Source organism: Tissierellales bacterium (genome assembly GCA_025210965.1).
In the GTDB taxonomy this organism is placed as follows: Bacteria; Bacillota; Clostridia; order Tissierellales; family JAOAQY01; genus JAOAQY01.
In genome coordinates this window covers 1-55,572 of record JAOAQY010000046.1, presented here as the reverse complement: position 1 = coordinate 55,572, position 55,572 = coordinate 1, and the positions used below count along the sequence as shown (strand labels likewise).

Here is a 55,572-nt window from a genome sequence, read left to right as displayed (position 1 = left end):
TTTATTAACATAAGTCTTTTGATTATAAGTATTAAAAAGCCTAAAATATGTGATATCGGTTCTAAAAAAAGTAGGGTAATAGCAATGTTGCCAGCGTTTCTATCTGGTTTTGCATGTTGTGCACCAACATTTGTAATTTTATGGGTAAGCGTTTTTGGAGGGGTTGCAACGGCTTTTTTGGTAATTGCTAGATGGGCATTACCATTTTCAATATTATTGCTAAGTGTTGGAGCAATTCAAGGAATTAGAAAATTGAACATTTAGTATAAAATAATCGTATTTGTAAAATATATGACTTTGAAAATTATAAATGTTCAACTTTTTAGTAGTGGGAGTATGTTATGTGAAATGGGTATACATAAACTATAGCTGGAGGTATGTATATGAAAAAAATTTGTATTACTATGATTTGTATTATTCTGCTTATTAGTTTATGTAAAAATGTTCAAGCTGAAAATGATTTGGTGGATGTCTTATTGTTAAATTCTTATCATGATGGATATGAGTGGAGCAATGATACCAAACAAGGTGTAAAAGAGATGCTAGATGAGGGTAAAGCTGAATATCATTTTCGAATAGAGCACATGGATACCAAAAATATAAGTACTGATGCTTATATGGAAGAGTTAGTTAAGCTTTATAAGGTTAAGTATGATAAGGATGAATTTGAAATAATAATTGCAGCAGATGATAATGCACTTAAATTTTTATTGAAATATAGGGATGAACTATTTGATAAAACTCCGGTGTTTTTTTGCGGAGTAAATACTTTAGCAACTCATGATTTATCGGGGGCAGATAATTTTTATGGTGTAGTTGAAAAGCACTCTATATCGCAAACAGTTGAGATTGCTATGAAATTAAATAGTAATTTGAAAAATGTATATTTAGTGGTTGATGATTCTATAACTGGGAGAGCAACTAAGAAAGATGCTTATTCTGATATGGAATATTTGAAAGATACCATAAATTTCAAAGTGGTGGAAGAACGGTCATTTGAAGAAATAGTAGAATTTGTAAAGCGATTGGATTTGAAAAATAGTATAGTAATACAGTCATATTTTGTGATTGATAAAGATGGATCTACATATCCACTCGACTATACAGCGCGAAGATTAATTGAGAGTTCAAGTGTTCCTGTTTTTGGAATATTTTCATTTGGGTTTGGTGAGGGAAGTGTTGGAGGTAAATTTGTTGAAGGTTATACACAGGGGCAGAGAGTTGCTAGAATGGTTAATGAATATGTAGAAAATGGATCTATAAGTGGAGATAGATTCATAATTGATGAAAGCTTTAACAGGTATTATTTTGATTATAATGTTATTAAAAAATTTAATTACAATACAGATTTATTGCCTAATGAAAGCATCATAATTAATGAACCAATATCATTTTATAAACGCCATGAAATAGTTATAAATGTAAGCTTGGGAGTATTAGTGTTGCTAATGATATATGTTTATATATTGAGACGTCAAATATATGTTCAAACAAGTAGAATAGTTGTAACTCAAACTCAGCTTATGGAGTCTGAAAAGATGGCTTCATTGGGACGACTGGTCGCTGGAGTAGCACATGAGGTAAATACTCCTCTTGGAATTGGGGTTTCACTTTCGTCTTTGATAACTAAAGAAACAAATAAGTTAAATAAAAAGCTTGAGGAGCGCACACTATCACAAAAATCGCTGAAGGAAACTCTAGCTAAGATAAATCATAGTTCTGAGCTTATGGAATCAACAATGGAGAGAGCTTCTGAGCTAATACGAAACTTTAAGCAAGTTGCAGTTGATCAAACAGTCGATGAGGAGAGGGATATAGAATTAGGTAGATATATTAAAAATATAATCAGTAGTTTAAATAGTGAACTCAAACAAAAAAATATTAAAATAACTATTAATTCAAAGGAAGAGATAAATATAAATTGTTATACAGGAGCTCTTTATCAAATAATACTTAATTTGGTAATGAATTCATTGAAACATGGATTTGATGGTAGAGATGAAGGAACGATACAAATAGATATAAAAAGAAATTGGCAGGATTATAAGCATATAAAAGGTCCAAGTATAAGTATAATTTATATTGATGATGGCGTGGGTATATCTAAAACGGAACTCAAAAAGATTTATGATCCGTTTTTTACAACGAAGAGAAATAAAGGTGGATCGGGATTGGGACTTAATATAGTTTACAACCTAGTTAATAGAAGACTTAATGGAACAATCAGTTGCCAAAGTTCAGTAAATGAATATACAAAATTTGAAATAGTATTTCCTAATCAAAGCGATAAATATGTATAAATTCGGCTAAGTATTTGAAAATATTATTGTATTATTTATATAATGTTGGTATAATGCACCTAGTTGAGATTGACATGAATTTTTGTTTTAATTTATGTATATTTTTGTGATTGTAGATTGTTTTATATTTGTATTTATTGAAACTAGTTGATTTGCATCTCTTTAAATTTTATGATTGGAGAGATTGTGATGAATGAATTTAGTATCAATACTAGTATCTTTTTTGGAAAAGGTTCTTTAGATAGATTAAAATCTATCAAGGAGAAAAGCGTTCTTATTGTTTGCGATAAATTTATGGAAACATCAGGGATAGCTGATAAAATCAAAGAAAAATTGGAAAATTGTCATGTTACTGTTTTTAGTGATATAGTACCAGATCCATCTGTTGAAGTTGTAGCAGCTGGTATTCAAGTACTAAAAGAATGCAAGGCAGAGGTTATGATTGCTTTAGGTGGAGGTTCTTCTATAGATGGAGCAAAGGCAATTAGAGAGTATGCAAAGCAAACATTAGGTGAAGAATTAATTATTGATGATTTTTATGCGATTCCTACTACGAGTGGAACCGGATCAGAAGTAACTGAGTATGCGGTTATAACAAATAAAGAAGAGAATCTTAAATATGCACTTGCGAATAAAGAGCTTTTGCCAAGTGTTGCTATTTTAGATCCAGAGTTGGTGAAAAGCGTTCCAAAATCTATAACAGCAGATACTGGGATGGATGTAATAACTCATGCACTAGAGGCATATGTATCAACTAATGCAACTGATTTTTCTGATGCGCTTGCAGAAAAAGCCGTTACTATGGCGTTTAGATTTTTGCCTAAAGCATATGAAAATGGCGATGATGATTTAGCAAGAGAGAGATTGCACAATGCATCTTGTTTAGCTGGGATGGCATTTAATGCAGCGGGGCTTGGAATAACGCATAGCTTGGCTCATGCAATTGGTGGGAAATTGCATGTTGCTCATGGAAGAAGCAATGCTATTATACTTCCACATGTAATTGAATTTAATGCTAACCTAGATATGAGTAGTTTCAATTCGAAATGTGAAGTACAAGCAAAGAAATATCAGAGAATAGCTAAATTATTAAATTTACATGCACCTAATGTCCATATTGGTGTTAGCAATTTAATAAAAGCTATAAAAGAACTTCAATGCAAATTGATGATTCCAAAAACGTTTAAAGAACATGGTATTGATGAAGATATGGCTAATGCAGCTAAAGAAGAAATGATAGATGCAGCACTTAAAGATATATGTACAGAAGTGAATCCAAGAATAGCTAAAAGAACGGATTTGCTTGAAATAATGAACAAAATTTTAGGCTAACTATGTTTTGAATCACTCAGCAATGAGTGATTTTTTGGGTTTGTAAAATATAAACAAAAGGGGTTTTGTTGATATGGGAGATGAGCTGTATTCGATCGGGAAAGTAGGAGAAATATGTAAAGTGACAAAAAAGGCACTCAGATATTATGACAAGGTAGGAATATTGTCACCAGAAAAAGTAGCAGGTGGTAGTGGTTATAGGTATTATAGCAAAAAGAACTTATTGTCAGTACCAATAATAAAATACTATAAACAAAGTGGATTTAAATTAGATGAAATGAAAGAGTTTCTAGAAGGTGCTAATTATGACTTTTTAGATAAGAGTTTTAGAAGAAAAATAGATGAATTGACTGAGCTTGATAGAGAGATAAATTTAAAAAGACGATCGCTTAAAGATTGGTATGATCTTATAGTTGAAGCGCAAATGGTTATTGAAAATAATGTTTGTGATGTAGCTATAAAGTATATAAACGATTGCAAGTTGATATATTTAGAGCAGGATTTTAATTATGATTATATGGAGTCTATAATTAATTTAGAATTCAATAATTACGTTGAGTCTATCAACAATGCTATAACAGGGCCAGTAATTCTTAATTTTTCATCATTTAGAGATAAAATAGATGGAAAGTGTGAGAAAGTACGCATTATGCAGCAAGCTATTTTGAAGTGTGAAGAGAGCAAATGTGTTGAATTAAAGGGATGTATGGTTGCATCGTGCTATCATATTGGAACGCATGACACGATAGGAGATACTTATAAGAAAATAGTAGAATGGACAGAAGAAAGAGGTTATGTTTGTTCTAATGAATCATATGAGAGGTATGTGACTGATTATTGGACGACTAAAAGTTCAGATAAATTTGTTACTGAGATTTTAATCGGAGTAAAACGAAAAAACTGATATTTGGAAACCCTTCCCCTAGGGGGAGGGTTTTTATAGAATTTATTTAAAATTTTAGAAAAAAAATGTTTTTGGAATATTCGGGGAAATAATAAGAGATAGAAAATAAGATGAGCATATTTGAATCAAACGATAACATATTCATTTAAATTATTTATGAAGGTGTTTTGAGTTGATTCAAATATGCTTTTTTGTTTGCAAAAAAATAATTTAGGGAAATTTTAAGAATTCATTTTGGAAATTGTGTTGACCTTCCTCTATAGGGCAAACGATATAATCTTGTTTACAAAGGCAAATATTGAGATGGAATCGATTAGTTTTCACTCAAGTATGAATATAAATCAACTTACAATCACAAAACTTAATAATTATCAATCTAGGCATTATTTATTAAATTATAAAAATAAAAAAGAGGGAAGGGGTTTTATTTTATGAGTGAAAATTCAAATGCTGTGAAGCTAGGGAGGAATAGACATAAACCAAGTTCACAAGCTATAGCTGCCAAAAAGAAATTATCAAGCGGCTTTATGAAGAAAGGAATATCTCTTGCATTATTTTCAGGTGTGACATATGGAATCTGGACTGCATGTTTGACTATGGGGATGACAAAAGGTGTTTGGGGAGATTGGTATGGTGCTAATACAGCTGGATTATCAGCTTTTGTAATTGCATACGTATTAGCGGCACTTGGCAATGCTATAAATGATACATGTAGTGCTGTGTGGGCATTGTTATATGCACTTAAAAAAGGAAAATTTGGCGATTTTGTAAGATGCTTAAATAGTAAACCAGGAAGAATTATAATGGTTGCGGCACTTATAGGTGGGCCAGTTGCGGGAACAGCATATGTAATAGCGCTTCAAATGGCGGGATCTATAGTAGTTCCAATATCGGCACTTTGCCCTGCAATAGCAGCTATTCTTGGAAAGATACTTTACAATCAAGAAATCAATAAAAGAATGGCAGTTGGAATATTTATATGTGTTAGTGCAAGTTTCCTTATAGGAAGTACAGGTTTTACTGGCGGAGAAACTTCACCAACTATGTTCCTTGGTATAGGAATTGCAATATTAGCAGCTCTTGGTTGGGGATTTGAAGGATGTGTTGCTGGATATGGTTCTGTTATGGTAGATCCAGAAATTGGTATTTGTATTCGTCAGGTAACATCAGGTATAGCTAACTTATTTATATTGGTACCTATATTTGGAATTTTTGCAGGTGGAATTGATATATCAATAGATTTAGCTACTCAAGCATTTACATCAGGTCCAGCTATGATCTGGTTTGCATTAAGTGGATTGCTTTCAGTTATGACATTTATGACTTGGTATGCTGGAAACAGTATGTGTGGAGCTGGTCTTGGAACAGCTTGTAATGGTACGTACTCATTCTTTGGACCATTATTCTGCTTATTGTTATTAGGCGTATATGGTGGACAAGAAGGTTGGTCATTACCACCAGTTGTTTGGGTTGGAGCAGTGATAATGATGTTTGGTATTTTAACTATATCAATGAATCCATTTGATCTTTTAAAAAGAAATTCAGAGGAGGCATAGAATATATGAAACCACTTAATTATGCAATATTAAAACATTTTACAAAAGTTGATGAGGCAAGTGCAGAAGATGTCATTATAGCACTAAACAAAGAATACAGTTCGTTCAAAGCACTTAATAAAAAAGACGTAATGAATGCGTTAATGACTGCGGAGGCAAATGGTCTTCTTGAAGAAACTGGATTCGAATTAAATAAGAATGACGAATTAGTAGTTTACTATCATGCTCATGCAGAAGGAGCAGAGATAATAAATAAATATATTAGAGACTAAAACATGGGATTCCCCTCTTAGAAGTGAGGGGAATCTTGAATATCAGAATTTGGGAGGAGGATTTCTTGTGAGATATTACGGAAATGAGGCATTAGGTCTTATAGAAACTGTTGGTTTGGTTCCAGCATTAGAGGCAGCGGATAAAATGTTAAAAGCAGCCAATGTAGAATTGATTTCATATGAAAATATAGGGTCGACACTTGTAACTATTATGGTGAAAGGTGATGTTGGAGCAGTAAAGTCAGCAGTTGAAGCTGGAGCAGCAGCAGCGGCTGCGATAGGAACATTGACAGCTAGCAATGTTATGCCACGACCTATTAGTGAAGTTGGAGATATAGTTTCAGTTCACGATATTGATTTGTAGATAGAAAAGAGAGGGGAATGATATACATATGGCTAGATATGAAGCTATAGGATTAATAGAAACATTTGGTTTAGTATTTGCATTAGAAGCTGCAGATGCTATGTGTAAAGCATCAAATGTAGAACTAGTGGGATATGAAAATGTTGCATCTGGTTATATTTCTGTGTTAGTACGTGGGGATGTTGGAGCTTGTAAAACAGCGGTAGAAGCTGGGGTTGCAGCAGTTAATGGAATGGAAGGTGGCAATTTATACAGTTCAGTTGTCATTCCAAGACCACATGAAGACTTAGAAAAAATCATAAAGCGTTATGCTATAGAAAACTTAATACCAACTCAAGAAGGTTAAACTTTTATGAAAAGGAGAGAGTGAAATGAAAATTATAGATAATGATTTACTCTCTATGCAAGAAGCAAGAATTCTAATTGAAAATGCTCATGAAGCACAGCAGAAATTATCTACATTTCCTCAAGAAAAACTTGATGAAATTGTTGCAAGAATGATTGAAGAAATACAAAAGCATTTGAAAGAATTATCTGAGCTATCGGCTGAGGAAACAGAGTATGGGAAAGTTGAAGATAAGTATATAAAAAATAAATTTGTTTGCAAGTATCTCAATGATAGATTGAAATCAATGAAATGTGTTGGGGTTATAGATGAAGATGATATAGGTAAAACACTTAGTATAGGTGTTCCGATGGGAGTAATTGTTGCATTTTGTGCACCGACTAATCCAGTATCTACTACTATATATAAATCACTTATAGCGATAAAATCAGGAAATGCAATTGTATTTTCACCTCATAAGAGATCGCAAAATGTAGTGAAAAGAGCGCTTGAAATACTAATAAGAGCAGCTGAGGGAGTTGGATTACCAGAAGGTGCCCTTGCATATCTTCATACGATAAGTAAAAGTGGTTCAATAGAACTTATGAATCATAAAAACACAGCTCTTATCATGAATACTGGAGTTTCAGAGATGTTAAAAGATTCATATAAATCAGGAAAGCCTGTGATTTATGGTGGAAATGGAAATGGACCCGCATTTATAGAACGTACTGCAGATGTAGTCAAGGCAGTTGATGATATAGTTTGCAGTAAAAGTTTTGATAATGGAGTTGTATCTGCTGCAGAGCAAGCAGTTGTCGTAGATAGCAGTATTGCAAAAGAAGTTGAAATCGAGTTTTTAAATAAGGGCGCATATTTTATGAGTGAAGATGAAGCGGAGAAATTAGCTAAAGTCCTAACGAATAAAGATGGTAGTTTGGATTTAGATATGATTGGAAAAACACCTCAATTTTTGTCAAAGAGAGCTGGATTTTCTGTAAAAGATAATACGAAAATATTGATTTCTAAACAAAAATACGTATCTAAAGATAATTTTTATTCAAAGGAAAAATTATCACCAGTACTAGCATTTTATATAGAAGATGACTGGATGCATGCTTGTGAAAAATGTATAGAGTTATTGCTTACAGAAAAATATGGACATACACTTATAATTCATTCTAAAGATGAGGATGTAATTCGACAATTTGCAATAAAAAAACCAGTTGGAAGAATTCTTGTAAATACGCCAGGGACATTTGGAAGTATGGGTGGAACAACCAACTTATTTCCTTCAATGACTCTTGGGAGTGGATCAGCAGGAAAAGGAATGACATCAGATAATGTATCACCGATGAATTTGATTTATATCAGAAAAGTTGGATACGAAATCAGAGGCGTTGCGGATATGTTTGGTAAAGAAGCATTTACATCGGAGATTGCCGATAAATCAGCGGAGAAAGATAATTACAAGTTACTAGAAGATATATTGAAAAAAATATTGGAAAAATAGAACTATCACATAAATGTGAAATATTAAGAAAGAATGTGAGGTAATAACGTGGATATTAGTGAATTTTCAGCTAAATTTATGGAAGCTACTGAGAATATGTCTGAAGCAGAAAGAGCTAGTTTGATGAAGATGTTTCAAAGTGTTTCAAAAGAAATAACAAAAGAAGAAACTCATACAGAATGTGTTGATTGTGAGAATGATGGAAAGGTACCAACTGGTCTTACAGATCGTTTAGTTAAGATAAAAGAAAATTATTTAAAGCATGTACCATCTATAACTATTCACAGAGCTAAAGCTATTACAAAAATGTCTAAAGAAAATCCTGGAATGCCAAAGGCATTATTGCGCGGGAAATGTTTTAAATATTGTTGTGAAAATGCTCCACTAGTAATTCAAGATCACGAATTAATAGTAGGTGCTCCAAATGGTAAGCCTCGTGCTGGATCATTTTCACCAGATATAGCTTGGAGATGGTTGTCAGATGAGCTTGAAACTATAGCAACTCGTCCTCAAGATCCATTCTATATTTCAGAAGAAGACAAAAAAGTTTTAAGAGATGAGATCTTTCCATATTGGAAAGGTAAATCAGTTGATGAATATTGCGAAGATCAATATAGAGAAGCTGGTGTTTGGGAATTATCGGGAGAGTCATTTGTATCTGATTGTTCATACCATGCAGTAAATGGTGGTGGAGATTCAAATCCAGGTTACGATGTAATTCTTATGAAAAAAGGTATGCTAGATATTATAAGTGAAGCTAATGAGCATTTAGCGAACCTTAGCTACGAAAATCCAGATGATATAGAGAAAATTTATTTCTATAAATCATTAATAGATACAGCAGAAGGGGTTATGATATATGCAAAGCGTATGTCTGATTATGCAGCTGAATTGGCAGCAAAGGAAATAAACCCTAAAAGAAAAGCTGAGCTTTTGAAAATTTCAGAAGTAAATGCTAGAGTACCAGCACATAAGCCAAGTAATTTCTGGGAAGCGATACAATCTGTATGGACTATAGAGTCTCTTTTAGTTGTTGAAGAGAATCAAACGGGAATGTCTATCGGTAGAGTTGACCAGTACATGTATCCTCTATATAAAGCTGACCTTGAGTCAGGTAGAATGAGTGAGTATGAAGCATTTGAATTAGCTAGTTGTATGCTTGTAAAGATGTCGGAAATGATGTGGCTTACTAGTGAAGATGCATCAAAATTCTTTGCAGGATACCAACCATTTGTAAATATGTGTGTGGGTGGAGTTACTAGAGAAGGTAGAGATGCTACTAATGAATTAACTTACTTGCTTATGGATGCGGTTCGTCATGTGAAAATTTATCAGCCATCATTAGCTTGTAGAATTCACAAATCATCTCCAAAGGAATACCTTAAGAAAATCGTAGAAGTTATCAAATCAGGAATGGGATTCCCAGCTTGTCACTTTGATGATGTTCACATAAAGATGATGTTGTCAAAAGGAGTATCTATTGAAGATGCTAGAGACTATTGTTTGATGGGCTGTGTTGAACCACAAAAAGCAGGTAGATTATATCAGTGGACTTCAACAGGATATACTCAGTGGCCAATATGTATAGAACTTGCAATGAATCACGGTGTACCACTTTGGTATGGCAAACCAGTTTGTCCAGATGCTGGAGATTTAGATCAGTTTAAAACATATGAGCAATTTGAAGCGGCAGTAAAAGATCAAATAAAATATATTACTAAGTGGACAAGTGTTGCCACAGTTATTTCTCAGAGAGTACACAAAGAATTAGCTCCAAAACCACTTATGTCAATGATGTATGAGGGTTGTATGGAAAATGCTAGAGGAGTAGAAGCTGGTGGAGCTATGTACAACTTCGGACCTGGTGTAATCTGGAGTGGATTAGCTACTTATACTGACTCTATGGCAGCTATCAAAAAATTAGTATTTGAAGATAAGAAATATACATTAAAAGAAATGAATGAAGCTCTTAAAGCAGATTTTGTTGGTTATGAAAAGCTTAGAAAAGATTGTTTAGATGCTCCAAAGTACGGCAATGATGATGACTATGCAGATTTGATAGCAGCAGACCTAATCAACTTTACAGAGCAAGAACATCGTCAGTACAAGACATTGTACTCAGTTCTTAGCCACGGAACATTGTCTATTTCAAACAATACTCCTTTTGGTCAATTGACAGGAGCTACTGCTAATGGACGTAAAGCTTGGATGCCATTATCAGACGGAATTAGTCCATCACAAGGTGCGGATTATAAAGGACCAACAGCTATTATAAAATCTGTTTCAAAGATGTCTTGTGAAGATATGAATATAGGAATGGTTCACAACTTTAAGTTGATTTCAGGATTGTTAGATACTCCAGAGGGAGAGCAAGGAATTGTAACATTATTACGTAGTGCTTGTGCACTTCAACTTGGAGAAATTCAGTTTAACTATTTAGACAATGAAACTCTTATAGAAGCTCAAAAGCATCCAGAACAATATAGAGATTTGATTGTTAGAGTTGCTGGTTATAGTGCATTCTTTGTTGAGTTGTGTAAGGATGTTCAGGATGAAATCATCAGTAGAACTATGTTAGATCATTTCTAAAACTGATATTAATAGACTCTTTTCTGACCCAAATGGGTCAGAGGAGTCATAATTATGAAGGTAACAAACGGGAGAATAGTGATATGAGTGATAAGAACTTAGGTATACTTGAACGAAAAGCAACAATATTTAATATACAGAAATACAATATGTATGATGGTGACGGAATTCGAACTATAGTGTTTTTTCAAGGATGTCCTCTCAGATGTAAATGGTGTGCAAATCCAGAAGGATTAATGAAAAAGCCTAGAGTTATGGTTAAGACTAATCTATGTGAAAACTGCGGAGCTTGTGCATTAGCATGTCCTGTATCTAAACATATAATTTCAAACGAAACTTTGAAACATGAGGTAGATCACAGTGTAGATTGTATAGGATGCGGAAAGTGTAAAGAGGCTTGTGTAAACTCGGCTATATCTATAGTTGGAGAACAAAAGACAATATCAGAACTTCTAGAAATTATAGAAGAGGACAGAACGTTCTATGAGATGTCAGGTGGAGGAGTTACCCTAAGTGGAGGAGAAGTATTGATGCAACCTGAGGCTGCAATAAGCTTGCTCATGGCTTGTAAGCAAGAAGGAATCAATACTGCTATAGAAACATGTGGGTACACAAAGAAAGAAACAATAGTAAAGGCTGCAGAATTTGTTGATTTATTTCTCTTTGATATAAAGCATTTTGATTCAGATAAACACTACGAACTTACTGGAGTTCGCAATGAGAGAATACTAGAAAATCTTGAAGAACTGCTTAACAAAAAACACAATGTTAAGATTCGAATGCCATTGCTAAAAGATATAAATGATTCTCAGGAAGAGATCGAGAATACTATGCAATTTTTGTCTCAATATAAAGAGTATAAAAATTTCAAAGGTATTGATTTATTGCCATACCACAAGATGGGAGTAAATAAGTATAAACAGCTTGGAATGGAGTATCAAATAGAAGGAGATCCAAGTCTTGCAAAAGAAGATTTGGATAGAATTGAATCGTGGATAAAAAAATATGATTTATTTGCAAAGGTAATAAGACACTAATTAATAGGGTCAAATAAAGAGATGGAAGGTAAGGAGTATGGAAAATTTTTCTGTCAACAATATAGGAAGAATAGTACAGGAGTCAGTGCCGGGAAAGCAAATAACGATAGCTCACGTCATAGCTGCACCTATGAAAGATATATATGAAAGATTGGGTGTAGAGGAAACTGGTGCCATAGGAATACTCACATTGTCACCATTTGAAACGGCTATAATTGCAGCAGATATAGCGACTAAGACATGTGATGTTGAAATTGGTTTTTTGGATAGATTTACTGGATCAGTTCTTATAAGTGGAGATGTACAAAGTGTTGAGACAGCACTTAGAGCAGTCAATGATACTTTGGAAAATTTACTTGGATTTACACCAGCTCCTATTACAAGAACATGAAGAAAAAACGAATAATGGTTATTGGACCTTCTAGATCAGGTAAAACTACCATAGTCAATAAATTAAATAATTATGATGGACCACTTAGGAGAATTCCAGATTTAATTTATGGTGAAAATACAATAGATGTGCCTAGTTCATATATTGAAATTCCATGGATGTATAAACATGTAATAGCAATAGCACAAGATGCATCGTATGTACTAGTACTGATTGATCAATCTAATTGTGAAGAGGTGTATTCTCCAGGGTTTGCAAAATCATTTAAGTGTCCAGTTGTTGGTGTTATAACTAAATGCGATCTAACACCACAAAATAAAGAAAAGTGTAAGAAACAGCTTAAAAATATAGGCGTAGAAGAACCGTATTTTCATATTAGTTTCCCATTAGAAGAAGGATTTGAAGAGCTTCATAATTACTTATTTAGAAAAGTCGAGGTGTAAATGTCAATCATGAAATTTATTACAGAAGAGTATTTGAGAGATTTATATAGAAAAGAAACCTTTAGTAACTATGTCATAGAAGAAGGGCAGCGTCTTACACCTGGAGCTATCCAATATCTAGCAGATAAAAAGATCAAGCTTGTAGATAAAGAAACGGAAAACCATACAAATGAGATTTTAGAGGAAGCAGTTGAAAGTGAAGGGGCTTTAGGTGTTAGTAATTTAAAGAAAAAGATTTGCTTGAAATTGAAATCTACAGAGGCAAAATGCTTGCTTTTAAGTAGTGAAATAGTAAATGCAGATGTTGCATTAGCTCAAAATATTTCCAAACTAGGACATCGTATAAAGGATTTAAAATATATAGTGGAAACTGACGCTAAATATGTTAATATCAGTGCTCTAAATTTTTCAGAAGATGAGATTTATAATGAGCTGGATGATTTTGAGATAACGGATTTTCATATGCAATTAGAAAATAGCGATGCTATTTTGAAGATGAATATACTTCACTGTAGTTTGGTAGAAATGAAATTTGACATAATAGAAGCCTATGATTACCAAGAAGAAGATTTAAAAAACATAGTTATAAGCAGATTAAATCATGTTATTGAATCTTTATCGAAATTAATAAAATTGGCAGTAGGAGGAAGAGAATGTCAGATAATAGTTTAACATTTGAATATTGCGATGATATGATAAAACGATTTGAAGTAGTTATAGATAAGCCTATAAAGAGTGATTCATCAGTTTATTATACTGGTGTGGATTTAGGCACTGCATGTGTTGTTTTAGCCGTATTAGACGAAAATTATGAACCAGTTGCAGGTGCTTATAGATATGCAGATGTAGTTCGTGATGGCATGGTGGTTGATTATATAGGTGCAGTACAAATTGTCAGAGAGCTAAAAGAAAAAATTGAAGAAAAATTAGGAACTGAATTGTTGTATGCAGCAGCAGCCATCCCCCCAGGAACTGATGCATTAGATTCAGGAGCTATAAAAAATGTAGTTCAGTCAGCGGGATTTGAACTTACGAAGCTTTTAGACGAGCCAACAGCAGCCAACGAATTATTGAAGATAGACAATGGAGCAGTTGTTGATATTGGAGGAGGAACCACAGGTATATCAATTTTAAAGAATGGGAAAGTCATATCAGTAGTGGATGAACCTACAGGAGGAACTCATTTTTCACTTGTTATATCAGGTGCTTATGGCATGGAATTTAAAGAAGCTGATAAATTCAAGCGAAACAATGAAAATCATAGAGAGATACTTCCCATATTAAGACCTGTTGTAGAAAAAGTATCTAGTATTATAAATAATCACATAAAGGGACATGATGTAAATGAGATATCTCTTGTCGGAGGAACTTGTTGTCTTACAGGCATAGAGGAGATTATTGCTAAGCAAACTGGAATATACACACACAAACCTAAAAATCCTATGTTTGCAACACCTCTAGGAATAGCTCTTAGCTGTACACAAGATATCATCGATGATTAGGAGGAATGCTTTGTGGATTATAGAATCATAAAATCTCCATCTCATGGAGCTAAGGAAATATTAAAAAGGCGTATGGGAAAGACTAATGATATAGAGTTAGATGATATTGATGCTATAGGATTGGTTCAAGGAAAACTTATAGATATGATTTATGCATCGGATATCGCAGAGAAATCAGTTGGTGTAAGCGTTGAAGACATAAGAGGAACTTGTCCTCAACATATGGTTTTGCTAGGAATATTTGGAGATACAGCTTCTGTTGAATCTGCAATTGATGAAATTAAATTAAAGATGAAAGAGGTAAAATCGAAATGATCGTAGCGAAGTTGATAGACAATATCTGGGCAACTAGAAAAGATGATAGACTAAGCGGACTTAAATTTATGCTTGCAGAGGAATTAGAGGGTGCGGAGAAGGGTCGTAGATTCGTAGTTGTAGATATAATAAGCGCTGGAATTGGAGATAGAGTTATAGTAAGTACAGGTTCTGCAGCTAGACGAATGATAGGAAATGATGAAGCACCAGTAGATGCAGCAGTTATTGGGATAATAGATGATGATTGTAGCATTGGATAGTACATATTGAAAGGATGTGAGAAAATGAAAAGATTGATTAGTGCAAAGGATATTGAAGGGTCAATATTAAAAGAGCAAAAAGTTATTTATTTAGATGGAACAGAAATAATTACGCCATCAGCTAGAGAACTTGCAAATGCTAGCGGAATAGTTATGACTACCGAAAAAGTTGATCCAATAATTAAATCAGAACCTATTAACAAAACAGACGTGTCAAATTTAGATTTAGAATCTATGCTAGAACTATTTAAAACTATAATGAATAAAGGGTTATTGCAAGAAATGATTGGGTGTCTTGAGAAATCTAAATTACCTTTTACAGCCGAAACGGATAAAAGCGGACTGAAAGTTGTAAGAGGAAGTAGCGTTCATATGGAGTATTTCGATACAGGCAATCCAGACAATAAAGTTTATTTTCAAGAATTAGTAAGTAAGGAAGAATCAAAGATGAGTGCTGGATTTTTGCACATCGAAGATTCAAGTTTTGAATGGGAATTGACATATGAAGAAATTGACTATGTTATAGAAGGAACTCTAACAGTTGAAATAAATGGACATAAATATGTAGCTCATCCGGGAGATGTTTTATTTGTACCATCTGGATCAAAAGTTATTTGGGGATCACCAGATAAAGCGAGGGTATTTTATGCAACGTATCCAGCAAATTGGCCTGATCTTTTATAAAGACTAGGAGGATGTATTTATGCAATCAATTGGTTTAATTGAAACAAAAGGATTACTCGCAGCGATTGAAGCTGCAGATATGATGGTAAAATCAGCAGACGTAAGTATACTAGAGAAAACCTATGTAGGTGGAGGGCTTGTAAGCATAATAATTACAGGTGATGTAAGTGCAGTAAAAGCTGCTGTTGATGTAGGTGTAGCAGCTGTAAACAAATTAGATAGATCACTCTTGATTTCAAGTCATGTTATAGCTCGTCCACATGAAGAATTAGATGATTTTGTTGGGAAAGATAGTATTACGCCAAATAATATAGAAGATTTACCCGAAGAACAAAAGATTGTTGAGATAGAATCGGAGAAAGAGTTAAATGAGCTGGAAGTAGAAGCTCTACAAGTGGTAGAAGATAAAAGTGAATCAGAAATCGAGCAAGATATTGAAAAAGAAAATGATCTAGTCGAATTAAGTTTAGATTTAGAAAATATCAAAAAAGAAGATTTAGACAATTTAGTTGAATCAAAAGGTCTAGAAGAAGCTATTGATACACTTTCTAAAATAAAGGTTGTTAAACTTAGAAATTTAGCTCGTGAGTATAAAGATTTTGTTATAAAGGGTAGGACAATATCTAAGGCTGGTAAGAAAACTCTGATTTCAAAATTTAGAGTTTATTATGAGAAAAAATAATTGTTCTTTAGGTTATGAAAGGAAGTATATATATGGAAAACTTTGATAAGGATTTGCGTTCAATCCAAGAAGCTAGAAATATTGCTAGACTTGGAAAGGTAGCAGCAAATAAAATTGCGGATTATAGTGAAGAGCAGATTGATAGAATTTTGCAAAATATGGTTAGAGTAGCAGAAGAAAATTCAGTATGTTTAGCGGAAATGGCGGTAGAAGAAACTGGATTTGGTAAAGTTGCAGATAAAACGTATAAAAATCACATGGCAGCAGGTATCCTTTATGATTCGATAAAAGATATGAAAACTATTGGAACTATTTGTGAAGATAAGACAAATGGAATTATAGAAATTGCAGAACCAGTAGGATTGGTTATGGGAATAGTACCATCAACAAATCCTACGTCGACAGCGATATTTAAAGCCATGATTTCTATAAAATCACGAAATGCCATAGTATTTTCTCCACATCCTGCAGCAGCTAAGTGTACAACGAAAGCTATTCAATTGATGCATGATGCAGCTGTTGAAGCGGGTGCACCTGAAAACATTATATCAGGATTAACAACGTTATCACTTGCGGCTACAAATGAGTTAATGAAATGCGAAGAAGTATCGATAATAATAGCTACTGGTGGCCCTGGAATGGTAAAAGCGGCTTATAGTGCTGGAAAACCTGCACTTGGAGTAGGTGCTGGAAATTCGCCTGCTTATATAGAAAAAACTGCTGATGTAGAAAAAGCAGTTAGAAATATTATTGCAAGTAAGACATTTGATAATGGTACTATCTGTGCATCAGAACAATCTATCATTTGTGAGAATTGTAATAAAGATGCTGTCGTGGCAGAACTTAAAAAACAAGGTGGATATTTCATGACAGCTGAGCAAACAGAAAGTGTTTGCAAATTATTATTTAAAAATGGAAATGCAATGAATGCTAAATTTGTAGGTAGAAGTGCTCAAGTTATTGCAAATGCTGCAGGTTTTACTATTCCATCAGAGACAAAGGTTCTTATAGGAGAACAATCAGGAGTAGGCAAGGGAAACCCATTATCTTATGAAAAACTTACTACTGTACTTGCATTCTATACAGTAAATGACTGGGAAGAAGCTTGTGAACTTAGTATTGAATTATTACAAAATGGAATAGGTCATACTATGAGTATCCATACTGAATGTAGAGAAATAGTTGAGAAATTTGCAAAGAAACCAGCTTCACGTATTTTAGTAAATACTGGCGGAGCACAAGGTGGAACAGGTGCAAGTACTGGATTAAACCCATCATTTACATTAGGTTGTGGTACTTGGGGTGGAAGTTCAGTATCAGAGAATGTTACACCAAAACATCTTATAAATCTTAAAAGAGTAGCTTATGGATTAAAAGACTGTGCTAGTTTGGCGTCAAATGATCCAACATTTAATAAAATTAAAACTTTTGAAAATTGCAATGCAAGTAAGAATAACTTCATGAATATGAGTCCTTCTGAAATTGCTACTGCTGCTAAGAAAGTTTTAGCAGAATCAAAGGATGATGCACAGTGCTGTATTAACTCAGAGTGCAAAGATGAAAGTGCAAAGAATGAAGAACTTTTAGATTTAGTAGGTCAAATAGTTAATGCCATGAAAGGGATAAGCTAATGGAAAACTATGAAGAGCTATTTAAGCTTTTGTTAGAATTTGCCAAGAATAATCAAGCTAAGTCAGAAGAAGTAGAAGATAAGTCAGCAATTCCAGTTGGAATATCAAATAGACATATACATCTTTCACAGTCTGATTTAGAGAGTCTTTTTGGAGAGGGTTATAAGCTTACTAAATTAAAAGATTTATCTCAGAAAGGTCAATTTGCTTGTAAAGAGCTAGTTACAATATGCGGGCCTAAAGGTGCTATTGAAAAAGTTAGAGTACTAGGTCCAGTTAGAAGCAAGACACAGGTTGAAGTATTAGCTGGTGATTGCAGAAAATTAGGAGCTAAAATGCATACAAGATTGTCTGGTGATTTGAAAAATACAGCGTCGATTACACTTATTGGTTTAAAAGGAGCTGTTCAGCTAGATGAAGGTCTTATAGTAGCACAAAGACATATTCACATGAACATACAAGATGCGAAGCGCTTAGATGTAAATGATGGAGATATAGTGTCTATAAAGGTTGATGGTTTAAGGGGCGGCACATATGATAATGTTGCCATTAGAGCTAATGATACGTCAACACTTGAATGTCATCTCGATATAGAAGAAGCCAATGCAATGGGGCTAAATCCTAAGTCGAGAATAAAAATTGTTAAGTAGTAGTTAAGTAGTAGTTAAGTAGCATTTAAGTAGAAGACTGTATTTAGTAGTATAAAGTTAAGCAATACATTTAGATAAAATGTCTAATATATTTAAAATATAAAATAAAATTAATTAGGAGGAATTCAAAATGAAATTTGATGCATTGGGAATGATAGAAACTAAAGGTTTAATAGGTTCAATAGAGGCGGCAGATGCTATGGTTAAAGCTGCTAATGTTTATTTAGTAGGTAAAGAGTATATTGGTGGTGGCCTTGTAACAGTTATGGTTAGAGGTGATGTTGGAGCAGTTAAGGCTGCTACAGATGCAGGTGCTGCAGCTGCACAGCGTGTTGGAGAATTAGTTTCAGTACACGTAATCCCACGTCCACACTCAGAGGTAGAAGTAGTACTTCCATCTGTTAAAGACGAAGCTAAATAATTTGATATATATGAAAGCCAGTGTGATTTTATTGTAAATCACACTGGCTTTTTATATTGCAAAATTATTTGCAATATAAGCTGAAGTTAGTTAAAATTGAGGTAATTGGAAGTATTGAAATTAGCGCGAGAAAAATATACAAGGGATTAATATGATATATATGATTAAAAAAGAAGTTGGTAGTTATAAATTTCACATTTTGTGTTATAGTATGATTTGCAGGAGTTGTTTAAATATCGGAAGGAGCTGATTACTATGAAAAAAGTTACATTTCAAGAATTGTCGCAGGATTTGTTGAATCAATTGGTCAAAGGTGCATTTTTGACAGCTAAAAATGGTGATGAGGTAAATACTATGACTATCGGATGGGGAAGTGTTGGTTATGTTTGGGGTAAACCTATAATGATGGTTCCTGTCAGATATTCTAGACACACATATTCTATAATAGAGAAAAGTGATACATTTACAGTGAGTGTTCCGGTGAATGTTGATTTGAAAAAAGAATTGATTTTCTGCGGCACGAAATCGGGAAGAGATATGGATAAGATTAGCGAAGCTGGGCTTAGTCTGGAAAAATCAGAGATAGTTGATACACCTATAATTGCTGAATGTGATTTGCATATTGAGTGTAAGATAGTGTACAAACAAGCTATGGAACCAGGAAATATTGATAGTGGAATAAGAAGCGCTAGCTATTCTGACAATGATTTTCACACTATGTATTATGGGGAAATTGTAAGCGCGTATTTTAAATAAATTTAAATACATTAGAGAATAAAGTGGAAAATCTGCCTGCGAATTAATTTGTGGCGGATTTTTTTATAATTTAAAGTCGTAAAACCCTGAGATTTTTATAATAGGGGTAGTTTAATAGACAAATAGGAGATATAAATGAAAACAATAGAAGGAAAATATAATAAAGCAATTGTATATACTGATAATATTGATGAAAATGCAGTTGACCAAATCAAATTACTTTGTGATCAAAAATTTATTGAGGAAAGTAAGATTAGAATAATGCCAGATGTACACGCTGGAATGGGTTCAACTATTGGGACTACAATGACTATAGGTGATAAGGTAGTTCCAAATTTAGTAGGAGTTGATATAGGCTGTGGAATGGAAACTATAGAGTTAAAGAATAGGAATGTAGAGCTACAAAAATTAGATAAGCTGATATATCAAAAAATACCGGCAGGATTCAATATTAGAGAGAACGAACATAAATATGTCGAGAACATAAATATTGATAAATTAAGATGCTTAAAGAACGGAACGATTAATTTGAAAAGAGCAAGGCTTAGTTTAGGGAGTTTAGGTGGAGGAAATCATTTCATAGAATTAGGCAGAGATAGTAGTAAAAGGTATTATTTGACTATCCATTCTGGTAGCAGAAATTTAGGACATGAGGTTGCATGCTATTATCAAAATTTAGCATGTAATTATGCTAGTGAAAGTCAATCAATGGAAAATATTCCTAAAAATTTAGCGTATCTAGAAGGCGAACATATGGATGATTATATTCATGATATGAAAATAGTACAAGAGTATGCTTACTATAATAGAAGGGCTATGATTAGCGAGATAGTAAAAAATATGAAATTTAAAATAGCTGATGAATTTACTACAATACACAATTATATAGATATTGAGAGTATGATTTTAAGAAAGGGAGCAGTTTCTGCTAAGTTAGAGGAGAAATTATTGATCCCCATAAATATGAGAGATGGTAGTTTAATATGTAGAGGAAAAGGAAATGCTGATTGGAATTATTCTGCGCCGCACGGAGCGGGTAGAATAATGAGTAGATCTGAAACCAAGAATACATTTACTTTATCCGAGTATAAAAAAGAAATGAAAGGCGTATATACGACTTCAATAAATACAGGAACATTAGATGAATGTCCCATGGCATATAAAAGCATGGAAGAAATATTGAATAATATAGATGAAAGCGTTGAAGTGATAGATGTCATAAAGCCAGTATACAATTTTAAAGCCAGTAATGTAAAATAAATAATTTTAAAAAATAAAAAATGGTCTACTCTAAGTAAATAATGAACTAGAGTAAGCCATTTTTAAATTTTTTATTTTTCTTTTTCAGCAGCTGCTTGTTGCTTCTTTTCCCATTGGAAGTAGCTGTCGTAAAGAGCTAATGCTCTTTTCATTTTTTTGTCTTTTACTTTAGAACGATCTCTAAGTATTGAAGACATTTGAACCAATTGAACATTTAAGTATTTTGGATTTTGAAGTTTGTTAGTAAAAGAAGTCATATCTCCTTTTGCTTTACCTTTTTTCTTAGATGATAATACTGATTCTTTAAACATCAATAATAGAAATCCATTTTTTTTCTTTTTAGGGATTTGTTTAGATTGCATATATACCTGATTGAAAAATGTATCTAGACTTTTCTTTCTATGACGATAAAGAACAACACCACCAATTGCTGTTGCTACTAATACACTACCTGTTATAATCCATGCTGTTGAAGACATTTGTCACTTCACTCCTTTATAAAATATAATATCATTTTATCAGTTTTGAATAAAATATTCAAATCTTGACAAATATTAATAAAAAATATAAAGTAACATTAAACAAAAATATAATAAAAGATGGTGAGAAAATGAAAACCGTGCATTTTAGAGATATAAATGATGATAATAGAAGTGATGTTATGAGAATATCTTTAAATGAAAATCAGTTGGATTTTATAGAAAGTGTAGCGGATTGTTTAAAAGAAGCAGAAGAAACTAAGGAATGGCATCCACTAGCCATATATGTAAATGAATGTGTTGTTGGATTTGCAATGTATGGATCGTTTGATAATAATAAATATACATGGATTGATAGAATTATGATAGATAAGAAACATCAAATGCAGGGAATTGGGAAGGTAGCAATGTTAAAATTGATAGATGTAGTTTCAAGTGAATATAAAGTAGATACGTTATATTTAAGTATAATAGAAAAAAATTATATAGCAAGAAAATTGTATGAAGGTATAGGATTTAGATATATAAATGAAAAAGATGAGAATGGTGAATTAATATTTGAATACAAAGTTTAGAGATTAACTTTTAGAGCACATTGCAAATGAAATATAGCAATGTGCTTTTTTGTATATGCATATAGTTTTGAATAAAAGGGTAAGAATAAAACGAATAGGGGTGAAAAGATGGGTAAATTAATTGTGAGTTTTTACTATAGAAAAATATTCAAGAAACATATGGATTATTTTGTGAAGAAAGAAATTATAACTAAAGATCAAGCTAATGATCAAGCTAATGATATGAGTGATTATTTTGAGGTTAAGGTGATAAGCTTTATAAAGGTAATAACGTCCATAGGAGCGATTCTAGTAGGATTGGGGATGTTTCTATACATAGCTAGTAACTGGATATATATAAGAGAGATAGAACGCTTAGTCATAATAATTTCTTCTATGCTTACTTTCTATATTATAGGAAATAGAATTAGAGAAAGGTATCGTATAGCGAGTAAAGCTTTAATTTATTTGTCTATACTAATATATGGTAGTGGATTATTTTTAGTAGATCAAACTTTCAATTTTGGTGGTGAACGATATAGTTATTTTTTGCTATGGACAATAGGTATTATTCCAATGGTGTATATATTTGATGATTTGTTAATACATTTATTTTCTCAATTTATAGGTATAGTATATGTTATTGAAAGCATAGAATGGGCTAATTCATGGAAGTTTGGACATTTTGTATTAAATCTTATGGCTATATTGATTATATTGTTTTTGTTCATGAAAATGAATGAACAAAAGTTTAAATCCAAAATATCAGTAGTTTTAATTGATTTATATATAGTATTTATATTGATTTATGGCATTGAATGGTTTGGATTAAAGGATTTATATGGTGTAGCGCTACTATTTGTTTATGGACTAATGCTTACATATAAACCCATTATGTCAGATATTTCTAATAGAATTAGTTCTGCAATTGGAATTGTAATAACTGGAATTACAGGGATTATGCTGACATATGAAAGCATTTGGAGAGATTTAGAATATATAAATGATGGAACTATAATATCAATATTTGTTGGAATTTTGATAGGGATTTATTTTTTGTGGCTTATCAAGAAAGGTCATAATCTGAGTTTAGTGTTTGTGTTATTTCTTATTTTTAGATATTATACTGATCGATTCTATGATTTTTTACCTAAATCGATATTTTTTATAATAGGTGGTGTTGTATTATTGATATTTGGTATTTATTTAGAAAGAGTATCTAAAAGAAGAGGTGAAAGCTAGATGTTTAAAAATATAGATAAGAGATATTTTGGAATTATTCTTCCACTTACAATTTTAAGTGTACTTATTATTAACGCGTATTCTACAACTTGGTTTGGCCATGAAATTGTATTGAAAGCGTCTTTAGACATAAAACAAAAAGGTTTCAGTGGGAGTTATGTTGAATTGCCATATGAAATAGAGGAAATAGATATAGCTGATATTATAGATGAGGATACGAAAAAAATTAATCGAAAAATTAATAGATATGCTGTATTAAAAAAGAATGGAGATATATATGATTTAGATTATATTACGAAAGAAAGGCCTAAAGGAGGTATATATCTTAAATGCGTACTTTATAGAAATTACGAGCCTAGTTCGAAAACAGGTATAAAAGCTAATTATAATATTAGTAAATACTATATGAAAAGAGGAAAAACGAAATTTTTGGAACAATTTATAGATAAGAAGGAAATGAAAGTGATTTTAAAGGTAAAAAATGGCCGTGGAGTAGTAGAATGTATAGAGCTTATATAGTTTATTTCAAAGGAGGTTGAAATGATGAAGAGATTGAAGATAGTTTTAGTAATTATATTTTTGACGTTGTTGGGAATCCCAAGTTTAAGTTTTGCAGAAACTAGTATAATTGATTTGGGAAATGTTCATTATTCTGAAGCTCCTAAGTCTTGGGTTGTTGATATACCTAATAATGCAGTTAAGGTTGAAGTCGGAATTTATGGAAAGGGTCAAACTCAAATCAATAAATATGCTGGATGGAATGGATATTTAAAATTAAATGGGAAATATTTGTGGAAAATGACTGGATTAGATTCGAACAAAGCAGCTCTAATACAAGATTATATATTAAATAAGCAGGTAGTTGAGAGTACTGGTAGAAATTCATGGCAAGATATTACAGGAATCATAAAGTACGGCTCAAATAAAATTACGTACTATCATTACACTGGAGGAGATGGTGCAGGAGTTAAAATTAAGATAACAACAAGTACTGAAGCAAAGAGTGAAATAGAGCAAGGGAAGGCACCAAGTACTGAAAAAAGTAGTGGATATGATATAAAAATAATATCTACTGATTTAAGATATTTTGAGACAATATTTGTAGGAAGATTAACTCAAAATGGATTGGCAGTACAGAATGTTCAAATAGGAGTAGAAGATCCATTAAAACGAATGAGTGTGATTGGACCAAAGACGAATAAAGAAGGATATTTTGTATATAGCACAAACCCATATATTAATTATAGAAGCGCTAAATCATTTTTATTTGCATATGGAGATGCTCAGAGACCATATGTAATTGCAGAAAGATTTTCAAAATATGAAATGATACATCAAGATATCAGCAAAAATGAGGCATATAATGCTTTAGATGAGAATAGAAAAGAAAAAGTACAAAAGTATCAAGAGATAGTTAATGGAACGTCAAGAGCAAATATATTGACAGAAAAAGATAAGATAATTGCTAGAGATGATATAAGAAATATAATGGTAGATAGTGCATTAGCAGAGAAAGTGGTAGCTGGAATGGAAATAGTTGATTGGGCGGGCTCTGTAGGAATGTGTGCGAAAGGATTGGCAGCAGCAGGTCCAACAGGAGGAGTATCATCTGCTGCATGTGCTCCTCTTGGAGTGAAACTTGTAAATAAAGGAGTGGATGTTTCAACAGATATATTGGTCAAAAAAGGATATATTACAGGAAGAGCCGCTCAAATTATAGATAGCACTTCATCTACTGCAACTAGTTGTATTTCATTTACAGATCCAATAGATACTGCTAGTTGTATGGCAGCAGTTGCTAGTGAAGGCCTTCACGTCGTAAGCTACGAATTAGAAAATAATGATTATGGGCAACCGGCTGTAATAGTAAATTTGGCAAAAAAAGCTTCAAAAATAGTAGACTATACGATCGTAATAATAGGTTCCTAAAAATTAGGATTAATATAAAATAATTTTTTTCTTTACCTTAAGCTATAAAGTGGGTATAATAATCAAAGGGCTTTAGAGGATTACTATTAAATCAAAATTGTAATAAGTATAAGGCTTAAAAAATTATATGAGGTGATTGTAGTGAGTGGAGTTTTTGCAGGGGTTGGTATAGTCGGGCTGATAGTCATACTAGTTCAAGCCTTAGTAGTATTTGTAGTGGGTAAACTTATTATTCAACTTGTGATGAATACTTTTAGAAAAATGCTTGAAAAGAGCAAATTAGATCCAATGCTGAGAGGATTTGCTGTATCGGTTGTTAACTTTGTGCTTATGTTTATACTTATAATAGCTATACTTAGAATATTTGGAATAGACACAAGTTCTTTTGTTGCTATGTTTGGTGCGGCGACATTGGCTATAGGATTTGCACTTCAAGGAAATCTTTCGAATTTTGCAAGTGGGGTTATGCTAGTATCATTTAAACCATTTAAGGTTGGAGATTACGTTGTTACCTCAGGTCATGAAGGTGCAGTTGTTGAAATAGGAATGTTTATGTCTACATTGAAGACCCCCGATAATAAGCAGATATTGATTCCAAATAGTTCTATAACAGGAGGAAGTATAGTAAATTATAGTGCGTATTCTGAGAGAAGAGTAGATTTAAAGATCGGAGTTGGGTATGACTCGGATATAAATCAAGTCAAAAAAGTTATTCAAGACGTAATTGACAATAATGAAAAGATTCTTTTGGATAAGGGAACTTTTGTTAGAATGGGAGAGATGGCAGATAGTTCTATAAACTTTACTGTTAGGGTTTGGGCGAAGACTGAACATTACTGGGATGTCTACTTTGATTTAAATGAAGAGATAAAAGAGAAATTAGACAGCGCTAATATTGATATACCATATCCACATGTTACAGTTGACATGAAGAAATAACAGATGGTAAATATAAAAAGAGTTATAACGATTGATTTTCGTAGTAACTCTTTTTTGATTAAATTAATTATTTAGAGCAACAAGTACAATTTCTTCCATTGCATTTTGCTTCATACAAAAGGCAATCAGCTTCTTCTATAAGTTTATTTGGACTTATGCTTTTTCTGTATTCAGAAACACCAAGGCTTATAGTTACACGTTCATTTATGCCAAGGGAAGCGTGTGATACAGCTTGTCTTATTGATTCTGCAACTGTTTTTGCATCTCTAATATTGGTATGAGGCAATAAAATTATGAATTCTTCACCACCCCATCTTGAAACGACGTCTGTATCGCGAGCTCTAGAACTAAGTATATTAGCTAGATTTTGAAGAACAAGATCTCCAGTATTATGTCCATAAGTATCATTTATTCTTTTAAAATGATCGATATCAACCATTACTATTGAAAAAGTTTCAGAATATCTATTAGCACGATTATATTCTGATTCCAATTTTTCTAACAATAGACGTCGATTAGCTAAATGAGTTAATTCATCTAAAAAAGCTATTTGTTTAAGTTTTTCATTTGCAATTTTTAGCTCTAATTCTAGTTCTTTATTTTTACTTACGTCGAAAACTATTCCAGAAATTATTAAGGGAGTGTTTTTATCTGTGTACTTACTCACTTTACCACGATCATAATACCATGCATAACTACCATCTTTTCTTTTGATTCTATATTCTACTTCATATGCGTTGCTTCGTCCTTCTAAGTGATTTCTCATATTTTGCATAACATCATCATAATCATCAGGGTGAAGTTTTTGTGTAAAAAATTCAAAACCAACTTTTTCAGGTAATTCATCTAGTGAATAGCCTAAATTAGTTGCTTTTGCAGGATTGAAGTGAACTTCGTTGCTTTGAATAAGCCAATTCCATCTACCGAGATTGCCAATCCACGGGAAATCCAGCAATTCACTTTCTTTTTGACTTTGTTCTAAAATATTTACTAAAGCTTCAAGTTCTCTAATTTTTGATTTTAAAAGTTCTAATTCTTTTTTTGATTCAACATTTTCACTCATAAAAAACCTCCTCTCACAACAAAAATACCCAAAGAGAGTATCTATATGTATTAAATTTAACTAGAAAGTGTTAATGTATATGTTAAATTAATAACAAATAAAAATGCAAATTAATGAATGAATTATCTCTTTAAATATGTTAGAATGAAAAAGAAGTACTCGGGAAAACGTATACCTAAATACAGAAGCGATGTGCTCAATCTATAAATATTGACTAAAAGAGGGAGGTTTATTATGAGTAAACCAGTTTTATCGGCTCATTTCGAGTCAAGAAAACCATCAGATGTGCGTTTGGCACAGATGAAGTATGAAGAACGTGCAGTAAAACCAGAGGCAGTAATAAATGTAGGTATTGGTAATGTTTCACTTCCAACAAATCCTGCTATGCAAAAGAGGATGTTTGAATTAAATTCATCAGAAAGTCCATTTGCAAATGGTGTTATTAGATATTCTACAACAGCAGGTACACAGGAGTGTAGAGATGCATTCAAAAACATATTAGCATGTCAAGGATTTGATACTAGTAAACTACATGTACAGGTTACTGATGGCGGTTCGGCAGGTATGGAACTTTTACTAGTTGGTCTTTGTGGACCAGCAGGTACAGGTGAAAAGCCACTTATGATGATTGACCCAGCATACACAAATTATATTTCATTTGCTGAGAGAATTGGTAGAAAAACAGTAACAGTAAAGCGTTCACTTGCTGATAATGGAAAGTTTACACTACCAGAACTTGATAAAATAGAAGAAGCAATTAAAGAACATAATCCAGGTGCGCTATTAGTTATACCTTATGATAATCCAACAGGACAATTATTTGGATATGATGCACTTAAAGATCTTGCAAAACTTTGCGTTAAGTATAATATGTGGATGGTTAGTGACGAAGCATATAGAGAACTTTACTATCAAGATGATGAAAAATTAGTAAGTGTTTGGGGATTATCTGATAATGATGTACCAGGAATTGAAGGTAGGAGAATTAGTATCGAAACTGCATCTAAAGTGTGGAATGCTTGTGGACTTAGAATTGGTGCAGTTATAACAGATAGCCCAGAATTTAGCAATCGTTCTATAGCAGAGTATACAGCAAATCTTTGCGCTAATGTTATAGGTCAGCATATATTTGGTGCATTAGCACATGAAAGTAAAGAACAAATTGCAGATTGGTGCAAGGGATTAAAAGAGTACTATAGAGAGCAAATTATGATGGTCTATAATGGACTTAAAGAGCGTGAGCCAGGCCTTATAGTATCAAGTCCAGATGCTTCTATATACACAGTAATAGATGTAAGAAATGTTGTAAAACCAGGATTTGATGCAATCGATTTTGTGCTTTATTGTGCAGGAGAAGGAAAAGTGAGCATTGATGGCGTTGAAACAACATTATTGGTAGCACCTATGAAAGGTTTCTACAATGTATCAGAAGGAGAGCACAACCCAGGTTCTACTCAGTTCCGTATATCATTTGTTGAATCTCCAGAAAACCTAGCGAAGGTTCCAGAATTATTCGTAGAGTTGTTAAAACAATTTGAAGCTCAGAGATAGATTTTAAATAAATATTTTGATCAATAAGTGAACTTGAGTAGAGTATTTTGTACTTGCTTGAGTTCACTTATTTTTTTATTTGGGATGATATATTTGATATTAAAATAGAAGTGATTTATGATATATATATAATTGCAAATGTGATTGAGATAAGTTAAAAAATCAAATAGGAGGTTTTCTGATGAAAACAATCGTGATATATAAGTCAAATAGCGGTTTTGTAAAAAAATATGCAGACATTATATCGAGTGAATTAAAATGTGATGTAGCAGAAGCCAGTAGTACAAATATATCTGAGATTTTGAAGTACGATGTTATTATTTTCGGTGGTGGCCTTTACGCAGTAGGGATAAACGGAATATCTCTTATAAAGAAGAATATTGATAAGCTAAAAGACAAAAAGGTAGTAGTATTTGCAAGCGGAGCGTCTCCATATAGAAAAGAAGTTTGCGATGAAGTTATAGATAAGAATTTTGAAAAAGCTAATCAAAAAAATATAAAATTTTTCTATTTGCGAGGTGGATTTGATTTTGATAAATTAAAATTCAAACATAAATTAGTTATGAAACTTATGAAAAAACAATTAGAGAAAAAAGATAATCCGACTGAAGATGAAATAGGTATGTTAAAGGCATTTGATGTACCTGTAGATTTTACATCAAAAGATAATGCTGAAGATTTGATAAACTATGTTAGATCACTTAATAATAAAATAGATAGATAAGTTCTATTCATAAAGTAAAATATGATGTATCTTTGGAGGATTAAAATAAGATATAAAATTATCAGATAGGATATCTAATTACCAAGGCTCCCCCTCAAAACCGTTTGCATAGGTTTTGAGGGGGAGCATGCTATTTAGATATTATGTTGTCCATAATTATTTCAGGTTCACAGCGATTTTCACCAAATGAATCTACTAACCAAATTCTAGACTTGTCTAGAATACCATCAAAATCTATAGAATTACTAGGACATCTTTTTACGCAACTATGACATTTGATGCATTTGTTTTCATCTATAGCTATTTTTTCATTAAAAGAAATAGCACCACTTGGGCAGTGTTTTAAACATATTAGACAATTTGTACAGCTTGAATTTATTACGGGTGCAATGGGAGAATCAGAACTAAGTTCTCGATAGGGGCGATTTCCTTTTATATTCAATGATATTTTAGAATTAACGTCTAAGCAATCAGCATAATTCTTGATTTTGACACCAAAAGATTTGGCGATTGATAAATCTTTTTGATCAGGTCGATTTGTAGCCAAATCAGATGTGTAAGAATGTTCACCTACAAAACTAGCTGCGGAGATGACTTTGAAGTCACAGCTAGTCATTAAATCATAGAGTTCTAACAGACAGTCATCATAATCTCTATTTCCATAAACTGCAACGATAATAGCTAAAGAGCCTTTTCCATCTAAAGTCCTTAGCAGTGGTTCGATTATAGTAGGAATTCTACCAGAATATACAGGAACTCCAATAATTAAAATATCATTTTTGTTGAAAGTAAATTCTTTCAAACGATTGCTAGGGGGAGTCAAATCATATTCAATATAATCTGCGTTGAAGCCTAAAGCTATATTTTGTACTACGTTTTTTGTTGTTGATGTTGGACTAAAATACATCAATTTTAAATCGTTCATATTGTGCCTCCTAAATTAGATTAGTGCTCATGAAGACATTATATTTCTAATAATTGTTTTTGACAAGTTTAGAGGATAGCTAAAATTAATTATTATGTTTCAAAATATGTGATAATGTAATTTTAAAATAACTAAAAAAGGCAGTAAATTTGAGTAGTATTGCAATAAACATAAAAATATAGCCTATTTTGTATTCTGGCAAAATAAATACTAATATTATTGATAGCGTAAATACAATAGTTGCAGTCTTTCCAAAGATATTTGAAGGAATTACTAAAGGCTCTTTTTTCAAATACATTATAGTAGCAGATAAAACCAATATAGATTCTTTTACTAACATCAAGACCAGTATGAATAGAGGAATTTTGTTATCTAAATAAAACGCGAAGAGTACAGCTAGTAGCATTAGTTTATCAGCTAGAGGATCAAGTACAGAGCCAAGTTTACTAACTACAGAATATTTTCTAGCAATAAATCCATCTAAAAAATCAGTAAAACTTGCAATAATATAAATAAATAGAGCTAGCAAATGATTGTTTGCAGAACTTGAAAAATATACAGAAATAAAAATAGGTACAAGAACTAGTCGTAAAGTGGTAAGTATATTAGGAATGTATTTCATAACAACCTCCAAGTTTTGTATTTGTTATAAAAATACCCAAAGAATTAAGCTCTAAAGACACATAAAACATAAAAAAATCAAGTAAACTTTGGATTGATTTATCCACTGATTACTTGATTTTTACCGTTTGCTTTTGCTTTATACATCAATTCATCAACTCGTTTGAAAAGACTAGCAAAAGAGTCATCACTTCTTTTTAGTGTTACACCAATACTTATTGTAATGGTGTGGTCCGAAATTATATCCAGGCGTTCAACGGATACTCTGAGATGCTCTGCTATTTTATTTGCTTGGTCTCGTGGACAATTTTCTAAATATATTACAAATTCTTCACCACCCCAACGTGCAAGTAAGCCTTGCTGCTTAAGAGTTTTGTTAAAAAGATTGCAAATTCCAATGAGAACATCATCACCAACCGAATGACCGTAGGTATCGTTTATTTTCTTGAAATCATCAATATCCCACATTATTATTGCGTGTGGATTATGATGATGATTTGGATTAGCAAATAATTTATTTAAATGATCCGACAGAGAACGACGATTTATAGCACCAGTAAGGTGATCATGAGAAGCATTGTGGTTTGCAGATTCTAAAGCTTTAACTAAAGCGGCCTCATCCTTGCTTATGATGTATTCGAAAATATACATTACTAAAATTAATGTTGAAAAACCGATTAATAGGTTTATCGCATTAAAAGATGATGCTATCTGATGGCTATAGGATTTGTATTCGGGAGTAAATAAATAAGGATAGTTGGAATGTTCTAAATAAAGATATACCACAAAATTAGAGATTGCATAAAAAAGACTTATAATCCATTTACTTCTTGGAAAATAAATAAATGTAATTAACGCGAAAGTCATAAAATATTTTTGAAAACCAAATTCAGGTCCAAAATAGTAATATGCAAGCCTAAAGACAGAGTACATACTAGAAAGCATTAGTATGTGGGTCGCTAAGGTTTGTTGTCCGATTTTTACGAGAAACCATGATGATATTATGAAAAGAGCACATAGCGTAGATATACCAGAAATCTCTAGGGCAATTTCTGGTGCAAAAAATAGATACGATATATTGTAAAGCATTATATTTAAACTAGCTAGTATAATAGATCCGTTTATTATATTTAATCTAGAAATTTCGCTCAAACTCATGGAGTTATTTACTCCAGCATTGAGAAATTTTTTTATCAATTTCATTAAATTCACTCCTTATTAATAATATACCACAATATTTTCAAAATGAATAAAAAATAATTGGTTTTTGATAAAAAGATGCAAATAAGTGTATATATATAGTAGGTTGAGTCATATATTATTTAATATTTAAGATCCCTAATTCAAAATGGGATTAAAAGGAGGTTCATAGTTGGAGGTTTTGGAGATAAATACTATAATTACTACGCTGATAGTTATTAGCTATATTTGTGCGATTATGGTATTGGGAAACTATTTTATGTTTAAAAAGCATTATAGTGGAATGAAATGGTTCTTGATATCATATTTGTTGTTTGTAGTTGGTATGACTGAAGCCGGTTTTGTAAACAAATTGCCGCCTTTTGTTGGTATAGTATTACCAAATTTATCGATGTATTGTGCCATATTGAGTATTTTATTCGGAATGCAGCTCTTCGTTGGACTAACTATAAAATATAGAAATTATATTTTGCCTATAATTATTTTTATATTATTTTATAGTTATTTTTCTATAATTAGAATAAATGTGAATGCTAGAATAATTGTTTTTTCGATATTTGCATCGCTGACATATGCTAGAATAGCCTTTATTTCTTTAAAAAAATTTGAAAATAGAATAAAGAGCACTACTAGAATGATGACTGCTGTGGGTTTAATAGCCTCATCATGGTACTTGTTTAGGGCGTTTGATGCAATTTATTCTTCGAAGATTAGTTCGTATTATTTTGCAGGAAATAGAGATGCTTTCTGGGTTTTAGGACTTTTGAGTTTGGTATTGTTTCAGACGTTTGCACTTTTGACAATTATACAAAAACGTTTGATTTATGATTTGAGAACTGTTTACAGAGATAGGGAAGATTTATTAGAAAAGCTTAAAATCAAAGCATATACCGATGAACTTACAGATATCTGCAATAGAAGAAAAATAGAAGAGAGTATAAATTCAAATATTGAAAGATATTTGCGCTATGAGACAGTGTTTTCTATATTGATGATTGATATAGACTATTTTAAAAGTGTAAACGATAATTTTGGTCATGATGCAGGAGATAAAGTACTTAAGGAACTTTCTGCAAGTATAAAAAGAAATATTAGAGGTAGCGATTTTGTTGGACGATGGGGTGGAGAAGAATTTATAGTTATTCTGCCAGAAACAGATATAATAAGTGCATCTATGGTAGCGGAAAAGCTTCGCAAAGTAGTTGAATCTATGGAAGTTGAGAATGGGAATGATTTCATAAAAATAACAATTAGCATTGGAGTAGCAGAATATAATGGAATTGGAGATATGTATAAGTTAATTAAACTTGTTGATATGAGGATGTATAGGGCAAAATCTAATGGCAGAAATTGTGTTGTAAACAATTAAGTTAGATAGAAAATTTTGACAAAAAAGATGTTTATGTTATAATGTGTTAATAGGAGTGGTAAATTTAAATCATGTGAATACTAGGAGAGTGTATTATGGATGACATTAATAGTTTGATAAGAGAAGAATTGATTGGTGAAGAGAATATACTTTGGTCAGGGCAACCAGAGCACAAAATTTTTTGTAAAAACGATCTCAAAATGATTCCGTTTAGCTTACTTTGGGGTGGATTTGCAATGTTTTGGGAAATATCAGTACTGGCTATGGGTGCGCCGATTGTTATGCCGATTGTTGGAGCACTTTTTGTGCTAATTGGTTTATATGCTATTATTGGAAGATTTTTTTATAAGGCATATGTGCAGAAAAGAACATACTATTATGTCACAAATAAGAGGGTTATAGTAGCAAAAGTTTCAGTTAGGACAAAAATAGAGGCAGAATACATAAATTCATTAACTTGTATAAACAAAGATATAAAAAGTGATGGTAGTGGAGATGTTATATTTGGAAACGTAGGATTTTTGATTTCTATGTATGCAAATACTGGAATGGAGTCTTTGGCTAAGGGAAAGGCTTATGGTCAAATACCACTTGCATTTTACGATTTAGCTAGAGCAGATGAAGTTTCAAGAATCATTAATGAAGTAAGAAATGGAAGCTATGATACAATTAATAAAAATAACAAGACATTGATATAGGTATAATTAGAGCTAATTGATGAAAATCAATTGGCTTTTTTGTCGTATATGTTGAATTGATTCGAGAAGGTGGTGTTTTAATGAAAAGTGAAATACTAAATCTAGTAGAAGAAGACTTGATTGCTGGGGAGGTTGTAATTTGGGCAGGACAGCCTAATGATAGACTCTTTTGTAGAAATGATTGGAAAATGGTGCCGTATAGTTTATTTCTGGCAGTATTTTCGTTTTATTGGGAGTATGCTAGCATAGTATCGGGAGCTCCAGTGATTATGCCAATTACAGGTGCTATATTTGTGTTATTTGCATTGTATGCACTTGTCGGAAGATTTTTTTATAAATCATATTTGAAGACAAATACGTACTATTATGTTACAAACAAGAGAGTGATGACTATTAAAAACTTAAGCTATAAAAAGATTGAAGTTAAGGATATATATTACTTAAAAGTGATAAATAGATACATAGACATAGATGGAAGTGGTGATATAGAATTTGGTAATATTCCATTTAGGATGTCAGTATTAATAAATACTGGAATGGATTTATTTAATAGAGGAAGACGGTTTGTGATTGTGCCCCTAGCTTTTTATGACTTAGACAATGCAGATGAAGTATCTAATTTGATAAATGAAATCAGAAAAGGTAATTACGGTGAGATGAATAAAGACGATAAAAAAACGAATTAAAGGAGAGTTTATTATGAAGCAGACAAGTGATGAAAAAACTATTGAAAATTATCTATATGATAATGAAAAAATATTGTGGTTAGGTAAACCAAAAATAAAGATTTTTAGTGTGCTAGATATTTTAATTATACCAGTTACAATAATTTGGCTTGGTATAATAGTAGCGTGGGAAACGATGGCTTTTAGTATCGGGGCGCCATTTATATTTCAGCTCTTTGCAGTTCCGTATATATTGATAGGATTATATGTATTGATAGGAAGATATATATTGAAGATATATCTGAAAAGAAATACGAATTATTGCGTTACAAACCAGAGAATAATAATACTAAAAAAATTAAAATCTTTTAAGGTAGAATCAGAAGAAATATCTAATTTGTCAATTGTAAATATAGAAAATAAAGGTCATAATTTTGGAAATGTAATATTTGGAAATGGCTATATTATGGCTAAAGCGTATGAAAATATTGGTTTAGAATTTTTAATAAAGAAGAGAAATTATAAAAACGTTCCTTTGGCGTTTTATGATATAGAAAATATTGATGAGGTTAATAATCAAATAGAGAGTATTAAATACGAGATGCAGCGGAATATAGAGTTATCAGATAAGGAGAAATAATATAATGTTTGCAGATTATGATATTAATAGTTTCATACATGAAGATTTGATTGAAAATGAAGAGATACTATGGTCAGGTCAGCCTAATGATAGTATATTTTGTAGAAATGATTGGGCAATGATACCACTTAGTCTATTTTGGTCAGTTTTTATTTTTGCTTGGGAGATTATAGCAATAATTAGCGGAATTTATTCAGCTATGCTAATTCCTTTTATTATGGCGATTTTTGGAATACCATTTGTGATAATGAGTTTGTATATCTTGATAGGAAGATTTTTTTATAAGAGCTACTTAAAGAAAAACATATATTACTATGTTACAAATAAAAGAGCTATAGTGGCTATAAATAAAGAGTATAAGAAATTTGAATGTGAATATTTGGATTCATTAAATGTAATAAACAAACAGATAGATATAGCTGGAAGCGGCAATATAATATTTGGAAATAGTCCACTTATGATAGCTATATTTTTGAATACAGGGTTGGATATGTTTGCTAAAGGACAGGGTTATAACACGTTGCCAATGGCATTTTGTGATTTAGATGATGCAGATGTAGTAATAAAACTTATTAATGAAGTTAGAAGAGGAAACTATGAGAACACTGATAAATAAGGTCACTAATTATTATTCATGAGAATAAATGAGTAAGAAAAAAGATAACTACGATACTTGTGGAAGGGTGTAAATACAATGTATAGCAAAGAAAAAACTTTGATAGAAAAAGAGTTGATAAATGATGAGAATGTACTCTGGAGTGGAAGACCTAAAGGAGCAAAGTCTAATGTAGACGATATGCTTAGGACAGCATTTGGGCTACTGGGCATTTTAGTTTTATTTGTCATGATTTTGCCAGTATTAATTGCGGAAGGAATATCTCCTAAATTGATTTTATTTTCTCCATTTGCGATTGCATATTTAAATTTTGCGTTTGGAAAGAATGTAACTAAATCTTATATGCTAAAGAGGACATACTATTATGTTACAGACAAAAGAATTATAGTGATTAGAGATTTTAAAAATAGAAGGCTTAATAGTGCCTTTATTGGAATGCTAGATTCTATAGAAGTTAAACACGATAGATCAAGAGGCTATGATGTGATTTTTGGCGATAGAGAAAGCGGACAGCTAACTCGTCCTGATAGTGGTTTAGAGTATACAGTTAATATTGGCGAATCACCATATCCAGGGCTAGGTTTTTTTAATATAGATGATGGAAATGAGGCAGCAAAAATAGTGAGAAATTTAAAGTATTCTAATGAAGAATCGGAGGAAATAAATTAATGAGAAAAACAGATTATGGATCACTTATTGAAGAAAAATTGATTGATGGAGAAACTGTGCATTGGTCTGGAAAATCAAAAAAGATTTTTTATGGAAATAGAGATATCATGCAATTTCCGATAAGCTTTGTTTTTGGAATTATTGTGATCATATTTGGGCTGGGAAGCATATCAACTCCGATGGGGTTGATGTTAGTTTTGATTGGAATATTGATTATTTTTGGAAAATTTATAGGCGGTAAACAGGGTAAGGCCGGAACTATTTATTATGTTACGAATAAGAGGGTTATAGTACTAAAAACTTCTTTCGGAAATAGAATTAAATCTTATAATATTGAAGAGCTAATAGCTATAGATAAAGAAAACAAAGCCAATAAAATTGGAACTATAATATTCAAAAACGAATACTATAAATTGAAAACAGTGTACGTAAGAAGTGTAGTATCTAGGAAGCCTATATACGGCTTAGAATTTCTAAATATAGAAAATGTAGATGAAGTTTATAAACTAGTAAATAAACTAAAACTTGGAAAAAGAATAGAGGAAAAAAGAGCATAAAAAATCCCCCTTAAATATAGCAGAACAAAAACTATATTTAAGGGGGGAATTTCACCTAATCATTCTCATTTAACCATTTTTTTAGTACAGAAATATATTTTTCATTTTCTTCAACAAATGGCATATGTCTGCTGTATTCAAAAAGTTCCCATTTTGAATTTGGAATTTTATCATACATTGTTTTAGCTATTAATGGTGAGCACAAATCTAGTAGCCCACTAGTTATGAGACAAGGTTCATTTATATTCTCAATTTCATCCATGAAATCAAAATTCTTTAATGTACCTGAAGGGCTAAATTCATTTTGACCCCAAGCTGTTATATAAGCTTCAGTGCCAGCAACTTTAGATCTTTTTATACATTCAGGAGAATTTTCATCAATTGCTGGAGCGCAGTGACGAAGCATAAATTCACTTTCAGCTTCTAAGTATTCATCAGATGAGTAATCATTTGCCTTTTCAGCCTTAGCTATAGCATCTTGCATATGTTCTGGCAAGTAGCTAACTCTACGTCTTTGTTCTTTTTCCCAAAGCCAAGCTGCAGGAAGAGTACTAGATAAAATATAGCTTTTGATTCCATCTGGTTTTCGATCGCAGGCATATTGAATGGCTTGCATACCACCCCATGATTGACCTAGTACGTGAATTTCGTCTAAATTCAAATGTTTTCTTAGTTCGACAAGTTCATCTATCCATGTATCTGCATTCCAAAGATCAGGTCTAGATGGTGTAGAAGAAAGTCCACAGCCTAATTGATCGTACATTATTACTGCTCTACCATCTTCTGCTAGAGAGTCAAGTACTTCAAAATAATTATGTGTTGAACCCGGTCCACCATGCAACAAAACAATTGGCTTCTTGCCTTCAGAGCATTCACCAACTATTCTATAATAAGTTTTGTAGTTTAAATATGGCATATAACCTTCTGTAATTTTCATAGCGCATCCCCTTATAAATATGATATTGGAAGTTACTGCTACTCATAAAATGAGTTCCTGTAGATAGTATAACACTTGTGACATATCTACAAAATTTAATTTTTGTAACTATTTGCGCTTAAATAATTATTGAAGATATTCTATCAAAAGCTATTTTTAATTGACTAATATCTTTGGTGCAGGCAATTCTGATAAAACCTTCGCCGCATTTTCCAAAAGCATTTCCCGGAATAGTTAAAACTTGAGCACGTTCTAAAAGCATAGTACTAACCTGTTCAGATGTAAAATTGGTACTGCTTATATCTATGAATAAATAGAAAGTACCATCATGATTGTGTAATTTCATCCAAGGTATAGATTCAATTCTAGATATAGCGTAATCAATTCGCTTTTTGTAAGTATTTATGAGTGACGTTTGAATTTTATTTCTATTGTTTAGTGCGTAGATACCAGCTCGTTGGGATATTGAAGGTGCAGTGAATGCAACATTTTCATTTACCAATAGACATATATCTATTAATTCTGGTGGGGCTATTATATTGCCAATACGCCAGCCGGTCATGGCATAGTTTTTTGAGAAACTATTTATAACTATGAGCCTGTCTCTTATTTTTTCTATTTCAACCATTGAGTGAAATGATTTGTTAAAATCGTAGGCATCGTAAATTTCATCAGATATGATAGCTAAATCGTATTTTATAGCAATATCAGCTATCATATTTAGTTCATCCAAATCCAATATAGCACCAGTTGGGTTATTAGGAGAGTTAATTATAATAGCTTTTGTATCAGTGGTGATATATTGTTCTAAATCGTCAGAATCTAACGCAAAGTTATTGTTTACATATGCACAAATTTCAATTGGAACTCCACCAGCCAATTCAACTTGTTGTTTATAGGGCGTGTAATATGGGGCAAATAAAAGAACTTCTTCGCCGGGATTAATTATAGTTTCTAAAGTTAAATACATACCTAAACAAGCACCAACGGTTATCATCATTTCATCAGTACTTATATTTATGCTGTATTCATCTTCATAAAATTTTGAAATAGAATACAGCAGCTCAGGATCACCCCTAAAATCAGTATACTGAGTATGTCCTTTTTTAGCTTCATTTGAAGCAAAATCAATTATGGAACTGTCGGTTGTGATATCAGGGTCGCCTAAACTTAGATCTATTGTATGATTGAATTTTTTTGCTAGTTGATCAACGGCGCCCATGAGGGTAGGCTTTGCTTCTTTATAGCGTTTTGCAATTAATTTGGTTTTCATGGGAACACCTCCTGTGAAATATTATTCATCTAAATGAATAAATAAGTATTGTTGATATTATAGCATAAATAGTTTCATTGTCAATTTAAATTCTTATTATTATTCTTTACTTTTTTACTTTTTTGTAATATAATCGTATACATTAAAAACAAAAGACTCTTATCAAGAGAGGTGGAGGGACAGGCCCTTTGAAACCCAGCAACCGTATGTTCATGTACATGGTGCTAAATCCTGCAGCATTTAGCTGATAGATAAGGAAATATAACTTAAGTATGTAAACCTAAGGGATTATCCTTTAGGTTTTTATTTTTTTGCAGGAGATGATAAGGTGTCGTTCGATTAGTACAGAAAAGGGGTATGATTATGAAAATTGATAAATTATTTTCTCGCAAAAATGTAGTATTTTCTTTAGAGGTATTTCCGCCAAAACCAACTACACCTATCGAAACTATATACGATACGCTAGAAGAGTTAAAAGATTTAAAACCAGATTATATTAGTGTTACATATGGAGCGGGTGGTAATAGTTCTAATAATAGAACATGTGAACTCTCATCGCTCATAAAAAACAAGTATGAAATAGAATCATTAGCACATCTTACATGCATCCAATCTACAAAAGAAACTATTGAAAAAACACTGCTAGAACTGAAAAAAGAAGGAATAGAGAATATCTTAGCGATGAGAGGTGATTTGCCAATACGAGAGGTTTCGAATGGAGAGTACAAACATGCATTTGAACTCATAGAACATATACGAAGAAAACATGAGTTTTCGATTGCCGCAGCTTGTTATCCAGAAGGTCATTTAGAAAGCCAATCATTAGATCAAGATATCAAGTATTTAAAACAAAAAGTTGATTGCGGTGCAGACTATCTTATTAGTCAGTTGTTTTTTGATAACGAATTATTTTATAATTTTAAAGAAAGAGCATTTGAAAAAGGAATACAAGTACCTATACAAGCTGGAATTATGCCAGTTATAAACAAAAAGCAAATAGAGAGAATTACGAAACTATGTGGTGCTACGTTGCCAGATAAATTTCTAAAAATAATGAATAGATATGAAAATGACAAGATAGCGCTTAGAGACGCTGGAATAGCTTATGCAGTTGAACAAATTATAGATTTAATTTCAAGTGGGGTTCAAGGCGTACATTTGTATACTATGAATAATCCTTATGTTGCTAGGAAAATAAATGAAAGTGTAAAAAATATAATTGTTTCAATAAATAGTGGACAAGCAATTTAATAGAGGTGTATAAAAAATATATGGAAAAGTATTTTAAAATAGAAGAACGAGAAGTTTTGAGGTATCTTGGTTATGGTAAACATGACGCTGATGAATATACTTTGAATGTAATAGATGAATGTAGGAATGAATTGAGAGAAATTGCTGAATTAAGGTATATTTATAGAGTATTTGATATAGAAAAGAGCGAAAGAAGAATAGAGATTTCAAGAACAAAATTATCATTAGAAGGCAATTCGATAGTGACTCATTTGTTAGAATCTGATAAATGCGCTTTGATGGCAGTGACGCTAGGTACATTCCTAGATAGAAGGCTTATAAAATATTCTAAAGTAGATACTCATAGAGGTTTAATATTAGATGCATGTGCTACTGTAATGGTAGAAGAAATTTGTGATTTTGTTGAAAAAGAAATAGAAGAGATAGCATTAAATGAAGGATTTTGTATAACTAGAAGGTTTAGCCCTGGATATGGTGATTTAAGCATTGAAATTCAAAGCGAATTTTTGAATGCGATCCAATCACAAAGAAGTATAGGTATAACGGTTAATTCAAGTTCTATACTTATACCGAGAAAGTCAGTTACTGCGATTATAGGGTTTACTAGAAAAAGTTATCAAAAGAAAAGAGCTACATGCTTTGAGTGTGATAAATTTAAGAATTGTAATTACAAAAGGTCAGGTGATGGTTGTGACAGTTAAAATTAATTTACTAGATAAAATTTGGATATTTGATGGAGCTATGGGAACGATGCTTCAAAATGATGGCCTAGAAATAGGTGGCTTGCCAGAAATACTAAATATTGAAGCAAGTGAAAAAGTGGTAAATATACACAAAAGATACATAGAGGCTGGAGCTGATTTTATAACGACCAATACATTTGGTGCAAATGAGATAAAATTAAAGAACTCTAGCTATGAGGTAGAAGATGTGATTGATGCAGCTATAAAAAATGCTAAGTTAGCTTCTGATACCAAGGATGTGAAGATAGTGCTAGATATAGGTCCTATAGGAGAAATGCTAGAACCACTAGGAACACTTGCTTTTGAAAGAGCCTATGATATTTTTAAAAGACAAATTTTGCAAGGAGTAAAATCTGGAGCAGATATAATATTGATAGAGACAATGTCGGATTTATATGAGGCAAAAGCAGCAATACTAGCAGCAAAAGAAAACTCTGATTTACCAGTATTTTGTACAATGACATTTGAAAAAAACAAACGAACATTTGCAGGAGTGAATGTCAAGACAATGGTTATGACCCTTGAAGGGTTAAATGTAGATGCATTGGGGGTAAATTGTTCGCTAGGGCCAGTGGAACTTGAGTCAGTGATTGAAGAAGTTATGAAATATGCTAGCATACCGGTTATAGTACAGCCAAATGCAGGATTACCACGAATGTCAAATGGTGAAACTATATATGACTTATCTAGTGATGAATTTGCATCAGCAGTAGAAAAAATGGTTAAATCTGGAGTTAATATCGTTGGAGGTTGCTGTGGGACAACTAATGAGTTTATAAAGAGCCTTTCAATTAAGTTTAAAGATACCAAGCCATATATCATAGAGCGAAATAAGCTAAAGGGAGTATGTAGTGCACTAAAATGCATCGAATTTGAAGGAATAAAAGTGATAGGAGAGAGAATAAATCCAACTGGTAAAAAACTTTTTAAAGAAGCACTAAAAAATAACAATATAGAATATATAGTGAAGCAGGCACTAGAACAAATAGAAGCAGGCGCAGATATACTAGATGTAAATGTAGGACTTCCAGAAATAGATGAGGAAAAAATGATGGTTCAAGTAATTAAAGAACTACAGACAGTAGTAGATGTTCCGTTGCAAATAGACTCTAACAATTCAAAAGTTTTAGAGGGAGCACTTAGAGTTTATAATGGTAAAGCAATAGTAAATTCTGTAAATGGTAAAGATTTGGTGTTAGATAGACTTCTTCCAATAGTAAAGAAATATGGTGCAGCTATAATAGGTCTTACATTAGATGAAGATGGTATTCCTTCTAGTGCAGAAGATAGATTTAGAATTGCAGAAAAAATAGTAGATAGATGTTTAAGTTTAGGAATACCCAGAGAAGACATAATAATTGACTGTCTAACTCTTACCGCATCAGCTCAGCAAAAGGATGTAATAGAGACATTAAAAGCGATAGAACTAGTTAAGGCTAGGCTTAATGTGAAAACAGTTTTAGGAGTTTCAAATGTTTCATTTGGTTTACCAAATAGAAATCTTTTAAATAGAACTTTTTTATCAATGGCACTTTATTCAGGTCTTGATTTTCCTATAGTAAATCCAAATGATGTGGACATAATGGATACTATATCAGCTTTTAAAGTTCTTTCAAATGAAGATTACAATTCAAAAAAATATGTAAGTAATTTTGAAAATCAAATCAGAGAGACGAGAATAATAAAGAAAGAGAATGTTAAAAGAGAATTAGATAACGAGATGGATAATTCAAATGATGAGCTTATTCAAGTTATAATAAAGGGATTAAAGGAAGAATCAGCTGAAATCACCAAAAATATACTTAAAAAGAAAACTGAAATTGAAGTAGTAAACGAAATTCTCATACCAGCACTTAATATAGTAGGAGAAAAGTATGAAAAGGGAGAGATATTTTTACCACAACTTATACAATCGGCAGAAACTGTAAAGTGTTCTTTTGATGTCATACAAAGTAGATTGATTTTAAATGATGAAAATAGGATAAATAGAGGGACTATAATACTTGCAACAGTTAAAGGTGATATCCACGATATAGGTAAAAATATAGTAAAGACAGTGTTAGAAAACTACGGATTTGAAATAATAGATTTAGGAAAGGATGTTTCAAAAGAAAAAATTGTTGAAGAGGCTAAAGAAAAAAATGTTAAATTAGTGGGTCTAAGCGCACTTATGACCACAACGGTAAAGAGCATGGAAGAAACTATTAAAGCTCTTAAATCAGAAAATATAAAATGCAAAATATTTGTAGGTGGAGCTGTATTAAACCAAGAGTACGCAGATATGATAGATGCAGATTATTATGCAAAAGATGCCAAAGAGGCAGTAGAGATAGCAGAAAAGATTTTTTTCGATATTTGATGAATTACATTATGGAGTGAATTACTTTGTTTTTTCCAAGTTTTTTAGCTTGGTATAAGAGAGCATCAACCTCTTTTATAAAATCATAGCAATTGTCATCATGTTTTTCAGGTGAGAGTATTTGGATACCGGTGCTAATTGTAATTTTAATAGAATAATCGTCGATACCAAAATTATGGTATTCGACGATTTTTCTTATTCGTTCACAAACGGATATGCAGTCATATAAATCAGCATAGGGGAATAGAATGGCAAATTCTTCACCGCCATAGCGTGCTATAAAATCGTAATTTCTGATATTTTTTGAAAGAAGAGAGGCAAGCTCTCTCAAAATAGCATCTCCAGCTAAATGGCCAAATGAATCATTAATTTTTTTAAAATCATCTATGTCTATTATAGCTAACCCAAGAGCAGACTTAGATTTGTAGGCATTTTCTTTTAATAAATCAAAATGATAATAGAATGACTGATGATTGTTTAATTTAGTTAAAAAGTCAGTGTTGGCTAAATGTTTTAATTCGTTATTTTTTTTAGTAAGTTGATTGTAGTAATAGTTTTTTTGATTTTGTAAATGCGTTATTTGATTCAAAGCAAATCCAACGATAAAGCTTATTAGTATAATTACAAGTATATTACCGAATAAATCTATGAATATCAAATCAGAAGACAATTGATTGAAAGAAATAAAGACTTCTATAATTGAAGCAATTAGTGTAAATATTAGATTTTTAGGAAGAGAAAATCTTATGCTTTGAACCAAAACATACACAAAAAGCAAATTTGATAAATCTAGCGGAGCATTTTGATATATGTATATGAAAATGCAGACAAATACACCATCTATAAATCCAGTTGAAATAGATGGTTTGATATTGTCTGAAATGCGTTGTGAAGTTTTTTTTGCAAAATTAAATAGATTAATTAAAACATAAACTAAATATAGCGCACTAAAATATTTTAAGTGGAAGTCATTACTTTTAGAAAAAATGGGGAATGCTGCGTTCAAAAGTAATAATAGAATAACAACCTGCATAGATATATATAGTTCTTCAATTAATGCAGAGGCGTTTTGGTTCATATTTCGCATAGTAGAATCCTCCAAAAATTTGATAATGATTATCAATCGAAAACGATTATATCATTTTTGACGAAATAAAGCAATTTAAGAATAAAAAGATTAAATTTTTGAAATATATGTATACAGGATTCTTTTGGGAATTACCGCTAAAATTAATGATGTATAAAAAATGATTTCAATTTATTAACAATAAATTAAAATTTAAAAATATTTTTTTCACAAACGTTTGTTTTTGGAAGCAATTCCTACATTATTCATGTTGAAGGCGAAAAAAAGGAAATATGCTAAAAATAGAACTGTGATTAAAATAAACAATCGGAAGTGAAATGGTTGAAAAACGAAAGATTGTTAAAAAAGCAACAGACTTATTTATTTGAAAAAAAGCATTCAATTCCTCATATTAAAATAGGAAAACGGTTGACACAAAATGCAAACCGGGAGTATAATCAATCATGTATATTTTTTCGAATCATTAAATTAGATTTTCGAAATTATATCATTTAGTAAAAGGGGGAAGTATTCATGAGCAGATTGAACATCATTACACCAAATGAAGCTCAAATGGTAGTTGAGGGGCTTTATCATGATGTAGAACGAAGAATTGTGGCAAGTCCACCAGGGTTGTGTCCTGTAGACATGTCAGCAGCGTTTTTGAAATTGTGTCACGCACAAACTTGTGGTAAATGCGTGCCATGTAGAGTTGGGCTAGGTCAATTATCAGAGTTAATTGACGATGTATTAGAAGGAAGAGCAGATTTAGAGACTTTGGATTTAATTGAAAAAACTGCAAGAGTTATTAAAAACTCAGCAGATTGTGCAATTGGTTATGAAGCTGCTAATATGGTATTAAGAGGAGTAATTGGATTTAGAGATGATTACATAGAGCACATTCAGAATCAGCGTTGCTTATGTAGTTTGAGTCAACCGGTTCCATGTGTTGCACTTTGTCCAGCTGGAGTAGATATTCCAGGATATGTAGCTCTTGTTGCAGAAGGACGAAATGCAGATGCAGTTCGTTTAATTAGAAAGGATAATCCATTCCCAGTAGCTTGTGCTATGGTTTGTGAACATCCTTGTGAAGCTAGATGCCGTAGAAATATGGTAGATGATGCAGTAAATATTAGAGGAATAAAGAGATATGCAGTAGATCACGCTGGAGTAGTACCAGTACCAGAATGTAACGAATCAACAGGTAAAAAAGTTGCTATTATAGGTGGTGGTCCAGGAGGACTATGTGCAGCATACTATTTATCACTTATGGGACATGCGGTTACTATTTATGAAAAGCAACCAGAATTAGGTGGAATGCTTAGATATGGTATTCCAAGTTATCGTTTACCTAGAGAAAGGCTACAAGAAGATATAGATGCTATGCTATCAACAGGTATTGAAGTTCATACAGGTGTTGAGATTGGTAAAGACATCGATCTTAAAAAATTAAGAGAAGACTTTGACTGTGTACATGTTGCAATTGGTGCACAAGTTGATAAGAAATTAGGTATAGATGGAGAAGATGCTAGAGGCGTTATATCTGCAGTTGAGATGCTTCGTTCTATAGGTCTTGGAAATATGCCTGAATTTAAAGACAAAAAAGTAGTAGTTATTGGTGGCGGAAACGTTGCTATGGACTGTACAAGAAGTTCTAAGCGTCTTGGTGCAGAGAGCGTTACTTGTGTTTATAGACGTCGAGTTACAGATATGACAGCGCTTGGAGAAGAAGTTGAAGGGGCTATTGCAGAAGGATGTGAAATCACACCACTTGTAGCACCTATAAGAATAGAAAAAGATGCTGAAGGCAATGTAAAAGGTCTTTGGGTACAGCAACAAGTAGTTGGAGAGGTAGACGGTTCAGGTCGTCCACGTCCGATGAAAGCAAATATGGAAGAAGAGATGATTCCATGTGACATCGTTGTAGTAGCTATTGGTCAAAAAATTGCAACTGAGCAATTTGAAGCTCATGGAATTCCTACAAATAGAGGAGTAATAGCTGCGGCTAGTACAAGTGATTTTGAAGGAGTAGATGGAGTATTTGCTGGTGGAGACTGTGTAACAGGTCCAGCTACACTTATAAGAGCTATAGCAGCGGGTAAAGTTGTTGCAGCAAATATAGACGAGTATTTAGGATATCACCATGAAATTACAGTAGATGTTGAAATACCTCCTGTAAAATTAAAAGACAGCAAACCTTGTGGACGAGTTAATATGAAAGAGCGTCCAGCAGAGGAGAGAAAGAATGATTTTGATTTAATGGAGCATTGTATGACAGAAGAGGAAGCTCTTCAAGAGTCTAACAGATGCCTACGCTGTGATCATTTTGGATATGGCGTGTTTAAGGGAGGTAGATGTGACAAATGGTAAAATTAACTATAGATAATATCACGGTTGAAGTTCCTGCTGGAATGAGTATAAAAGCAGCGGCAAAGAAAGTCGGAGTAAATATACCAACACTTTGCTACTTAGAAGGAATAAATGAGATTGGAGCATGTAGAGTTTGTTTAGTTGAGATTGAAGGTACTGAAAAATTAGCTACTTCATGTAATACTCCAGTTGAAGAGGGAATGGTAGTTTATACAAATAGCCCAAAAGTATTAGAAGGTAGAAAGACTAATGTACAACTTATTTTATCTCAGCATAGTTGTGATTGTACGACTTGTGTAAGAAGTGGTAATTGTACACTACAAACATTGGCGAATGATTTAGGAATATTAGATATGCCATATGTTAAGAAACCAGAGAGAAATAAATGGAATAAAAACTTTTCACTTATAAGAGATGCATCTAAATGTATAAAATGTATGAGATGTGTTCAAATTTGTGATAAAGTTCAAACTCTTAATATCTGGGATGTAGCGGGAACTGGTTCTAGAACTACAGTTGACGTTTCATACAATAGAAAGATAGAGAATACTGAATGTGCTGCATGTGGTCAATGTATAACTCATTGCCCAGTAGGAGCACTTAGAGAAAGAGACGATACTGATGTAGTTTATGAAGCGTTAGCAGATCCAGATACTATTACAGTACTTCAAGTTGCACCAGCAGTTCGTACTGCGTGGGGAGAGACTCTAGGACTTACAAAAGAGCAAGCAACTCCAGAAAAAATGGTTGCAGCTATGAAGAAAATAGGATTTGATTATGTATTTGACACAAACTTTTCAGCAGATCTTACAATAATGGAAGAGGGAAGTGAGTTTTTACAAAGACTTCCAGAACTTAGAGAAAAGAAACTTCCTATGTTTACATCTTGCTGTCCAGGATGGGTTAGATTTATAAAAACTCAATATCCACATATGGTAGGTCAGCTTTCAAGTGCAAAATCACCACAGCAGATGTTTGGTGCGGTTACTAAAAGTTACTTTGCTGAAAAATTAGGAGTATCTCCAGACAAGATATTCTGCTTGTCAGTTATGCCATGTCTTGCTAAGAAAGAAGAGTGTGCGGTTCCAAATATAAACGATACAGGTGCGGATAGAGATGTTGATATATCTATTACTACACGAGAGTTTGTAAGAATGGTAAGAACTCAGCATTTAGACTTAGAAGCATTAGAAGAGCAAAACTTTGATTCACCACTTGGGGTATCAACAGGTGCAGGCGTTATATTTGGAGCGACAGGTGGAGTTATGGAAGCAGCTCTAAGAAGTGCTTACTTCTTGGTAACTGGTCAAAATCCTGATGCTGATGCGTTTGCTAAGGTAAGAGGATTAGAAGGCTGGAAAGAAGCTAGCTTTAAAATAGAAGATACAGAAGTAAGAATAGCTATAGCAAGTGGACTAGGAAATACTAGAAAACTTATGGACGCTATTGATAGAGGCGAAGTTGAGTATGACTTTGTTGAAATAATGGCTTGTCCTGGTGGCTGTGCTGGTGGTGGCGGTCAGCCAATACATGAAGGCTGTGAATTAGCTGGAGAAAGAGGCGAAATACTTTATAGCTTGGATAAGAATGCAGAGCTTAGATTCTCTCATGAAAATCCAAATATAGCTAAAATGTATGAAGAGTATTTTGAAAAACCACTTTCACACAAAGCACATAATTTACTTCATACTGATCATTTTGGTTGGGAAATGAAGAACAAATAGAAGAAATTTTAGGGAACCTAGGCTAGATGCTATAGGTTCCTTTTTTGTAGATAAAATAATTGCAGTCTCTAAAAAAAATATGATATTCTAATAATATCGTAAAAGAGAGGACGATGATTAGTTATGAGTAAAATAGGGTTGGTTATAGAAGGTGGAGGACTTAGAGGGATTTATACAGCAGGTGTACTCGATAGCCTTATGGAAAATGATATATACATACCGTATGTTATAGGAGTTTCAATGGGAGCTTGTAATGGAGCTTCTTATATATCGAGGCAAATAGGAAGAACAAAGCGGGCTACATTGGACTACTTACATGATAAAAGGTATATAAGCTATAGAAGGCTTTTCAAGAAAGAAACTTTATTTGGCATGGATTTTATATTCAATGAAATACCAAATGAACTGGTTCCATTTGATTACAAAACATATATGGAATCCAGCCAAAAATTTGTTGTAGTTACGACTGATTGCAGTAGTGGACAAGCAGTTTACTACGATAATAAGGAGATAGATAAGGAAAATAAACTTTTGAGAGCATCGAGCAGTTTGCCACTTATTTCTAATGTTGTAAAGTACAAAGGCAAGGAGCTCTTAGATGGTGGAATAAGTGATTCTATTCCAGTGAAAAAAGCATTAAGTGATGGAAATGAAAAATTAGTAATTATACTGACTCAGCCAAGTGGCTATAGAAAAAAGTTGACAAAAGGAATGTTTATGGCTAGAAAATTGTATAGAGATTATCCTAAGTTGGTAAAAGCTATCGAGAGCAGACATGTATTTTATAATGAAACACTTGAATATATCGAGCGATTAGAGCTAGAAGGTAAAGCACTTGTCATAAGGCCAAATGAAGCATTGAAGGTTAAAAGAGCTGAGCGTAATATAGAAAAACTAGAAAGATGTTACGAAATAGGATATGAACAAATGAGAATGAAACTTGAAGAACTAAATGAGTTTTTGAAAAAATAGTATAATGAGTATTATTACTAATTGAAATAAATACTAATTACCAATTGACAAAACTTATCAATTGGTATAAAATGAAATTGTCAGTTTGAAAGATTTACTCAAATTGATGCTATGGAGTGGTTTGATGGTAAATAATGAATCAGTTGAAATGTATTTAGAAACGATATATATACTCGAGAAAGAACATGGACATGCCCACGGGGCAGAAATAGCTAAAAGGCTTGGTGTTACAAAACCGAGTGTGTCTAAAGCTATGAAATACCTAAAAGAAAAGGGATTGATAGTTAAGGAACATTATGGAACAATAACACTTACGAGTGAGGGGCGCAGTGTTTCAAAACGTATATACAAAAATCATCGACTAATAACATTATTTTTGGAGGATTCTCTAAAGCTAAAGAAGGTTGAAGCTGAGAAAAATGCTTGTAAGATAGAGCATGTTATCTCAGATGAAATGATAGAAGCTATAGAGGAATATCTTGTGAAGCAAAATATTGATGTAGGTATCGAAAATGAGTTGGAGGCGTAAACATGGAAAATATTTTAGAACAAAAAATGGTAGTAGGTGGTAATTATCAGACTGAATCACAGCATGTGGGTGCCAATGATTTGACTCAAGCAGATGTTGATAGACAATATACTATTAGGTCTATTGAAACTGGCGATGAGGAATTAAAAGATTTCTTATTTACGCTTGGTTGCTATGAAGGTGAAGAGATTACATTGATATCTATATTAGCAGATAATTACGTGGTCACAGTGAAAGATGCTAGGTATAGTATAGATACAGAATTAGCAAGAGCTATAATTATATAATTTTATATTAGCAAATTTGCCAAATTCATTTGGCAAATCTTGCGTTTTTTTATGCTGAAAATGTTAGCTGTGGCTAACATGGGTATTGATAATTATTATAGATTTTAATTAGAGTGGTTAACTTAAGAATGTATTGCTATTATCATTTTATTTTTTTATCAAAAAAGTTAACCTCGGCTAATAATTTATATAAAGTGGAGGAGATTATTTATGAAAGTAGCACTTACGGGTAATCCGAATAGTGGTAAGACAACCTTGTTTAACGCTATTACGGGAAAAATTGAGCGTGTGGGTAACTGGGCAGGAGTAACTATTGATAAAAAGGAAGGGGATATCAAGAAAAGCCTTAATAAAACTGGTCGTGAAATTACAGCAGTAGACCTTCCTGGAGCATATTCGATGTCTCCATTTACATCGGAAGAAAGTATTACAAGTGAGTTTGTTAATAATGAAAATCCTGATGTAATAATCAATATTGTAGATGCTACAAATTTGAGTAGAAGTTTATTTTTTACAACACAATTGCTAGAGTTAAATATACCAGTGGTTGTAGCGCTGAACAAGATTGATATCAATCAGAAAAAACAAACTGAGATAGATACAAATGCACTTTCGAAAAAATTAGGTTGTCCAGTTGTTGAGACTTCAGCAGCTAAAAGTACAAATAATGGTTTGGAAAAACTAATAGCTGCTGTTGCTGGAGTTCGTGGACAAGTTCAGAGAGCTCCATTTGAAGCTAAAGGACTTAATAAAAACGATAAAAAATCTGTTGAGGTGTTTGACAGAAAAAGATTTGAATTTGTAAAAGATATTGTATCTAAAGTTGAAAATAAAAAACTAGATGTGAATAAGCAGACTAAGCAGGATGCTGTAGATAGAATAGTGGCACATAAGTGGTTAGGATTGCCGATTTTTGCGCTTATAATGTGGGCGGTATTTTCTATATCACAGACACATGTAGGACCTTATATAGCAGAAGTATTAGGTGGATGGATAGATGCTTTATATGGTGCAGTAGAGGGTGCAATGGGAGACGGTGTTTCACCGATTCTTAGAGCTATATTATTAGATGGTATAATTGGTGGCGTTGGTGCAGTTGTAGGATTTTTACCTCTAATAATGGTGTTGTTCTTCCTTTTAGCTTTATTAGAGGATTGCGGATACATGGCTCGTGTGGCTGTTGTAATGGATAGATTTTTCAAAAAAGTTGGTTTATCTGGAAAGTCTATTATACCTATGATTATAGGTATTGGTTGTGCAATTCCTGGAGTTATGGCTACTAGAACTATTAAGAACGAGAGACAGAGAAGAACAACCGCTATGCTTACACCATTTATGCCGTGTGGAGCGAAATTACCTGTAATTGCACTTTTTGCAGGAGTATTCTTCGATGATGCAGCATGGGTTGGAACTACAATGTATTTCATGGGTATAGCGATAATTATAGCAGGAGCATTGCTTATAGTTAGAATTACTGGAGAAAAAGGTGCTAGATCATTTTTCATAATGGAATTACCTGAGTATAAAATACCAAGCATCAAGAAGGCTACTATTTCGATGCTTTCTAGAGCAAAAGCATTTATTATAAAAGCAAGTACTATAATACTTCTTTGTAATGCAGCAGTTCAAATTATGCAAACATTTAACTGGTCTTTTGAAGTAGTTGCAGAGGGAGCTGAAAATACAAGTATTTTAGCAAGTATCGCATCACCATTTGCAGTATTGTTGATTCCATTAGGATTTGGAGTATGGCAATTGGCAGCCGCAGCAATCACTGGTTTTATTGCGAAAGAGAATGTTGTAGGAACTCTTGCAGTAGTTTACTCAATAACAAATTTTATAGATACAGATGAACTTGCATTGGTTTCAGGTAGCGAAAATGTAGCTCAAATTATGGGTATTAGTTCAGTTGTAGCATTAGCATATTTGACATTTAACTTATTTACTCCACCTTGCTTTGCAGCTATTGGTGCTATGAATGCTGAAATGGAAAATAAGAAATGGCTTTGGAGTGGTATTGCATTCCAATTTGGAATGGGATATACAGTAGCATTCTTTATTTATCAAATTGGTTCATTGATCACTACAGGGGGTGTAGGAACAGGTTTTGTACCGGGTCTTGTAGCTGTAACATTGATGATAGGATTTGTGGTGCATTTGGTAAAACAAGGCGATAAAAAAGCAGCAGCTAAAAATGGTACTAGAAAAATTAAGAGTGCATAGGAGATGATAGTATGGGAAACGTAATTGTTGGAGTAGTTATATTAGCGATAGTGGCCCTAGCAACTGTAAAAATCATCATAGAAAAGAAAAAAGGTGCAAAATGCATTGGTTGTCCGTATAGTCAATCGAATGGAAATTGCAATTGTAAATAATTTAAAAAGAGCTGTAATAAAGTAGATTGGTAAATCTATTTTATTACAGCTTTTTATTTATTATAAATTGATAAAATATAATTGAGCTAAGATAGTTTATTGATTTATAGTTATTGAATAGTTACAATCAAAAGTTTCGCCGATAGGAAGTTCTAAAATGCCAGCTTTCTTGCTGAAATCGTCTTCAAAGTCAACGTAGTCTGCATGGCCAAACCAAGGTTCTATGCACACAAATGGTGCACCTTCAGGCTTAGACCAAAGACCAACACATGGAAAACCATCAAAATCAAGAACTATTGATTTTGTACTTTTTCTGCTTTTCAATGCTATATATTTGGAATCTAAATTTTTGAATACTAGAGCATCATTTTTAAATAAATCATTTGATATATCTAGAATATTATTGTTTTTGAAAAAAGGAATAGAATTTCCCGTAAATAGACCTAATTTTGAATCTAAAATTTGCTGATAAGCTGTTTCAATTTTTTCAAATTCAAAGTAATAGTCGTTTATTGATTCGTCAGTTAATAATGGACAATTAAAGCCAGGATGAGCTCCTAGTGAAAAATATATTTTTTTACTATCTTTATTTTTTACACTATACTTTATTTCTATTTTGTTTTTAATTAAAGTGTAACTAACATACAAATCGAATTCATAGGGATATACTTTTAAACTATTAATAGAGCTAGATAAAATATATGTTATTGAGTTGTTTTCTTTGCTATAGATTTTGAATTCAGAGTCTCTAGCAAAACCATGTTGTGTAAGAGTATAGTTTTTCTGATTAACTCTATAAGTGTTGTTATTTAATTTTCCAACGATGGGAAATAGTATTGGAGCATGCCTTTTCCAATAATTTTCATCAGCGTTCCAAAGATATTCTAAATTGTCATTTAAACCCAGTATGCTGTTTAACTCTGCTCCATGTGTTGAAATCTGTATTTTTAATAAATTATTTGATAATGTAGACATCATGATTATAATCCTCCTTTAAATAATACGATTATAGATGTATTATATCATAGTAAAAAAGTTGAAATGTTTTGAGATAAATAATAGAATAAAGTAGATATATTAATTTAGATTTTGAAGGAGAAATGCTTTAGTTATTAAAAATGTTGATAAATGTGGTTGAAAGTGTTCAAATATACTCAAAGGAGTTGATGGATACATGAAACATATTACAAATTATAAAACTAAAGATTTTGCAGCGATACTTAACATTTCATTTAAGGTGCTTAGGTAAGGGGATGAAGAGATTGCAAAGGGCATACAAAGTCGAATTAAAACCAACAAAAAAGCAGATTCAAAAGATTAATCAATCACTGGGAATTTGTAGATGGTTATATAACGCTTATCTTGCTAAAAATCAATCACTTTATCAGAACTTTAAAGAGGGGAAAATAGATAAGAAAAGCGCCTTTATATCAGCTAATAACTTTGATAAATATATCAACAATGAAATCAAAGTATTGCATGAATACAAGTGGATTAATGATTGTGGTAGCAAGGCTAGAAAGAAAGCTATATGTAATGCAGAGTTATCATATAAGAAATTCTTTAAATGTGAAGCAGGCTTCCCTAGATTTAAGAAAAAGGGCAAGTCTAAAGTCGGTTTATATTTTCCAAAGAATAACAAAACTGACTGGAAGATAGAGCGTCATAGAGTCAATATACCTACCCTTAAATGGGTGAGACTTAAAGAGTTTGGATATATTCCAACCAATGCAAAAGTTATTAATGGAACTGTTATAGAGCGAGCAGGGAGATATTATGTATCAATTGTTTGCGAAGTAGAAAAAACTGAGGATGACAAACCTAAGACAGAGCCAATTGGAGTAGATTTAGGAATAAAAGATTTTGCTATTTTCAGTAATGAAGTTGTAAAAAAGAACATCAACAAGACTTCAAGAGTAAAAAAACTAGAAAAGAAGTTAAAACGTGAACAAGTAAGACTTTCAAGGAAATATGAATGTCTTAAAAAAACAAAAAAACTAGAAAAAGGAGGAGCTACTAGGCAAAATATCCATAAACAAACAGTCAAAGTACAAAGAC

General features: G+C 32.3%; 58 protein-coding genes and 1 riboswitch. Of the genes, 49 read left to right on the top strand and 9 right to left on the bottom strand.

The window, feature by feature from the left end:
* From N4A40_03535 to N4A40_03420, 24 genes are all read left to right on the top strand, one after another.
* A partial coding sequence (locus N4A40_03535) for a hypothetical protein (GenBank protein ID MCT4660909.1) occupies nucleotides 1-264 on the top strand: 264 nt, incomplete at its 5' end.
* 119 nt (nucleotides 265-383) lie between these two features.
* A complete protein-coding gene (locus N4A40_03530; protein ID MCT4660908.1) occupies nucleotides 384-2,300 on the top strand; it encodes a HAMP domain-containing histidine kinase in 1,917 nt (638 codons plus the stop codon).
* Nucleotides 2,301-2,489: 189 nt separating this feature from the next.
* Entirely contained in the window at nucleotides 2,490-3,632 is a 1,143-nt protein-coding gene (locus N4A40_03525; protein MCT4660907.1) for an iron-containing alcohol dehydrogenase, read from the top strand.
* Between the two features lie 73 nt (nucleotides 3,633-3,705).
* Nucleotides 3,706-4,536 (top strand): MerR family transcriptional regulator, encoded by an 831-nt coding sequence (locus N4A40_03520; protein ID MCT4660906.1) that lies wholly within the window; start codon nucleotides 3,706-3,708, stop codon nucleotides 4,534-4,536.
* 431 nt (nucleotides 4,537-4,967) lie between these two features.
* Nucleotides 4,968-6,092, top strand: a complete 1,125-nt coding sequence (locus N4A40_03515; protein ID MCT4660905.1) for a hypothetical protein — start codon at nucleotides 4,968-4,970, stop codon at nucleotides 6,090-6,092.
* A gap of 5 nt (nucleotides 6,093-6,097) precedes the next feature.
* Nucleotides 6,098-6,364: a hypothetical protein gene (locus tag N4A40_03510; protein ID MCT4660904.1), complete on the top strand. Its 267-nt coding sequence runs from the start codon at nucleotides 6,098-6,100 to the stop codon at nucleotides 6,362-6,364.
* Between the two features lie 67 nt (nucleotides 6,365-6,431).
* The gene (locus N4A40_03505; GenBank protein MCT4660903.1) at nucleotides 6,432-6,728 is read left to right on the top strand and encodes a BMC domain-containing protein; all 297 of its coding nucleotides are present in this window, start codon (nucleotides 6,432-6,434) and stop codon (nucleotides 6,726-6,728) included.
* 28 nt (nucleotides 6,729-6,756) lie between these two features.
* Entirely contained in the window at nucleotides 6,757-7,074 is a 318-nt protein-coding gene (locus N4A40_03500; protein ID MCT4660902.1) for a BMC domain-containing protein, read from the top strand.
* A gap of 25 nt (nucleotides 7,075-7,099) precedes the next feature.
* Nucleotides 7,100-8,566 (top strand): aldehyde dehydrogenase family protein, encoded by a 1,467-nt coding sequence (locus tag N4A40_03495; protein ID MCT4660901.1) that lies wholly within the window; start codon nucleotides 7,100-7,102, stop codon nucleotides 8,564-8,566.
* Between the two features lie 48 nt (nucleotides 8,567-8,614).
* Nucleotides 8,615-11,155 (top strand): choline trimethylamine-lyase, encoded by a 2,541-nt coding sequence (cutC, locus tag N4A40_03490; GenBank protein MCT4660900.1) that lies wholly within the window; start codon nucleotides 8,615-8,617, stop codon nucleotides 11,153-11,155.
* A gap of 83 nt (nucleotides 11,156-11,238) precedes the next feature.
* Nucleotides 11,239-12,192 (top strand): choline TMA-lyase-activating enzyme, encoded by a 954-nt coding sequence (cutD, locus tag N4A40_03485; GenBank protein ID MCT4660899.1) that lies wholly within the window; start codon nucleotides 11,239-11,241, stop codon nucleotides 12,190-12,192.
* Between the two features lie 37 nt (nucleotides 12,193-12,229).
* Nucleotides 12,230-12,583 (top strand): BMC domain-containing protein, encoded by a 354-nt coding sequence (locus N4A40_03480; GenBank protein MCT4660898.1) that lies wholly within the window; start codon nucleotides 12,230-12,232, stop codon nucleotides 12,581-12,583.
* Entirely contained in the window at nucleotides 12,580-13,026 is a 447-nt protein-coding gene (locus N4A40_03475) for a EutP/PduV family microcompartment system protein (protein MCT4660897.1), read from the top strand. Before N4A40_03480 ends, N4A40_03475 begins: the two co-directional genes overlap by 4 nt.
* A gap of 9 nt (nucleotides 13,027-13,035) precedes the next feature.
* The gene (locus N4A40_03470) at nucleotides 13,036-13,698 is read left to right on the top strand and encodes a hypothetical protein (protein ID MCT4660896.1); all 663 of its coding nucleotides are present in this window, start codon (nucleotides 13,036-13,038) and stop codon (nucleotides 13,696-13,698) included.
* A complete protein-coding gene (gene eutJ / locus N4A40_03465; protein MCT4660895.1) occupies nucleotides 13,680-14,528 on the top strand; it encodes an ethanolamine utilization protein EutJ in 849 nt (282 codons plus the stop codon). The genes N4A40_03470 and eutJ overlap by 19 nt, the downstream gene beginning before the upstream one ends.
* Nucleotides 14,529-14,540: 12 nt before the next feature.
* Nucleotides 14,541-14,843 carry a BMC domain-containing protein gene (locus N4A40_03460; protein ID MCT4660894.1) on the top strand — a complete coding sequence of 101 codons (303 nt, stop codon included), beginning with the start codon at nucleotides 14,541-14,543 and terminating at the stop codon, nucleotides 14,841-14,843.
* Complete coding sequence (locus N4A40_03455) at nucleotides 14,840-15,103, top strand: EutN/CcmL family microcompartment protein (protein ID MCT4660893.1); 264 nt, start codon at nucleotides 14,840-14,842, stop codon at nucleotides 15,101-15,103. Before N4A40_03460 ends, N4A40_03455 begins: the two co-directional genes overlap by 4 nt.
* A 24-nt stretch (nucleotides 15,104-15,127) precedes the next feature.
* Entirely contained in the window at nucleotides 15,128-15,787 is a 660-nt protein-coding gene (locus N4A40_03450; GenBank protein MCT4660892.1) for a cupin domain-containing protein, read from the top strand.
* Between the two features lie 19 nt (nucleotides 15,788-15,806).
* Entirely contained in the window at nucleotides 15,807-16,469 is a 663-nt protein-coding gene (locus tag N4A40_03445; GenBank protein MCT4660891.1) for a BMC domain-containing protein, read from the top strand.
* 32 nt (nucleotides 16,470-16,501) lie between these two features.
* Nucleotides 16,502-18,100, top strand: coding sequence for an acetaldehyde dehydrogenase (acetylating) (locus tag N4A40_03440; protein ID MCT4660890.1), 1,599 nt, complete (start codon nucleotides 16,502-16,504; stop codon nucleotides 18,098-18,100).
* Nucleotides 18,100-18,750 carry a phosphate propanoyltransferase gene (locus N4A40_03435; protein MCT4660889.1) on the top strand — a complete coding sequence of 217 codons (651 nt, stop codon included), beginning with the start codon at nucleotides 18,100-18,102 and terminating at the stop codon, nucleotides 18,748-18,750. The genes N4A40_03440 and N4A40_03435 overlap by 1 nt, the downstream gene beginning before the upstream one ends.
* Nucleotides 18,751-18,880: 130 nt before the next feature.
* Entirely contained in the window at nucleotides 18,881-19,171 is a 291-nt protein-coding gene (gene eutM, locus N4A40_03430; GenBank protein MCT4660888.1) for an ethanolamine utilization microcompartment protein EutM, read from the top strand.
* Nucleotides 19,172-19,426: 255 nt separating this feature from the next.
* Nucleotides 19,427-19,927, top strand: a complete 501-nt coding sequence (locus N4A40_03425) for a flavin reductase family protein (GenBank protein ID MCT4660887.1) — start codon at nucleotides 19,427-19,429, stop codon at nucleotides 19,925-19,927.
* 135 nt (nucleotides 19,928-20,062) lie between these two features.
* Nucleotides 20,063-21,187: an RtcB family protein gene (locus N4A40_03420; GenBank protein MCT4660886.1), complete on the top strand. Its 1,125-nt coding sequence runs from the start codon at nucleotides 20,063-20,065 to the stop codon at nucleotides 21,185-21,187.
* Between the two features lie 71 nt (nucleotides 21,188-21,258).
* On the opposite strand, the gene N4A40_03415 is transcribed toward N4A40_03420, so the two are convergent.
* Nucleotides 21,259-21,666 carry a hypothetical protein gene (locus N4A40_03415; GenBank protein ID MCT4660885.1) on the bottom strand — a complete coding sequence of 136 codons (408 nt, stop codon included), beginning with the start codon at nucleotides 21,664-21,666 and terminating at the stop codon, nucleotides 21,259-21,261.
* A gap of 131 nt (nucleotides 21,667-21,797) precedes the next feature.
* Between N4A40_03415 and N4A40_03410 the strand changes: the two genes are divergently transcribed.
* From N4A40_03410 to N4A40_03390, 5 genes are all read left to right on the top strand, one after another.
* Entirely contained in the window at nucleotides 21,798-22,241 is a 444-nt protein-coding gene (locus N4A40_03410) for a GNAT family N-acetyltransferase (protein ID MCT4660884.1), read from the top strand.
* Nucleotides 22,242-22,349: 108 nt separating this feature from the next.
* Nucleotides 22,350-23,462, top strand: coding sequence for a DUF2157 domain-containing protein (locus N4A40_03405; protein MCT4660883.1), 1,113 nt, complete (start codon nucleotides 22,350-22,352; stop codon nucleotides 23,460-23,462).
* Nucleotides 23,463-23,981, top strand: a complete 519-nt coding sequence (locus N4A40_03400) for a GDYXXLXY domain-containing protein (protein ID MCT4660882.1) — start codon at nucleotides 23,463-23,465, stop codon at nucleotides 23,979-23,981.
* A 24-nt stretch (nucleotides 23,982-24,005) separates the two neighbouring features.
* Complete coding sequence (locus tag N4A40_03395) at nucleotides 24,006-25,391, top strand: hypothetical protein (GenBank protein MCT4660881.1); 1,386 nt, start codon at nucleotides 24,006-24,008, stop codon at nucleotides 25,389-25,391.
* Nucleotides 25,392-25,532: 141 nt separating this feature from the next.
* Entirely contained in the window at nucleotides 25,533-26,330 is a 798-nt protein-coding gene (locus tag N4A40_03390; protein MCT4660880.1) for a mechanosensitive ion channel, read from the top strand.
* A gap of 67 nt (nucleotides 26,331-26,397) precedes the next feature.
* Here the strand turns inward: N4A40_03390 and N4A40_03385 are convergent, their stop codons facing one another.
* Nucleotides 26,398-27,393, bottom strand: a complete 996-nt coding sequence (locus N4A40_03385) for a sensor domain-containing diguanylate cyclase (protein ID MCT4660879.1) — start codon at nucleotides 27,391-27,393, stop codon at nucleotides 26,398-26,400.
* Between the two features lie 234 nt (nucleotides 27,394-27,627).
* Between N4A40_03385 and N4A40_03380 the strand changes: the two genes are divergently transcribed.
* Together N4A40_03380 and N4A40_03375 are read left to right on the top strand one after the other, a co-directional pair.
* Nucleotides 27,628-28,944 (top strand): pyridoxal phosphate-dependent aminotransferase, encoded by a 1,317-nt coding sequence (locus tag N4A40_03380; GenBank protein ID MCT4660878.1) that lies wholly within the window; start codon nucleotides 27,628-27,630, stop codon nucleotides 28,942-28,944.
* Between the two features lie 181 nt (nucleotides 28,945-29,125).
* Nucleotides 29,126-29,668 carry a flavodoxin domain-containing protein gene (locus N4A40_03375; protein MCT4660877.1) on the top strand — a complete coding sequence of 181 codons (543 nt, stop codon included), beginning with the start codon at nucleotides 29,126-29,128 and terminating at the stop codon, nucleotides 29,666-29,668.
* Between the two features lie 130 nt (nucleotides 29,669-29,798).
* Here the strand turns inward: N4A40_03375 and N4A40_03370 are convergent, their stop codons facing one another.
* From N4A40_03370 to N4A40_03360, 3 genes are all read right to left on the bottom strand, one after another.
* Nucleotides 29,799-30,593: an EFR1 family ferrodoxin gene (locus tag N4A40_03370; GenBank protein ID MCT4660876.1), complete on the bottom strand. Its 795-nt coding sequence runs from the start codon at nucleotides 30,591-30,593 to the stop codon at nucleotides 29,799-29,801.
* 85 nt (nucleotides 30,594-30,678) lie between these two features.
* On the bottom strand, nucleotides 30,679-31,215 hold the full coding sequence (locus tag N4A40_03365; protein ID MCT4660875.1) for a CDP-alcohol phosphatidyltransferase family protein: 537 nt from the start codon (nucleotides 31,213-31,215) through the stop codon (nucleotides 30,679-30,681).
* Nucleotides 31,216-31,313: 98 nt separating this feature from the next.
* Nucleotides 31,314-32,417: a GGDEF domain-containing protein gene (locus N4A40_03360; protein ID MCT4660874.1), complete on the bottom strand. Its 1,104-nt coding sequence runs from the start codon at nucleotides 32,415-32,417 to the stop codon at nucleotides 31,314-31,316.
* 169 nt (nucleotides 32,418-32,586) lie between these two features.
* On the opposite strand from N4A40_03360, the gene N4A40_03355 reads away from it, so the two are divergent.
* The 7 genes from N4A40_03355 to N4A40_03325 all read left to right on the top strand — a co-directional run bounded on the left by N4A40_03355 (nucleotide 32,587) and on the right by N4A40_03325 (nucleotide 37,628).
* A complete protein-coding gene (locus N4A40_03355) occupies nucleotides 32,587-33,783 on the top strand; it encodes a GGDEF domain-containing protein (protein ID MCT4660873.1) in 1,197 nt (398 codons plus the stop codon).
* 95 nt (nucleotides 33,784-33,878) lie between these two features.
* Nucleotides 33,879-34,481: a hypothetical protein gene (locus tag N4A40_03350; protein ID MCT4660872.1), complete on the top strand. Its 603-nt coding sequence runs from the start codon at nucleotides 33,879-33,881 to the stop codon at nucleotides 34,479-34,481.
* A gap of 80 nt (nucleotides 34,482-34,561) precedes the next feature.
* Nucleotides 34,562-35,167, top strand: coding sequence for a hypothetical protein (locus N4A40_03345; protein MCT4660871.1), 606 nt, complete (start codon nucleotides 34,562-34,564; stop codon nucleotides 35,165-35,167).
* A gap of 13 nt (nucleotides 35,168-35,180) precedes the next feature.
* Nucleotides 35,181-35,786, top strand: coding sequence for a hypothetical protein (locus N4A40_03340; GenBank protein ID MCT4660870.1), 606 nt, complete (start codon nucleotides 35,181-35,183; stop codon nucleotides 35,784-35,786).
* Nucleotides 35,787-35,790: 4 nt separating this feature from the next.
* A complete protein-coding gene (locus N4A40_03335; GenBank protein ID MCT4660869.1) occupies nucleotides 35,791-36,402 on the top strand; it encodes a hypothetical protein in 612 nt (203 codons plus the stop codon).
* 78 nt (nucleotides 36,403-36,480) lie between these two features.
* A complete protein-coding gene (locus tag N4A40_03330; GenBank protein MCT4660868.1) occupies nucleotides 36,481-37,071 on the top strand; it encodes a hypothetical protein in 591 nt (196 codons plus the stop codon).
* The gene (locus tag N4A40_03325) at nucleotides 37,071-37,628 is read left to right on the top strand and encodes a hypothetical protein (GenBank protein ID MCT4660867.1); all 558 of its coding nucleotides are present in this window, start codon (nucleotides 37,071-37,073) and stop codon (nucleotides 37,626-37,628) included. Before N4A40_03330 ends, N4A40_03325 begins: the two co-directional genes overlap by 1 nt.
* Before the next feature lie 55 nt (nucleotides 37,629-37,683).
* Here N4A40_03325 and N4A40_03320 read toward each other — a convergent pair whose 3' ends face one another.
* Both N4A40_03320 and N4A40_03315 read right to left on the bottom strand, forming a co-directional pair.
* Complete coding sequence (locus tag N4A40_03320) at nucleotides 37,684-38,565, bottom strand: proline iminopeptidase-family hydrolase (GenBank protein MCT4660866.1); 882 nt, start codon at nucleotides 38,563-38,565, stop codon at nucleotides 37,684-37,686.
* 118 nt (nucleotides 38,566-38,683) lie between these two features.
* The gene (locus tag N4A40_03315) at nucleotides 38,684-39,838 is read right to left on the bottom strand and encodes an aminotransferase class I/II-fold pyridoxal phosphate-dependent enzyme (protein MCT4660865.1); all 1,155 of its coding nucleotides are present in this window, start codon (nucleotides 39,836-39,838) and stop codon (nucleotides 38,684-38,686) included.
* 156 nt (nucleotides 39,839-39,994) lie between these two features.
* A riboswitch (SAM riboswitch) is annotated at nucleotides 39,995-40,096 on the top strand.
* A 105-nt stretch (nucleotides 40,097-40,201) separates the two neighbouring features.
* On the opposite strand from N4A40_03315, the gene metF reads away from it, so the two are divergent.
* From metF to N4A40_03300, 3 genes are read left to right on the top strand one after another with little or no spacing between them, the layout of a single operon-like run.
* Complete coding sequence (gene metF / locus N4A40_03310; GenBank protein MCT4660864.1) at nucleotides 40,202-41,089, top strand: methylenetetrahydrofolate reductase [NAD(P)H]; 888 nt, start codon at nucleotides 40,202-40,204, stop codon at nucleotides 41,087-41,089.
* Between the two features lie 20 nt (nucleotides 41,090-41,109).
* Nucleotides 41,110-41,790, top strand: a complete 681-nt coding sequence (locus tag N4A40_03305; protein ID MCT4660863.1) for a methionine synthase — start codon at nucleotides 41,110-41,112, stop codon at nucleotides 41,788-41,790.
* A complete protein-coding gene (locus tag N4A40_03300) occupies nucleotides 41,735-44,191 on the top strand; it encodes a homocysteine S-methyltransferase family protein (protein ID MCT4660862.1) in 2,457 nt (818 codons plus the stop codon). The genes N4A40_03305 and N4A40_03300 overlap by 56 nt, the downstream gene beginning before the upstream one ends.
* Before the next feature lie 4 nt (nucleotides 44,192-44,195).
* Here the strand turns inward: N4A40_03300 and N4A40_03295 are convergent, their stop codons facing one another.
* Nucleotides 44,196-45,278 carry a GGDEF domain-containing protein gene (locus N4A40_03295; GenBank protein MCT4660861.1) on the bottom strand — a complete coding sequence of 361 codons (1,083 nt, stop codon included), beginning with the start codon at nucleotides 45,276-45,278 and terminating at the stop codon, nucleotides 44,196-44,198.
* Between the two features lie 513 nt (nucleotides 45,279-45,791).
* Between N4A40_03295 and N4A40_03290 the strand changes: the two genes are divergently transcribed.
* From N4A40_03290 to N4A40_03260, 7 genes are all read left to right on the top strand, one after another.
* Nucleotides 45,792-47,627, top strand: coding sequence for an NAD(P)-binding protein (locus N4A40_03290; GenBank protein ID MCT4660860.1), 1,836 nt, complete (start codon nucleotides 45,792-45,794; stop codon nucleotides 47,625-47,627).
* Nucleotides 47,621-49,351 carry an NADH-dependent [FeFe] hydrogenase, group A6 gene (locus N4A40_03285; GenBank protein ID MCT4660859.1) on the top strand — a complete coding sequence of 577 codons (1,731 nt, stop codon included), beginning with the start codon at nucleotides 47,621-47,623 and terminating at the stop codon, nucleotides 49,349-49,351. Before N4A40_03290 ends, N4A40_03285 begins: the two co-directional genes overlap by 7 nt.
* Before the next feature lie 123 nt (nucleotides 49,352-49,474).
* A complete protein-coding gene (locus tag N4A40_03280) occupies nucleotides 49,475-50,323 on the top strand; it encodes a patatin family protein (protein MCT4660858.1) in 849 nt (282 codons plus the stop codon).
* A 124-nt stretch (nucleotides 50,324-50,447) separates the two neighbouring features.
* Complete coding sequence (locus tag N4A40_03275; GenBank protein MCT4660857.1) at nucleotides 50,448-50,852, top strand: metal-dependent transcriptional regulator; 405 nt, start codon at nucleotides 50,448-50,450, stop codon at nucleotides 50,850-50,852.
* A gap of 2 nt (nucleotides 50,853-50,854) precedes the next feature.
* On the top strand, nucleotides 50,855-51,139 hold the full coding sequence (locus N4A40_03270; protein MCT4660856.1) for a ferrous iron transport protein A: 285 nt from the start codon (nucleotides 50,855-50,857) through the stop codon (nucleotides 51,137-51,139).
* 210 nt (nucleotides 51,140-51,349) lie between these two features.
* Nucleotides 51,350-53,362, top strand: coding sequence for a ferrous iron transporter B (locus tag N4A40_03265; GenBank protein ID MCT4660855.1), 2,013 nt, complete (start codon nucleotides 51,350-51,352; stop codon nucleotides 53,360-53,362).
* Nucleotides 53,363-53,373: 11 nt separating this feature from the next.
* Nucleotides 53,374-53,514 (top strand): FeoB-associated Cys-rich membrane protein, encoded by a 141-nt coding sequence (locus tag N4A40_03260; protein ID MCT4660854.1) that lies wholly within the window; start codon nucleotides 53,374-53,376, stop codon nucleotides 53,512-53,514.
* Between the two features lie 96 nt (nucleotides 53,515-53,610).
* On the opposite strand, the gene N4A40_03255 is transcribed toward N4A40_03260, so the two are convergent.
* Nucleotides 53,611-54,492, bottom strand: coding sequence for an aldose 1-epimerase family protein (locus N4A40_03255; protein ID MCT4660853.1), 882 nt, complete (start codon nucleotides 54,490-54,492; stop codon nucleotides 53,611-53,613).
* A 275-nt stretch (nucleotides 54,493-54,767) separates the two neighbouring features.
* On the opposite strand from N4A40_03255, the gene N4A40_03250 reads away from it, so the two are divergent.
* Nucleotides 54,768-55,572: helix-turn-helix domain-containing protein (locus N4A40_03250; GenBank protein MCT4660852.1), on the top strand; the 805-nt coding region annotated here is incomplete at its 3' end.

Coding starts and splice junctions, on each gene's coding strand:
- N4A40_03530 (MCT4660908.1), top strand. CDS start 384: ATGAAAAAAATTTGTATTACTATGATTTGTATTATTCTGCTTATTAGT.
- N4A40_03525 (MCT4660907.1), top strand. CDS start 2,490: ATGAATGAATTTAGTATCAATACTAGTATCTTTTTTGGAAAAGGTTCT.
- N4A40_03520 (MCT4660906.1), top strand. CDS start 3,706: ATGGGAGATGAGCTGTATTCGATCGGGAAAGTAGGAGAAATATGTAAA.
- N4A40_03515 (MCT4660905.1), top strand. CDS start 4,968: ATGAGTGAAAATTCAAATGCTGTGAAGCTAGGGAGGAATAGACATAAA.
- N4A40_03510 (MCT4660904.1), top strand. CDS start 6,098: ATGAAACCACTTAATTATGCAATATTAAAACATTTTACAAAAGTTGAT.
- N4A40_03500 (MCT4660902.1), top strand. CDS start 6,757: ATGGCTAGATATGAAGCTATAGGATTAATAGAAACATTTGGTTTAGTA.
- N4A40_03495 (MCT4660901.1), top strand. CDS start 7,100: ATGAAAATTATAGATAATGATTTACTCTCTATGCAAGAAGCAAGAATT.
- cutD (MCT4660899.1), top strand. CDS start 11,239: ATGAGTGATAAGAACTTAGGTATACTTGAACGAAAAGCAACAATATTT.
- N4A40_03480 (MCT4660898.1), top strand. CDS start 12,230: ATGGAAAATTTTTCTGTCAACAATATAGGAAGAATAGTACAGGAGTCA.
- N4A40_03475 (MCT4660897.1), top strand. CDS start 12,580: ATGAAGAAAAAACGAATAATGGTTATTGGACCTTCTAGATCAGGTAAA.
- N4A40_03470 (MCT4660896.1), top strand. CDS start 13,036: ATGAAATTTATTACAGAAGAGTATTTGAGAGATTTATATAGAAAAGAA.
- eutJ (MCT4660895.1), top strand. CDS start 13,680: ATGTCAGATAATAGTTTAACATTTGAATATTGCGATGATATGATAAAA.
- N4A40_03455 (MCT4660893.1), top strand. CDS start 14,840: ATGATCGTAGCGAAGTTGATAGACAATATCTGGGCAACTAGAAAAGAT.
- N4A40_03450 (MCT4660892.1), top strand. CDS start 15,128: ATGAAAAGATTGATTAGTGCAAAGGATATTGAAGGGTCAATATTAAAA.
- N4A40_03445 (MCT4660891.1), top strand. CDS start 15,807: ATGCAATCAATTGGTTTAATTGAAACAAAAGGATTACTCGCAGCGATT.
- N4A40_03440 (MCT4660890.1), top strand. CDS start 16,502: ATGGAAAACTTTGATAAGGATTTGCGTTCAATCCAAGAAGCTAGAAAT.
- N4A40_03435 (MCT4660889.1), top strand. CDS start 18,100: ATGGAAAACTATGAAGAGCTATTTAAGCTTTTGTTAGAATTTGCCAAG.
- eutM (MCT4660888.1), top strand. CDS start 18,881: ATGAAATTTGATGCATTGGGAATGATAGAAACTAAAGGTTTAATAGGT.
- N4A40_03425 (MCT4660887.1), top strand. CDS start 19,427: ATGAAAAAAGTTACATTTCAAGAATTGTCGCAGGATTTGTTGAATCAA.
- N4A40_03420 (MCT4660886.1), top strand. CDS start 20,063: ATGAAAACAATAGAAGGAAAATATAATAAAGCAATTGTATATACTGAT.
- N4A40_03415 (MCT4660885.1), bottom strand. CDS start 21,666: ATGTCTTCAACAGCATGGATTATAACAGGTAGTGTATTAGTAGCAACA.
- N4A40_03410 (MCT4660884.1), top strand. CDS start 21,798: ATGAAAACCGTGCATTTTAGAGATATAAATGATGATAATAGAAGTGAT.
- N4A40_03405 (MCT4660883.1), top strand. CDS start 22,350: ATGGGTAAATTAATTGTGAGTTTTTACTATAGAAAAATATTCAAGAAA.
- N4A40_03400 (MCT4660882.1), top strand. CDS start 23,463: ATGTTTAAAAATATAGATAAGAGATATTTTGGAATTATTCTTCCACTT.
- N4A40_03395 (MCT4660881.1), top strand. CDS start 24,006: ATGAAGAGATTGAAGATAGTTTTAGTAATTATATTTTTGACGTTGTTG.
- N4A40_03385 (MCT4660879.1), bottom strand. CDS start 27,393: ATGAGTGAAAATGTTGAATCAAAAAAAGAATTAGAACTTTTAAAATCA.
- N4A40_03380 (MCT4660878.1), top strand. CDS start 27,628: ATGAGTAAACCAGTTTTATCGGCTCATTTCGAGTCAAGAAAACCATCA.
- N4A40_03375 (MCT4660877.1), top strand. CDS start 29,126: ATGAAAACAATCGTGATATATAAGTCAAATAGCGGTTTTGTAAAAAAA.
- N4A40_03370 (MCT4660876.1), bottom strand. CDS start 30,593: ATGAACGATTTAAAATTGATGTATTTTAGTCCAACATCAACAACAAAA.
- N4A40_03365 (MCT4660875.1), bottom strand. CDS start 31,215: ATGAAATACATTCCTAATATACTTACCACTTTACGACTAGTTCTTGTA.
- N4A40_03360 (MCT4660874.1), bottom strand. CDS start 32,417: ATGAAATTGATAAAAAAATTTCTCAATGCTGGAGTAAATAACTCCATG.
- N4A40_03350 (MCT4660872.1), top strand. CDS start 33,879: ATGGATGACATTAATAGTTTGATAAGAGAAGAATTGATTGGTGAAGAG.
- N4A40_03345 (MCT4660871.1), top strand. CDS start 34,562: ATGAAAAGTGAAATACTAAATCTAGTAGAAGAAGACTTGATTGCTGGG.
- N4A40_03340 (MCT4660870.1), top strand. CDS start 35,181: ATGAAGCAGACAAGTGATGAAAAAACTATTGAAAATTATCTATATGAT.
- N4A40_03335 (MCT4660869.1), top strand. CDS start 35,791: ATGTTTGCAGATTATGATATTAATAGTTTCATACATGAAGATTTGATT.
- N4A40_03330 (MCT4660868.1), top strand. CDS start 36,481: ATGTATAGCAAAGAAAAAACTTTGATAGAAAAAGAGTTGATAAATGAT.
- N4A40_03325 (MCT4660867.1), top strand. CDS start 37,071: ATGAGAAAAACAGATTATGGATCACTTATTGAAGAAAAATTGATTGAT.
- N4A40_03320 (MCT4660866.1), bottom strand. CDS start 38,565: ATGAAAATTACAGAAGGTTATATGCCATATTTAAACTACAAAACTTAT.
- N4A40_03315 (MCT4660865.1), bottom strand. CDS start 39,838: ATGAAAACCAAATTAATTGCAAAACGCTATAAAGAAGCAAAGCCTACC.
- metF (MCT4660864.1), top strand. CDS start 40,202: ATGAAAATTGATAAATTATTTTCTCGCAAAAATGTAGTATTTTCTTTA.
- N4A40_03305 (MCT4660863.1), top strand. CDS start 41,110: ATGGAAAAGTATTTTAAAATAGAAGAACGAGAAGTTTTGAGGTATCTT.
- N4A40_03295 (MCT4660861.1), bottom strand. CDS start 45,278: ATGCGAAATATGAACCAAAACGCCTCTGCATTAATTGAAGAACTATAT.
- N4A40_03290 (MCT4660860.1), top strand. CDS start 45,792: ATGAGCAGATTGAACATCATTACACCAAATGAAGCTCAAATGGTAGTT.
- N4A40_03285 (MCT4660859.1), top strand. CDS start 47,621: ATGGTAAAATTAACTATAGATAATATCACGGTTGAAGTTCCTGCTGGA.
- N4A40_03280 (MCT4660858.1), top strand. CDS start 49,475: ATGAGTAAAATAGGGTTGGTTATAGAAGGTGGAGGACTTAGAGGGATT.
- N4A40_03275 (MCT4660857.1), top strand. CDS start 50,448: ATGGTAAATAATGAATCAGTTGAAATGTATTTAGAAACGATATATATA.
- N4A40_03270 (MCT4660856.1), top strand. CDS start 50,855: ATGGAAAATATTTTAGAACAAAAAATGGTAGTAGGTGGTAATTATCAG.
- N4A40_03265 (MCT4660855.1), top strand. CDS start 51,350: ATGAAAGTAGCACTTACGGGTAATCCGAATAGTGGTAAGACAACCTTG.
- N4A40_03260 (MCT4660854.1), top strand. CDS start 53,374: ATGGGAAACGTAATTGTTGGAGTAGTTATATTAGCGATAGTGGCCCTA.
- N4A40_03255 (MCT4660853.1), bottom strand. CDS start 54,492: ATGATGTCTACATTATCAAATAATTTATTAAAAATACAGATTTCAACA.